35 protein-coding genes and 1 other annotated feature (1 of these 36 running past the window's edge) are annotated in these 45,408 nt (G+C 44.9%); of the genes, 9 read left to right on the top strand and 26 right to left on the bottom strand.

Annotated features, from left to right (window positions below):
* The 3 genes in view from A5882_RS17305 to A5882_RS17315 are tightly spaced (at most 28 nt apart) and all read right to left on the bottom strand, a layout consistent with a single transcriptional unit that may run on beyond the window.
* On the bottom strand, positions 1 to 1,340 hold the 5' portion of the coding sequence (locus A5882_RS17305) for a glycoside hydrolase family 1 protein (protein ID WP_086316434.1). Its footprint begins 91 nt before the window's first position; the window shows 1,340 of its 1,431 coding nt (coding positions 1-1,340); it begins with the start codon at positions 1,338 to 1,340; its stop codon lies off the left edge, out of view.
* 28 nt (positions 1,341 to 1,368) lie between these two features.
* A complete protein-coding gene (locus A5882_RS17310) occupies positions 1,369 to 3,240 on the bottom strand; it encodes a beta-glucoside-specific PTS transporter subunit IIABC (RefSeq protein WP_086297655.1) in 1,872 nt (623 codons plus the stop codon).
* On the bottom strand, positions 3,230 to 4,087 hold the full coding sequence (locus A5882_RS17315) for a PRD domain-containing protein (protein ID WP_034872360.1): 858 nt from the start codon (positions 4,085 to 4,087) through the stop codon (positions 3,230 to 3,232). The genes A5882_RS17310 and A5882_RS17315 overlap by 11 nt, the downstream gene beginning before the upstream one ends.
* A gap of 717 nt (positions 4,088 to 4,804) precedes the next feature.
* On the opposite strand from A5882_RS17315, the gene A5882_RS19905 reads away from it, so the two are divergent.
* Both A5882_RS19905 and A5882_RS17325 read left to right on the top strand, forming a co-directional pair.
* Positions 4,805 to 4,951 (top strand): hypothetical protein, encoded by a 147-nt coding sequence (locus tag A5882_RS19905; RefSeq protein ID WP_005234527.1) that lies wholly within the window; start codon positions 4,805 to 4,807, stop codon positions 4,949 to 4,951.
* 219 nt (positions 4,952 to 5,170) lie between these two features.
* Positions 5,171 to 5,755 carry an SOS response-associated peptidase gene (locus tag A5882_RS17325; RefSeq protein ID WP_005234526.1) on the top strand — a complete coding sequence of 195 codons (585 nt, stop codon included), beginning with the start codon at positions 5,171 to 5,173 and terminating at the stop codon, positions 5,753 to 5,755.
* A gap of 82 nt (positions 5,756 to 5,837) precedes the next feature.
* Here the strand turns inward: A5882_RS17325 and A5882_RS17330 are convergent, their stop codons facing one another.
* A complete protein-coding gene (locus A5882_RS17330) occupies positions 5,838 to 6,443 on the bottom strand; it encodes a short chain dehydrogenase (protein ID WP_086316436.1) in 606 nt (201 codons plus the stop codon).
* Positions 6,444 to 6,644: 201 nt separating this feature from the next.
* Positions 6,645 to 6,876, top strand: a binding site (T-box leader).
* 49 nt (positions 6,877 to 6,925) lie between these two features.
* On the opposite strand from A5882_RS17330, the gene A5882_RS17335 reads away from it, so the two are divergent.
* Together A5882_RS17335 and A5882_RS17340 are read left to right on the top strand one after the other, a co-directional pair.
* Positions 6,926 to 7,765 (top strand): MetQ/NlpA family ABC transporter substrate-binding protein, encoded by an 840-nt coding sequence (locus tag A5882_RS17335; protein ID WP_086373200.1) that lies wholly within the window; start codon positions 6,926 to 6,928, stop codon positions 7,763 to 7,765.
* 138 nt (positions 7,766 to 7,903) lie between these two features.
* The gene (locus A5882_RS17340; RefSeq protein WP_008379185.1) at positions 7,904 to 8,815 is read left to right on the top strand and encodes a LysR family transcriptional regulator; all 912 of its coding nucleotides are present in this window, start codon (positions 7,904 to 7,906) and stop codon (positions 8,813 to 8,815) included.
* 137 nt (positions 8,816 to 8,952) lie between these two features.
* Here the strand turns inward: A5882_RS17340 and A5882_RS17345 are convergent, their stop codons facing one another.
* The 11 genes from A5882_RS17345 to fdrA (A5882_RS17400) all read right to left on the bottom strand — a co-directional run bounded on the left by A5882_RS17345 (position 8,953) and on the right by fdrA (A5882_RS17400) (position 24,645).
* On the bottom strand, positions 8,953 to 10,701 hold the full coding sequence (locus A5882_RS17345; protein ID WP_008379188.1) for an ABC transporter ATP-binding protein: 1,749 nt from the start codon (positions 10,699 to 10,701) through the stop codon (positions 8,953 to 8,955).
* Complete coding sequence (locus A5882_RS17350) at positions 10,685 to 12,439, bottom strand: ABC transporter ATP-binding protein (RefSeq protein ID WP_005234510.1); 1,755 nt, start codon at positions 12,437 to 12,439, stop codon at positions 10,685 to 10,687. The genes A5882_RS17345 and A5882_RS17350 overlap by 17 nt, the downstream gene beginning before the upstream one ends.
* Before the next feature lie 463 nt (positions 12,440 to 12,902).
* A complete protein-coding gene (locus tag A5882_RS17355) occupies positions 12,903 to 14,546 on the bottom strand; it encodes a peptide ABC transporter substrate-binding protein (RefSeq protein WP_086373201.1) in 1,644 nt (547 codons plus the stop codon).
* 28 nt (positions 14,547 to 14,574) lie between these two features.
* Positions 14,575 to 15,285: a gamma-glutamyl-gamma-aminobutyrate hydrolase family protein gene (locus A5882_RS17360; RefSeq protein WP_016621451.1), complete on the bottom strand. Its 711-nt coding sequence runs from the start codon at positions 15,283 to 15,285 to the stop codon at positions 14,575 to 14,577.
* A 293-nt stretch (positions 15,286 to 15,578) separates the two neighbouring features.
* Positions 15,579 to 16,061: a single-stranded DNA-binding protein gene (gene ssb / locus A5882_RS17370; RefSeq protein ID WP_016621453.1), complete on the bottom strand. Its 483-nt coding sequence runs from the start codon at positions 16,059 to 16,061 to the stop codon at positions 15,579 to 15,581.
* Positions 16,062 to 16,289: 228 nt separating this feature from the next.
* Positions 16,290 to 17,351 (bottom strand): ureidoglycolate dehydrogenase, encoded by a 1,062-nt coding sequence (gene allD / locus A5882_RS17375; RefSeq protein WP_086373202.1) that lies wholly within the window; start codon positions 17,349 to 17,351, stop codon positions 16,290 to 16,292.
* Positions 17,352 to 17,399: 48 nt separating this feature from the next.
* Positions 17,400 to 18,617 carry a dicarboxylate/amino acid:cation symporter gene (locus tag A5882_RS17380; protein ID WP_008379199.1) on the bottom strand — a complete coding sequence of 406 codons (1,218 nt, stop codon included), beginning with the start codon at positions 18,615 to 18,617 and terminating at the stop codon, positions 17,400 to 17,402.
* Between the two features lie 13 nt (positions 18,618 to 18,630).
* A complete protein-coding gene (arcC, locus tag A5882_RS17385; protein ID WP_086373203.1) occupies positions 18,631 to 19,563 on the bottom strand; it encodes a carbamate kinase in 933 nt (310 codons plus the stop codon).
* Positions 19,560 to 20,810, bottom strand: a complete 1,251-nt coding sequence (locus tag A5882_RS17390) for an MFS transporter (protein WP_086373204.1) — start codon at positions 20,808 to 20,810, stop codon at positions 19,560 to 19,562. The genes arcC (A5882_RS17385) and A5882_RS17390 overlap by 4 nt, the downstream gene beginning before the upstream one ends.
* A 15-nt stretch (positions 20,811 to 20,825) precedes the next feature.
* Complete coding sequence (locus A5882_RS17395; RefSeq protein ID WP_086373205.1) at positions 20,826 to 21,647, bottom strand: DUF2877 domain-containing protein; 822 nt, start codon at positions 21,645 to 21,647, stop codon at positions 20,826 to 20,828.
* Positions 21,637 to 24,645 carry a DUF1116 domain-containing protein gene (gene fdrA / locus A5882_RS17400; protein WP_086373206.1) on the bottom strand — a complete coding sequence of 1,003 codons (3,009 nt, stop codon included), beginning with the start codon at positions 24,643 to 24,645 and terminating at the stop codon, positions 21,637 to 21,639. The genes A5882_RS17395 and fdrA (A5882_RS17400) overlap by 11 nt, the downstream gene beginning before the upstream one ends.
* Before the next feature lie 116 nt (positions 24,646 to 24,761).
* Between fdrA (A5882_RS17400) and A5882_RS17405 the strand changes: the two genes are divergently transcribed.
* The 3 genes from A5882_RS17405 to A5882_RS17415 all read left to right on the top strand — a co-directional run bounded on the left by A5882_RS17405 (position 24,762) and on the right by A5882_RS17415 (position 28,483).
* On the top strand, positions 24,762 to 26,339 hold the full coding sequence (locus tag A5882_RS17405) for a PucR family transcriptional regulator (protein ID WP_086373207.1): 1,578 nt from the start codon (positions 24,762 to 24,764) through the stop codon (positions 26,337 to 26,339).
* Positions 26,336 to 27,133: an alpha/beta hydrolase gene (locus tag A5882_RS17410; protein WP_016613692.1), complete on the top strand. Its 798-nt coding sequence runs from the start codon at positions 26,336 to 26,338 to the stop codon at positions 27,131 to 27,133. The genes A5882_RS17405 and A5882_RS17410 overlap by 4 nt, the downstream gene beginning before the upstream one ends.
* Positions 27,134 to 27,337: 204 nt before the next feature.
* Complete coding sequence (locus tag A5882_RS17415; RefSeq protein ID WP_005234488.1) at positions 27,338 to 28,483, top strand: cation:proton antiporter; 1,146 nt, start codon at positions 27,338 to 27,340, stop codon at positions 28,481 to 28,483.
* Between the two features lie 157 nt (positions 28,484 to 28,640).
* On the opposite strand, the gene abc-f is transcribed toward A5882_RS17415, so the two are convergent.
* The 4 genes from abc-f to A5882_RS17435 all read right to left on the bottom strand — a co-directional run bounded on the left by abc-f (position 28,641) and on the right by A5882_RS17435 (position 34,374).
* A complete protein-coding gene (gene abc-f, locus A5882_RS17420; protein ID WP_005234486.1) occupies positions 28,641 to 30,110 on the bottom strand; it encodes a ribosomal protection-like ABC-F family protein in 1,470 nt (489 codons plus the stop codon).
* A 360-nt stretch (positions 30,111 to 30,470) separates the two neighbouring features.
* Entirely contained in the window at positions 30,471 to 31,739 is a 1,269-nt protein-coding gene (locus A5882_RS17425; RefSeq protein ID WP_005234475.1) for a dicarboxylate/amino acid:cation symporter, read from the bottom strand.
* Between the two features lie 18 nt (positions 31,740 to 31,757).
* Positions 31,758 to 33,008 carry an MFS transporter gene (locus A5882_RS17430; RefSeq protein ID WP_005225368.1) on the bottom strand — a complete coding sequence of 417 codons (1,251 nt, stop codon included), beginning with the start codon at positions 33,006 to 33,008 and terminating at the stop codon, positions 31,758 to 31,760.
* Between the two features lie 151 nt (positions 33,009 to 33,159).
* Entirely contained in the window at positions 33,160 to 34,374 is a 1,215-nt protein-coding gene (locus A5882_RS17435) for an alanine--glyoxylate aminotransferase family protein (RefSeq protein ID WP_016613698.1), read from the bottom strand.
* A gap of 130 nt (positions 34,375 to 34,504) precedes the next feature.
* Here A5882_RS17435 and A5882_RS17440 point away from each other — a divergent pair, with 130 nt between their 5' ends.
* A complete protein-coding gene (locus tag A5882_RS17440; protein WP_016613699.1) occupies positions 34,505 to 36,136 on the top strand; it encodes a PucR family transcriptional regulator in 1,632 nt (543 codons plus the stop codon).
* Between the two features lie 30 nt (positions 36,137 to 36,166).
* Here A5882_RS17440 and arcC (A5882_RS17445) read toward each other — a convergent pair whose 3' ends face one another.
* Genes arcC (A5882_RS17445) through allC form a run of 7 tightly spaced genes read right to left on the bottom strand, consistent with a single transcriptional unit; the run spans position 36,167 to position 44,134 of the window.
* Positions 36,167 to 37,102: a carbamate kinase gene (arcC, locus tag A5882_RS17445; protein ID WP_008379225.1), complete on the bottom strand. Its 936-nt coding sequence runs from the start codon at positions 37,100 to 37,102 to the stop codon at positions 36,167 to 36,169.
* Positions 37,075 to 37,938, bottom strand: a complete 864-nt coding sequence (locus A5882_RS17450; RefSeq protein WP_086332612.1) for a DUF2877 domain-containing protein — start codon at positions 37,936 to 37,938, stop codon at positions 37,075 to 37,077. Before A5882_RS17450 ends, arcC (A5882_RS17445) begins: the two co-directional genes overlap by 28 nt.
* A gap of 37 nt (positions 37,939 to 37,975) precedes the next feature.
* Complete coding sequence (locus A5882_RS17455; RefSeq protein ID WP_005234461.1) at positions 37,976 to 39,238, bottom strand: DUF1116 domain-containing protein; 1,263 nt, start codon at positions 39,236 to 39,238, stop codon at positions 37,976 to 37,978.
* A 12-nt stretch (positions 39,239 to 39,250) separates the two neighbouring features.
* Positions 39,251 to 41,005 carry an acyl-CoA synthetase FdrA gene (fdrA, locus tag A5882_RS17460; protein ID WP_008379230.1) on the bottom strand — a complete coding sequence of 585 codons (1,755 nt, stop codon included), beginning with the start codon at positions 41,003 to 41,005 and terminating at the stop codon, positions 39,251 to 39,253.
* An 8-nt stretch (positions 41,006 to 41,013) separates the two neighbouring features.
* The gene (gene allD, locus A5882_RS17465; RefSeq protein ID WP_005234452.1) at positions 41,014 to 42,090 is read right to left on the bottom strand and encodes an ureidoglycolate dehydrogenase; all 1,077 of its coding nucleotides are present in this window, start codon (positions 42,088 to 42,090) and stop codon (positions 41,014 to 41,016) included.
* A gap of 13 nt (positions 42,091 to 42,103) precedes the next feature.
* Positions 42,104 to 42,889, bottom strand: coding sequence for a (S)-ureidoglycine aminohydrolase (gene allE, locus A5882_RS17470; RefSeq protein WP_086373208.1), 786 nt, complete (start codon positions 42,887 to 42,889; stop codon positions 42,104 to 42,106).
* A gap of 15 nt (positions 42,890 to 42,904) precedes the next feature.
* Positions 42,905 to 44,134 carry an allantoate deiminase gene (gene allC / locus A5882_RS17475; RefSeq protein WP_086316448.1) on the bottom strand — a complete coding sequence of 410 codons (1,230 nt, stop codon included), beginning with the start codon at positions 44,132 to 44,134 and terminating at the stop codon, positions 42,905 to 42,907.
* 169 nt (positions 44,135 to 44,303) lie between these two features.
* On the opposite strand from allC, the gene A5882_RS17480 reads away from it, so the two are divergent.
* Positions 44,304 to 45,176, top strand: coding sequence for an alpha/beta hydrolase (locus A5882_RS17480; protein WP_086316449.1), 873 nt, complete (start codon positions 44,304 to 44,306; stop codon positions 45,174 to 45,176).
* Positions 45,177 to 45,408 lie beyond the last annotated feature (232 nt).

Below are 45,408 nucleotides of genomic sequence, written 5' to 3' on the forward strand. Positions count from 1 at the left end.
TCCACAAAAATGATGCCATACCTTTTTTTCATTTCTCCTGTAGAAGCACTGACAATATCAACGGCACTCCAAATCGTGTAACCAATCAACTCGACACCATCATCGATGGCTTTCTCCATTTCAGCAATATGCTTTTCTAAATAATCGATACGGTAATCATCATGAATCTGTCCATCTTCAGCAACAGTTTCTGAAACCCCGATCCCATTTTCCACGATCATCAATGGCAGTTGGTAGCGATCATAAATATCATTCAACGCAATTCTCAATCCTACTGGATCAATCATCGCATTCCATTCCGTCTGCTCTAGATAAGGATTATTTACGCCTGAACCGCCAATCATACTGTGCCCATTTTTGGTAACTTTCTCATCTGCAGAGACACAAAGTGTTAGATAGTAACTAAACGTGTAGTAATCCACTGTTCCCTTAGCTAGGATCGCTTGATCTTCTGGTGCAAACTCGATTGCAAAGCCATGATCAGCAAAATATTTCTTTGCATAATAAGGATATTTCCCTGTGACCTGCACATCGCCACAAAATTTCGAGTGCATATTTTCTTCTTGTTTGGCTAGTAATACATCATTTGGATGGCTAGTATAAGGATAGCGTGGCATATAAGAAATCATACAGCCGATTTTCAGGTCTGGATAATGCTCATGTCCGTAAGCGACAACCTTTGCACTGGCAACAAATTGATGATGCAGGGCTTGGTAGCGTTGCTGTAGATTATCCGGCTGATTGATAAATTCAGATTCACCAACTTGCAGTCCCAGTGATAAAAAGTTTCCGATACTTAAGGTGGCCGTGTTGATTTCATTAAAAGTGATCCAATAGTTTACTTTTTCGTGATAGCGTTCAAACAACACCGCCGCATATCTCGCATAAAAGTCGATCACTTCACGACTCGCCCAACCATTGTATTCTTGGCTCAAATATGCGGGAACATCAAAATGAGCAATGGTTACAATTGGTTCAATCCCGTACTTCCGACACTCGTCAAACACGCGATCATAAAAGGCCAGGCCTTCTTCATTCGGTTCAGCGTCGTTGCCCTTGGGAAAAATCCGGGTCCAGTTGATAGACATGCGGAAAGCTTTAAATCCAGCTTCTGCAAACAATGCAATATCTTCTTGATAATGATGATAAAAATCAGTTGCTTCGTGGCTTGGATACAACAACTCTTCTTCAATTTTTGCTGTGATTTTCCGAGAAGTCGTATGGCTGCCACCGCTGATCAAGTCAGCACAAGCGAGCCCTTTTCCGCCCTCATTATAGCCGCCTTCATATTGGTTTGCCGCCGAAGCGCCGCCCCATAAAAAATGTTTTGGGAAACTCATTGCTGTCATCCTTTCTTCTTTCTAATGGTTAAAAAATGGCTAATAACTGATCGCCAGCTTTAATTTCTTGATTTTGGGCAAGTGCCACAACATCTAAGAAGTCTGCCGTATTGGTAACAGTGATCATAACGGTATCTTCATACCCTGCCTGAGCGATTTTTTCTGCATCAAAGTGCAATAATGTTTCTCCCATAGTGATTTGATCACCTTCATTGACTAGTCGTTCAAAGGCACTTCCTTGCATATTCACCGTATCAATACCGATGTGGATCAGAAGTTCAATCCCCTCGGTACTGGTAAGTCCAATCGCATGATTTCCTGGAAAAACGGCAGAAACCTGTCCCGTAAATGGGGCAATCACCTGTTGATCTTGTGGCTTAACAGCAATTCCTTTGCCTAATGCCAATGAAGCAAACGCCTGATCATTGGTTTCTGTCAATGGAACGGCAGTTCCTTTTAAAGGTGATAATACAATTTTTTCAATCGCTGATTGTTCTTTCTTCGTTTCAGAAGAAACATCAGTTGCTTTGGCTGTCACATCTTGCGCTCCAGATTTGACTGCTTGCGGCTGATTATTATTAGGAAAATCTGCATCTTTGACCATGACCCAGGTGTAAGCAAAGGCAATCGCAAAAGTAATCAACGAGCCGATCAGCGCATGAAACACACTGCTGTATGATGGAAGCGCCACAAATGAAGCAATGACTACTGGCGTATTGATTTTCATCAAACCAAAATAAAGTCCCCCAGCAGCACCCCCAAGGATCATTCCGACAATCGGTTTTTTCAGACGTAAGGTTACTCCGTACAAAGCAGGTTCAGACACACCCATCAAGGCAGTAATTGCCGATGAAAAACTCACTTGTTTAAATTCCGTATCCTTAGCTTTGATTCCAGCCGCTAAACAAATCGCTGCTTCGGCAGCCAATCCAAGCAGCATACCAGGGACGATCAAATCATCATACCCGTACGTTGCCAAAGAAGTTAATAAAATAGGGGTCAGCGTCGTGTGCATGCCCGTCATTACTAGCAATTGAGCAAAGGCACCCATAAACAAGACGGCTAACGGACCAAAATTGTTTGTTAAGTAGTTCAAAAACTGTGACACATAGTTGCCGATCGTCACACCTAATGGTCCGATTAGCAATAGAGCCAGCGGTGTGATCACGATGATGGCGATCAATGGACGTAGAATAAATTTGACACTGTTCGGTAAAATCCGATCGGCGAACCGATAGACATAAGACATAACCCAGACACTTAATAAAACTGGCAAAACGGAGGCATTGTAGCTCACATTCGGTACGAGCAATCCAAATAATGTGATTCCTCCTTCTTGGCTAAGAAGGGCCGTCAATCCTGGCATCACAAAAATCGCTCCGACGTAGCTTCCTAAGAAAGGATCAATTTTCAATCGTTTGGCCACAGAATTTCCTAAATAAACGGGAATGAAAAAGAAGGCTGCTTGCGATACTTGATACAATACGAGATACGTATCGTCAGTTGCAGCTAAAATTCCTGATAACTCCAATAGTGAAAGGACCACTTGCAGCATTCCTCCAGCTGCTATGATTGCAATCATCGGTGTAAAACAGCCTGCGATAAAGTCAAGGAGTCGTGAGATGATCGATTGATCGCTACTGCTTTGATCAGCCGTCGTTTCTGTCGTCGGTAGTTGAGCGTATACACTCGATACATCTGGCCCAATAATCACTTGGTATTGACCATTTCCCTGAACGAGTCCAGTCACTCCTTTTAACTGTTTGATTGCTTCACTGTCAGCTTTTTTGTCGTCGGCCAGCGTGAAACGCAGTCTTGTTGCACAATGGGTCACGTGCTGGATATTTTTACCACCGCCGACATTTTCATAAATTTCATTGGCTAGTTGTTTATAGTCCATTGTTTTTCTCCCTTTCTCCTTGTTCCGTCAATTTCTGGATATGGAGTGATAGATAAATTTCTTCATTTTCTGAGATGTTGATATCATACGTATTTTTGATATAAACCTTGATTTTTTCCACACAGTGAAACGCTTGCGGATACATCTTCTCAATTTGTGCATAGAGCGTCGACGCTTCATAGCTGGGAAGTGTATGATTGATCACATTTTGTGCAAAATAGTGCAGATGCGTGACAAAGCGAGAATAATGGAAACTATTCTCATCAAAATTTTGTTTGTACTCATACTTTACGATCGTCAGTACGTCTTCTATAAATTTCGCGATTTGATTGGTAACCGCCATATCCTTCTTTTGTGATTGGACATTTACAAAATGCAATGCGATGGAGATCGCTTCTTCTGTTGGTACATCGATCGTTAGTTCTTGCTCCATAAGTTGGACAGCATACACCCCAATGGCATATTCATCGGGATAAAATCGCCGAATATCCCATTGCAAAGGACTATGAAAAGTCATTTGCTGCTTGATACGATGAACAGTGAAATCAATATGATCCAGCAAAGTCAAATAAATATAGTCGCTGACTGCTAAGCGATAATTCTGTTTGGCATAAGCCACGATTTTAGCAACGATCGCTACGTATTTCGGATCGCACTTTCCTAATTGATAGCTAAAATGTTCCAACATTGCGTGAGTATCCAATACAAAAATCTTTTCAAAATCTTGTTCTTCTACATCATCTCCTACCTTCTTATTGAAGCTGATGCCTGTAGAAAATCCGATAATTTCATTGCTGCCTTTCTTTAGTAAGACAACATTATTATTTAAAAACTTCTTTATTTTCATGATTTCCTCCACCTTAAAAACACTAAAAAACCTCATACTCCACCCTTGGTGGAATATGAGGTTTGCCTTCTTACAGTAACACGCCTCTTGGTCACAGCACTTCTGTAACCGTTATCTAATTACATCGGTATCATAGCACTTCAAAAAAAACTTGTCAATCGCTTCCTTAAATTTTTTCGCACGATCGTTAAGCCCCCGTTGAGCTTCTCACAAAAGCTATTTTTGTCAGACTGGTGTTTTAAGAACAACTTTTGCTTTTTTTATCCCCAAACCAACAACTTGCCGGCACAATAAACAACAATCTTCGTGCTTATGCAGCGCTTGAATCATCGTTTCTTTCTACAAACCATTTTTTGAGGGGAAAATGTCTCAATAACACGCAAAAACGAAAATAGATTCTCTTCTCTACTTTTGACACCTATCTTAGCTATTCCTCGATTGGTCTATTTGTTTAAATTTCAAAACAAAATCGCTCTCATTTTTTGTCCTTCTATGCTGGAAAGCAAGTAGCAGTAACTTTATACATCTAGGTTCCTTCGTCTTTCCTTTCAAATGCGCATTGGTCTATTCCACACCTCCCTTTATCCCTCAATCTTTTCTTAAGCGTTTGAACAATTTCTTAATAAAATAACTAACAAAAAATAAAGTTTTACTATATCTCTTGAATGTAAGCGGTAAATTTGTTATTATTACGAAGGATAAGGAGGTGTTTATCGATTGTATGCGATTAAAATCTTTCATGGTTATCTAACCGCCGAAGGAAAAAGAACACGGGACAAAACAATTGCATTGACCTATACTTGCAGAGAAGATGCTGAACGTTTCGCAAATAAAATCGGCGGGAGAGTTAAAAAAATTGGCTAACCAACTAGAATAAAAAAGGCTGTCAACCTCAGTAGGTGACTGCCTTTTTTTGTTATCTGATTTCTTTTAACTCTTTTCGCGGTACTAACTTTTTACATAACCGCCCCTATCCTTTCGTTGTCGAATCACGCTGTGAAGCAAGTTAGTTGGTTTTGACGCCTTGAGTCTTTATACTGAAACAAAGGCACCAGCCAATCCAAAAAAAGGAGTGACCTGTCCATGTGCGGCCGATACTTATTTGATCCATCAACTGGCGAATTGTCAGAATATTATCAAGAAGCCGCGGCGAAAGCCCGCAAGCGCCAACAGACTGTCGCTATCAATGATGTTTTCCCCTCCAATCACGTCGTAACCATCGGTGCAAATCAACAACAACAAGTTGTAGCTGGTGTGACAAGATGGGGCTTTACCGGCTTTAAAAAAGGGCATTTGATGATCAATGCGCGTTCTGAGACCGTTGAAGAGAAACCGACTTTTCGCCAGCCTTTCCAAGAGCATCGCTGTGTCTTTCCGATGTCTGGTTTCTATGAATGGAATCATGAAAAGGAAAAGTTCCTCTTTTCGCAAGATCACGTGATTTATGCTGCTGGTTTTTATCGCATCCTTCAAAAAGAGGATCAGATCGAAACCGAATCAATCATTCTAACGACTGCCGCGAACGATTCTGTTGAACCAGTCCATGATCGAATGCCTCTGTTCTTAGAAAAAGAAGCGATTGCTTCTTGGATCAATGACTTGGCTTTTGCTCGCCAACAACTCAAAGCAGAAATGCCCAAGCTGAAAACCCAATTGCTCTCTTCTTAACTGCTTGCTACTTCTTTTTCAGCAGAACAAAAACCGCCAAGTCAGCTTTGATTTGGCGGTTTTTTTCTACTTCTGCTTTTTCTTAATAAACGGTGAAGGTCTTGCCAGTCATGATTCCAAAGACTGCTTTTTGATACGCTGCAAAAACGGGTGCGTCACCAACGGGAATAAAGCCTTTGAAAGAATCGGCGAAGGTTTCCCAAGAGCCCACAAGCGCATTGGGACTGACTGCATTGATTCGTATCCCCTGACCGATCTCAAAAGCTGCCGATGCCACGAAGGCTTCTAAACCGCCGTTGACCAGTGCTGAAGGCGTGCCCATTGGGATAAATTCGTCTTTGATAATTCCAGAAGTCAGCGTGATACTGCCACCTTCATTGAGAAAATGCTGGCCAATCAACGCAAGGTTGACTTGTCCTTGCAGCTTCGAAGCCACCGACTGTTGAATATCTGCTGGCGTCAATTCCTCAAAGGGTTTAAACACTGTGCTTCCCGCAGCGGAAACAATGGCATCCACTTTCCCAGTAGCTGCAAATAGCTGGCTGACACTGGCTGCATCCGCAATTTCGACTTGATGATCGCCGCTGCTACGGCTAGCCGTGATCAGCTCCACCTCTGGTAGCTGCTGAAAGCCTTCAACTAAAAGCTGCCCAAGTGTGCCGGTATGTCCAATCAAAAGTAATTTCATTTGCTCGCCTCTTTTTTTGTTTTGTGTTTCGATTCTAACCCAACCAAGCGATTTCGACCATTCATCTGCTTTTCCTGCTTTTTAGGTCTATTCTTGCCCTTGTCCATTTGTTCCCCTACTACCTGCGTAGTGATTGGAATCACCTATCACGAAAGCAATTGACAACTTTCTCATCTTGTTCTAAGATACTACTAATTTCATACACATGCAGTGAGAAGAAGAGTACGATCCCCCCTTTCTTTCAAGAGAACTCGGAACTGGTGGAAACGAGTAAGGAAGACGATCCGAAAATGACCTTTGAGCATTCGTGGACGAACAATCCCCGACGGAGAAAGCCCGATAGCGCAATGCAGTTTATTTGATGAACTGACTGAGGTTTTTTGTTTCAGCAAAAAACAAACGAAGGTGGTACCGCGAAATGATCGTCCTTCCCAAAGACTATTCTTTGGGAAGGCTTTTTTTATAAAAAAGGAGGAAAAGTTATGAAACGAAAGATTCGATTGGGTGTGGGCTTTGGTTTATTGTCCTTAGTTTTATTTGCCGGTTGTGGCAATCAAGAAGAAGTAACGGGAAGTGCCGAGGAACAGCAGACAGAAATCAGATTGGGGACGACACCAGGGCCTTACAGCGAACTGTTTCTCAAAGGAATCAAACCGATTTTAGAAGAAGCTGGCTATACTGTGACGGATATTGGCTTTACTGGGGTCTTGGAAGCGGACATTGCATTGAACGATGGCGAGATCGACTTAAACGTCGATCAGCACACCGCCTATTTAGAAAACTTCAATGAAAACACGGATGCCGATTTAGTGGGTATCACACCAATTCCTACCGTTCCAGCCGGCTTGTATCCTGGCAGAAAGGACAGTTTAACAGCGATTGAAGCAAACGATACCATCGGGATCCCCAATGATCCGTCAAATAGTGCCCGGGCCCTGTTGCTGCTACAAAAAGCCGGCTGGATCGAGCTTGACTCCGAAGTGGCGCCCATTGACGCGACTTTGAGAAACATTACTAACAATCCTTATGACCTGGACATCGTCGAGATGGATTCTGCCCAAATCCCCCGCAGCTTAGCAGATTTAGACTATGCGGTGATTCCCGGCAGCATCGTTTATAGTGCTGGAATCGCTGCAGAGGAAAGCCTATTAAGTGAAGACATTTTGCAAGAATATGAACTGGTGGCAACGGTAAAAAAAGCCAACAAAGATAGTGACTGGGCACAGGCAGTGGTGGCAGCTTATCATTCTGAAGCCTTTAAAGAACTGCTGGCAGAAGAGAATCAAACGGGTTATTGGTTTATTCCTGAAGAATTGCAATGACCGCTTCACAAGTAGCAATAAGCAGCAAATATCGTCGTATTTTTTAAAGAAGCTTCTATTACTATAGAAGGAAAAGACATGACTACTATTGATTAGTGGACCATTCCCCGTCTGAATCTTTGTAAAGGAGGTCAAAAATTGAATATTCAACAAATGCGCATCGTGCAAGCGATCGCTGACCATGGAAGTTTTCGTGAAGCAGCCAAACGGCTGTATCTTTCGCAGCCAAGTCTTTCCCAAGCCGTGAAAGAGTTGGAAACAGAATTGGAGGTCCAGCTTTTCGAGCGTACGAATCAAGGCGCCCGCTTGACTGCCGAAGGCTCGGAATTTCTAGACCATGCCCAGCCGATCTTGAGTCAAGTGGCGCAGCTGCAAACGCGTTTTTCCAGCAAGCAAGCAGCGAGTCAAACCTTCGCTATCGCAAGCCAGCACTATGATTTCACGGCTGGAATTTTCAGTGAGCTGCTGCAGGAATTTCCCGACTGCCGCCAGTTTCGCTTATTAGAAACCACGACCTTAAAGGTGATCACGGACGTGCAACAATATCGAAGTGAATTTGGGATCCTTTATTTGAATGAGCAAAACCAAGCAGGATTGGAACGACTGCTGCAAGGCGCCCAATTGTCCTTCGAGGCGTTGGGACGGTTTCGCCCCCATGTCTTTTTGCGAGCAGCTCATCCCTTGACAGAAAAAAGGCAGCTTTCCTTAAGAGATCTCGCCCCTTATCCACAAGTACGCTTTTTGCAAGAAGATGAACGCTATTCGTTCTTCTCAGAAGATTTGATCGACTTCGCTCAAAGCCCTCAAGTGGTGCATGTCAGCGATCGAGGCACGATGGTCCAGCTATTACAACAGACGGATCTTTATGGAACCGGCTCGGGGATCGTTGCCCAACCAGAACGCCAAGACTTGGCTTTTCTTCCTTTGATCGACGCGTCCGAGGGTGAGATCATCCTCATTAAAAAGAACGATCGCCCGTTATCAGTGATCGGCGAGCGTTTCTTAGCAAAATTACGGCATCATCTTACAGCTTTTCCTATTGATATATAAGCGAAGGCCTCCTCTTCCAACTCCCCATAGATGATTGGCTGCTCCTTCGCATTATATAAAAAATCCTTGAGCCACTTCCCATGCAGGAGGCTCAAGGATTTTCTTTTACGGTTAACATTGTCGGCAATCACCGCTGATTACAGCTGCTCTGCCTGCATTTGATACATTTGCTGATAGATTCCTTGCCCTTGGACAAGACTCGAATGGGTTCCCCGTTCCACGATCTTCCCTTGATCCAAGACCAAGATTTGATCTGCTTGTTTGATCGTTGACAAACGGTGAGCGATCATAAAGGTCGTCCGTCCTTTTTGCAAGATGGTCATCGCCTTTTGAATGATGGATTCTGTTTCAGTGTCCACATGGCTCGTCGCTTCATCCAGAATCAAGATTTTCGGATCAAACACCAATGCACGGGCAAAACTGATCAGCTGGCGTTCTCCACTAGAAAACTCATTGCCTTTTTCAACGACTGGATGATGGATGCCTTTTTCGTAGCGGCTCAAAAGGTAGTCAGCGCCGACTTGTTTCAAGGCATCGATAATCATCGCTTCGGTGATCGTTGGATCGTTCATTCCGATGTTGCTGGCGATCGTTCCAGTAAATAGATAGGGATCTTGCATGACGATCGCCATTGAATCTCTTAAACTATGACGATCAAAATCAGCGATCACTTGTCCATCCACAACGATTTTTCCGTGCTGCGGATCATAAAAACGGAACAACAGGTTCAAAATACTCGATTTTCCAGAACCAGTATGACCGACTAGAGCAATGGTCTCTCCTGCGGCAACGTCAAAGTTGATATCGTGCAAGATCGCTTGCTCAGGATCGTAGCCAAAGGTCACCTGTTGGAAAGAAACATCGCCATTCGTGACAGTCAGCTGCTCACTTTGTTGTTTTTCAACCGGCTGATCAGCAAACTCAAAGACCCGCTGTCCGGCAGCCAATGATTGCTGCACATTGGTGATGGTTTGGACAAGCCCTTCGATGGGATCATACAGGCGGTTGATGTAATCAATAAAGGCATACAGCAAGCCTGCTGAGATCGCCAAGCGGCCATCAAGGAAAAAGGCGGCCAAGGTCGTGATCAAAAGCAAGATCGTTGAGTTTCGCAACAAATTGCCTAATCCCCAAGCGATACTTGAATCGAGTAAGAGGTATTTACGTCCAGTTTTGAACCATTTCTCTACTGTTTCATTAAATTCTTTCTGCAACTGCTTTTCTCGTTGGAAGGCTTGGATTATCGCCATTCCTTGGACAAATTCATTTAACTGCCCACTGATTTGTGAGATGTATTCCCGCATTGCTAAATTGTAACGAGAGGCATATTTGGTGTAAAAATGCTGCCAGATTCCTAAAATCGGGATCAGGATCAGCATCGCTGCTCCTAAGGTGCGGTTCAAAAGAAATAATGCAATAAACGCACCAATGATTTGGATAATGTTGCTTAACAAATTACTGATCACGATCACGTAGAAATTAGACCGCAAGACTTCGGTGTCATTCGTGATCCGTGCGACGACCTTGCCGGCTGGAATCTGGTCAAAGTAAGAAACCGGTAATTTGTGCATATGGTCAAAAAGCTGATCCCGCATTTTTTTGACAATACTGTTGGACATTTTTCGCAATTGCAGCAAGCTGATATAACGAAAGAGAGAACCAATCAAATTGACCAGCAAATACCCAGCGAGTAATTGGATCAAAAGCATCGTGTTTAGGTTTCTGCTGTCAACCGCCGGTGTCATCACTCGGTCGATCAGCTGTTTGGCAATCAGTGGTGAAGTCAGTTCGAGCGCTGCTGCCAACAACAGCAAGATTGCGCCCACGGTAAATTGTTTTTTATAATAGCTCAAATACGTGAGCAAACGCTTAATCGTTGAGAACACTTGTATCGTCCTCCTTTAACTGTTGATGGTAATACTGTTCTTGGTACCAGCCTGGCGTTTCGATCAACTCCTGATGGGTACCACGCTGTGTGATCCGTCCGTCTTCTAAGACGATGATTTGATCCGCTTCGGTGATGGCGGACAATCGATGGGTCACGATGATGGAGGTCGGTGCCTGCTTCATCGTTTTCAAATTCGTGATGATGGCTTGTTCCGTTTTGGCATCAACTGCCGAAAGGGCATCATCCAGTAAGAGGACTTCACTGTTTCGTAAAAACGCCCGTGCTAAGGACAAGCGTTGTTTTTGTCCACCAGACAGGGAAACGCCTTTCTCACCGACGACCGTTTCGAGCCCTTCTGGCATCCGCTTGATGTCTTCACTAAAGCAAGCGGCTTCCAGTGCTTCCCACAACACTTCTTCGGAAGCATCTGGCTGTCCGAATAGCAAGTTCTCGCGAATTGTTCGTGAAAACAAGGTATGTTCTTGCGGCACTTCTGCAAAGTGGTTGCGCACTGCTGTTGTTTGATAGGTCGTCAACGGCTGCTCGTTAATCAAGGGTACTTGATCAGAGTATGGATAGCGGTGACCGAATTGTCTTAGCAGCGTCGTTTTTCCGCTACCGGTCTTCCCAACGATCCCTAAGACTTCTCCACGAGTGATCGTCAAATCCAGTCCTTCTAACACATAACGAGCTGCTTGTGGGTATTGGAAATGGTATGCTTCAAAACGGATCGTATTGATGGCTTGCAGGTCGGCTTCACCAGGAGTTTCTAATTCATCACCCGTCTGCAGCACTTCATTGATCCGACGCCAGGATGCGGCACCTTGTTGCATCACATTCACAAGATCTCCTGCTGAGATCATCGGCCAAACGACCATTGTCAAGTACACTTGGAAAGAGACCATCGCACCGATGGTGATTGTTTGGTTGGCAACAAGAAACGCCCCGACACCAAAGCTCATCACAAAACTGATCGCTAAGATGATGGTAATCAGCGGCCCGAAACGGGAATCGATCTCAGAAACGATATTGTTTTTTGCTCTTGTTTCCAGTGTTTTCTTTTGAAACTGTTCAGTGGTAGCTCCTTCTAGTCCATAAGCTCGGACGACCCGAATGCCATCAATGATCTCCAACACTTCACTATTCATCTCAGAAACAGAATTCTGCGCTTCCGTAAACGCCTTATCGACTTGTGAGCCCCATTTGAAAATGTAATAGGCTAAAAGCGGCATTGGAATCAAGGCAATCAAGGTCAATAGCCAAGAAACCGTTCCAGCCATCATCGCCACGATAAAACTTAGATACAAACTAGTATTTAAGAAAACCATCAGTCCATACCCAACGGTCATCCCCATCACTTGGACATCGTCACTGGAACGAGTCATTAAATCGCCTGTTCGGAAACGATGGTAAAACGGCGCCCCCATTTTAAGAAAGTGGCTCATCAATTGTTCCCGTAATTGTTTTTGCAAATCGTAGGAACCAATAAATAAATTAAACGTCCAAACAAATTCGGCCAGATATCCTAACAAGATAGCTCCGGCAAAGAGGGTCACGTATTGGACCAGTACCGAATAATCAAAATTATCTTGGATCAGCGCATCAATGAATAAGCGCAAGATATAGATTGGTGCGACATACATCGCACTAGCAATCACCATAAAGACGAATACGAAGGTATAGCGCACCTTATGTTCTTTAAAATACGTTGTTAATTGTTTTAATACATACTTCATGTTTTATCCCTCACATTCTAAAAAAGTACACAAAAAAGCTCTGTCCCTTCGGAAAAAGGACAGAGCATAAACGTCGTTATTATAGACATTATCTGTACACTAATGGTTACCGAATGAGGGATTCACTTTATTCAATTTGGTTGTTTTTTTATCAAATACTTTTTGCATCGTAATCCCTCCTTCTCTTTTTATTTTGCTGACTACACCTAACACTTTACAGATAAGTTTCTGAGAATGCAACAACTTTTATTAATTTTCTTTAAAAAAGATTGACTTTTCTAAAAACACAGATGTGAAAACAGCCCTTTTTAACAACCTTTTTTTGAAAACGAATTCCTGTTTTACCCCAAGAGTTGCAACGATTTTGGCTAAAATAAAAAAACAGATGCCCTTCTCTTCAACAAACGCTGTTTGATCAGCACACTTAGTTGAAAAAAAGTTCCTCTGTTTTCTTACTACCTGTTTATTCTGTGACAGATGCTAGGCGATAGGATACTGTTCGTCCAAAAGGAAACACTTGCACCCCTTGCAAACGATCTGTTTTCAAATACGCCACCGCCCCTTGATATAACGGCAAAACGGCTGTATCTTCAACGATCAATTGTTTTTCCAGTTCTTTCAATAAGTCCCAACGGGCAGCTGGGTCGTTTGCTAAAGTCGTCCGTGCTTCTGCTAACCCTTGATCGTAACTTTCACTAGCATACCCAGACGTATTCAAGCCACCTGTTGAATCATAAAATTCTAAGAAGTTGATCGGGTCCGCGTAATCTGGTGTCCAAGTCCCAAAGACGAGATCAAATTCACCTTGGGATTGCAAGTCCAAACGGTTTTGTAAAGGAATCGACTTGGCATCGATGGTTAATCCCTGCAAATTGGTTTCTAACTGCCCTTGGACAAACTCGATGGTTTTCTTGGCTGCTGCTGTATCTGCTGACAACAGTTCCAAAGTGATTTCCTCTTGTCCCAACTCTTCTTTGGCTTGTGCCCAAAGCTCTTGTGCGGCTGTTAAATCGTACGGCAGTAAATCGCCATTTTCTTCACGAAAATCTTGGTCTGTTTCAGGATCTTTGGCAAAGTTGCTTGGCACAAAGCCGTTCAATGCAGTGGACCCATCACCTAAGATATTTTCGGCAAATGCCTCTTTGTCGATGGCTTGTAAAATTGCTTGACGTACCTTGACATTGCCTGTGACTTCTCGTTTTTGGTTGGCACTTAAATACCCCACCAGCGCCTTTGGCACATAGTTGGCTTGAGCTGAGTTTTGGTATTGCTGCGCGTAAGTATCCGTTAAGGTGGTGTAGTCCAGTTCTCCTGTTTCAAAAAGGCTGACACCAGTCGCCGTTTCCTTCACTACTTGCACGTCGATCTTGGTCAATTGGACATTCTCAGCATCCCAATAATCAGGATTTTTCGTTAACGTCCATGATTCGTTGGTCCCGTTCCACCCTTCGATCAAGAATGGGCCATTGCCGACAAAATTTTCCGCTGATAACCCATAATCGGCACCTTTTTCTTCAGCAAACGCTTGGTTTTTTGGCATAAAAGGTGTCCCGACCAAAATTTGATCCAGATACGAGATTGGACTTGCCAATGTCAGCTCTAACGTCTGCTGGTCCAATGCTTTTGCACCTAACTCACTCACCTCAGCGTCCCCTTGACGCACTTGACTGCCATTTTTCAACACATCCATTTGATTACTGCTACTAGAACCATTCTCTGGATTAGCAACATATTGAAAGGCGTAGACAAAATCATCCGCAGTAACAGGATCGCCATTGCTCCATTTTGCATCACGAATGGTGAAGGTATAAACCAGTCCGTCTTCTGATACCGTAGGCTCTTCAGCGGACATCGCAAGCTCAGGATCCCCCTCTTGATCCAGACGGTATAACCCTTCTGCCACTTGTCCGATCATATCGGAACTATTGACATCCGTGTATTGTCCGCTATCAAGGGTTGATAAGGCGCCAGCGGTTGACACTTGAATTTCTTGCGCAACGGCTCCTTGCTCCTCTTGCTGTCCAGAATCCGTCGTGGGGCTCGTGGTACTGCAGGCACTTAAAACCAATACTGTGAAAGCAGTGATACCCATCATTTTCTTTTTCATTTTTCTCCTCCTTGCGTGATCCTCTTTCTTACAATACGTCAACGACATACTTGAAAACCGCTTGTTCTTGTATAAGCGCATCATAGGCAAAATCAGGATGCCATTGAACCGCCAACAAGCGCTGACCCACGTGTTCAATGCCTTCAATGATGCCATCAGGACTCCAAGCTGTCTTTTGCAATGGACGAGCCAATCGATCCACCGCTTGATGATGAAAGGAATTAACCTTTGTTTTTTGACCGTAAACACGAGCCAACATGCTTTTTTCAGCCGTCACGATGGCATGGGTCGGCACTTCTTTCGGAATCGGCGCCTGCATATGAATGATCTCACTGAAGGTACTGATGTCTTGCTGCAGCGTGCCACCGAATGCCACGTTGACCAGCTGCATTCCCCGACAAACCGCAAAAATTGGTTTCTTTTGCAGCAGCGCTTCATCGATCAGCGCTAGTTCAAACTCATCCCGTGCCAACAAGCCGCTTCCAGTTGCCTGATGGGTCTCCTGCCCATAAAACTTGGGTGAAACATCTTGTCCACCAGCTAATACCAGTTTATCGATCTGTGAAACATAGTCCTTGGCTGCAGCTGGCTCACTGATTGGCACGAGCAATGGCAGTCCGCCCGCTTGCTGGATCGCTCGCACATACCCTAATGGTGTGTAGGCGATCGGCAAATGATGCAGCACATCGCCAGCATCTTGCACTTCATTCGCAGCGATCCCTATAATTGATTTGCCCATCGACATCCCTCCCTGATTAACGATTTTTTCAGAAAAAAGCGGTATCTAGCAGTTGAACAAGGCAAGCGCCGCACTTTTTCTCAAGATATGTTTCAACTATTCTAAACCAATCCGCACTTTTTGTGAAACACTATTTTCACTTTCGCGATCATTTATTACAATCACCATTCTATTTAACCCCCTCTTTGATAAGCAATAAAGAACACCGCTAGTCAGATATAGTTGAATTTTACCAATACTTTCTCTACGTAAAAAAACATGCGAGAAGCCGTTGCTTTCCGCATGTTTCGTCATTAAAATAATCGATTGTCTTTTAAAAACTCCAGCATCTGTGTTTTTAGGGGATCTTTTTCATTACGGATCGACTTTGTTTGCGTTGTTTCATCAAGTGTCGATGGCCGCTTTTTAGGAAAAGGCGCCGCTGGTTCTTCTGCCAACTCTAAGATTTGGAAGCTATCCACCACCACTTCTGCCGCACAAAGTCTCTGACCTTCTGGTGTTTCATAAGGACAGCCTTGCAAGTGTCCATTGATTTTGATACTTGCCCCTTTTTGAGTATACCGTAAAAAGGTCTCTGCCTGCTTTCCATGAATGACGCAAGCAAACCATTCATGGTGCACTTCTTCACTGTTTTGCCATTGAGACACAATGACAAGATCAAAACGTACGCCCTGATCGTCCGCCGCATCAAACGCTTCTTTACTAGGCATCTCTGCGATTTTCCCAGTAAGAACCACTTTATTCATTGCCACGTTGCATCCTCGCTTTTCTCTCATTTCTTGAGTGATCTTAACTTATGCGACCTATTCTACCACATTCCAAAAAACAAGCAATCAAAGGTCGAATGGCTTAAGAAATGCTTTGAACAAAATGAACCAACTCAAAGAATTCGTCTGATCCTGCCAATAATGTGCGATTTTCTGACTGAAAACTTCTCTTTGCTCCACACAGCAAAAAAACAATTGGTTCAATCCCCCTCTGAACCAACTGCCTTTTGCGGATTTTTATTTAGCAAAGGAATCTTGACTACCATAGCGATCAAAATGGAGGGTTTCGCTTTCGAGATAATCGATGATCGCTTTGGGGATTATGACCCCTTCTTGCTGGGCTTTTTCAAAGTGTATTTGGCTGATCTCTCCAGGATAGTAGACTTGTGATTGCCCTTCTACTGGCGGGATTGCATGCAGCTCAGTCACCATCTGATCGATGCTTTGCTTGAAGGTTTCGGTGTTGGTAAAACGAGATGGATCGATCACAAGAAGGAATTGTCCTAAGCGGCGTTTTTCCGTCAAGTCCGCATACATGGAGGTGACCTGTTTACCAAAAGCCAAGCCTAGCATCGAGCCAGCTAAAATATCCACCATCATCATCAAGCCATATCCTTTAGCACCAGCGATTGGCAATAATCCTTGGACAGCATAGGGATCGGTGGTAGGCAAGCCATGCTCGTCTACTGCCCAAGTATCGGGGATCTGCTGCTTCTTCGAGCGAGCATCCAAAATTTTGCCCCACGCTTGAACCGTCGTCGCCATATCAAAAACCACCGGTGGATGATTGGCTCGTGGTGCAGCAAACGCGATTGGATTGGTGCCAAAATAGTTTTCGGTTCCACCAAAAGGCACCGCCATCGGATCCGATTGACACATGGCGATCGCTACTAAGTCGGCTTCAGCAGCCTGTTTGACGTAATACGCCATCGTCCCGCTATGGCTGGTCTGCTCGATTCCTACTGCAGCGATCCCGGCTTCTTTTGCCAGATGAATGGCGATCGCCATCGCTTCATTGCACACATAATGCCCCATGCCGTTATCTCCGTGGAAAATTCCGGTAGCGGCGCCTGTTTTTTCAAAAGACATGTTTGGTTCCAGCGTGATGCCACCTTTTACTAAACGCTCGGCATAGTAGTCCATCCGCACGGCACCATGAGAATGGATCCCGCAAGCATCCGCAAAGGTCAAATGCGCCGCTGTTTCACTGGCAGCGGCTTCTGGCAAACCAGCAGCCAATAGTTTCTTTTTCATCAATGCTTCTAATTCCAGCAGATAACGTCTGCTCATTTCTTCCATCTTTTCTCCTCCTTAGAAAAAGAGAAGCACGCTTGGCAACGGCTTCTCTTATTGATTAAACACGCGATAATCCAGTTCATCGGCTGACTTAGCGATCAGCAGCGCTGAATAGACGTCTGAGTTCACGTTCAAAATTGTCCGCAGCATGCCAACAAACCATTCGACACCAGCAAATAGCGCAATGCTTTCGATTGGTAAACCAAGCTGGGGAACGATGATTGCCAAGGAAACTAACCCCGCTCCGGGAACAACTGCATTGGCTAAAGAAACGAAAGTCGCAGTTACAGCTACCATCACCATTTGGATCCCGTCAAAGTTGATTTGATACATTTGGGCGATTGTCATGACGGTAATCGCCATATGCATCGCTGACCCATTGCTGTTCAAAGACATGCCCAATGGCAATACCAAATTGGTGATGCGGCTACTGAGTCCTAATTTGTTCTGGGATTCTTCCATAGCGATCGGCAGCGTGATGGCAGAGGAGGTCGTCGCCAATGCCATGACCGACATATTCTTCATATTTTTGATCAATCGTAACGGATTGATCCGACAATAAACGGTCAATAAGACTAGCCACAGCCCAAGGAACGTGACGGTGGCTAGACCGTAGACGAGCAAATAGCTGCCTAATGGCAAAATGATCTGCAAGCCCAGGGAGCTGATCGTTGAAGCGATCAAAGCAAAAATACCGATTGGTGCCACGATCATCACGTAACGAATGATAGCGATGACAACCTCATTTAGATCCACGATCAGCCCATAAAGAGATGACTCAGGTTTCTTTTGCATAAAGCGATTGAGAGCAACACCAAAGAACAACCCAAAAACGATGATTTGAATAATTGACCCTTTACTCAACGCATCGAAAATATTCGTGGGAATAAAGTTGATCACAGTCTCTGATATAGAAATTTCTTGTGCTTGCAGAGGTTCGCCGACAGCTTGTGAAAAGTCGATCCCTTTGCCTGGAGCAAAGAAGAGCGCCATCAGCACGCCCCATGCAGCAGCGAATAAGGAGGAAATCCCAAAGACAGCGATCGTTTTTCCACCCAAACGAGTGAGTTCTTTCGGGGCAATCCCCCCAACTGCTTGAATGATTTGTCCAACGATCAATAACGGGATCGCCATTTGCATCAGACGCAAGAAAAGATCGCCCAAGATTTTTAGGAATGAAGCGGCTTGCCCAAAGAACAAACCGCAAAGAATCCCTAGAAGAACGGCAATAACGATCTGCGTCACCATCGGTAGTTTTTTTGCTTTCACTTTGATCCCCTCTTTATTTTCGAAGTATGGTTCCTGTATGCTGATCCAGTTCAGCTAACTTTTCGATTGAGGTAATAATCGCGGTTCTGGCTGCATCTTCTTCAACAAAATCAATCGCAGCTTCTATTTTTGGCAACATACTGCCCGCTGCAAAATGGCCTTCCTCGATGTAGCCCTTGGCTTGTGCCACACTGATTTCTCCTAAGGCTTGCTGATTCGGCTGGTTGTAATTGATGTAGATATTGTCGACACCGGTCAAAATAATCAGGCGATCGGCCTGCACATCTTTTGCTAAGACACTGGCGGTAAAGTCTTTGTCGTTGACGGCTTCCACGCCAGTAAACCCATTATCGTTGCGAACGACAGGTACGCCACCGCCACCGGCACAAATCGTGATCACACCTGCATCGACCAATGTTTTGATGGCTTCTTTTTCAACAATTTCTTGCGGTTTCGGCGATGGAACCACTTTGCGGTAACCACGCCCAGCGTCTTCTTGATACACCCCGCCATTGGCTGCCATCGCAGCATTGGCTTCCTCTTCACTATAAAAAGGTCCGACTGGTTTGGAAGGTCTCTCAAACGATGGATCTGCTGGATCGACACGAACTTGGGTGACTAATGAGATTACCGATGGATGTGCTTGACGTGTGGCAAACTCATTGATCAAGGCATTTTGCAGCCAATAACCGATACTTCCTTGGGTCATCGCTACGCAGCTGTCTAATTTCAATTGGGGATTTTTTTCACTTTCCCCGGCTTTTTGCTGCAACAGCAAGTTGCCGACTTGTGGTCCATTGCCGTGACAAATAATGACTTTTTCCCCTTTTTCGACAAAATCGGCAATATAACGTGCTGCTTGCGCAACGACTGCTTTTTGTCCTTCATCACTGGGGTCTTTATCTAAAATAGCATTGCCGCCTAAAGCGATCACATTCAAACTCATTTTATGCTCTCCTTCTGATTTTCCTTTGCTAATACGGCAAAAACACCTAATCCGATCAGCAGTAATAAACAAGACAGGTAAAACCCGACCTGCATCGATCCTAAAGAATCGGCTAAAAAGCCAGTAACATAAGGCGCTATGATCGACCCCGACATCCCGATAAAGTTATAGGCACTCAAGGTTGTTCCTAAGGCGCCTTTTGGTGCGTTTTTCGTCACAAAGGTCACGACGATTGGATCAAGCGCCAGCTTGCCAGTCAATCCATACAAAATCAAAACAGTGATCAATAAGGTACGATCCGTTACAAAGGCAATGGCAAATACGGAAAGGGTCGCCAATGGGACCAATAAATAGACTAATTTTTTCGTCGCGCCAGTTTTATCATTCAATCGAGCAAAAATCAACGCACCTGGAATCGATGCCCATGGGACTAAGGAAGCAATAAAGCCGACACTCGCCCCTTCAAAGCCACGCTCGGCAATCAAGAATTGCGGCAGCCAAGTTATAATCACAAAGTTTGCATAAATGCTGGTAAAGCATAGAACAAAGGCTGCCACGAGATTGCGGTTTGAAAAAATCTGCTTCAAGGAAATCTTTTCTTTTGGCCCCTCTTCTTTTATTTCTTGTCCTTCATCTTCTGGACGAATCACTTTTTCTTTCAAAACAAAATAGAACAAGACACCGACGATCAAGGTCGGAAACGCCATTAGGAAGAAGGGTTGGCTCCAATGGCCCCCGTTATCCAAGACCAATTTACTAGAAAGCAAGTACCCGCCAGACGTTCCAAACGCCATCCCACTGTTGATAATGGCATTTCCGACGGTCCGTTTGTTGTCGGGAATCGCTTCGGTAGACAATGCGTATTGCGGACCGTAATAGGCACCTTGACCAATCCCTGCAATGGCACGAATCACTAAGAACAAAACGAAGCTTGTGGCTAGCCCACTGAAGTAAGTAGTCACCGCCAATAAAACAAAACCTAGGGCGATCACCAATTTGCGACCGATTTTGTCGCCGATGATGCCAAAAGGAATTTGCGCAACGGCATATGTCAAAAAGAAAATACTATTGGCAAGTCCTAGTTGTGTGTTGCTTAAATTGAATTCTTCTCCGATCACACCCATGATTGGATTGAAGATCGTCCGTGTGGCGTACATTAAAATCCAGCCGACAAAGAAAATAGCAACGACTTTTTTCCAGTAAGAATTGCTTACTTTGACCGCATCTTTCTGGTTACTGATTTCCATGATTTCTCCCCATTTCTATTCTTTTTCCTCAAGTGACAATGACTCCAACGCTAACAACAACCCAAAACTAAGATCTTTGCCTGACGAATGACCAACGGACATCAACTGCTGCACATCTTTTTCAATCACTTGTGGGTTTTGCTTTTTTAAGTCTTTGAATAATTGCAGCATCAGAGAATTGACATACCCTTGACTGGCACTTTGAATATAAGCAAGGCTGACATCCGTCGTAGACAGCGGTTTTGCCAATGCTTGCGCTAACGCGTCAGCTTCCGGCTGCTGCAAGGCATAGAGCATCGCTTGATAGGCAACTAAAAGATCATCGCCGCTAGGTGTCAATCCTTTGCCGCGGCCAATCAGGTGAGCAATGATTGGTTCCCAATCTGAGACAGGCTGCCGCAATGCCGCAAACACTGCTTGGGTTTTCTCATCTTCGGGCAACCCAATCTTGGTTTCTAGTTTTTGTTGAAGCAGGATTTCTTTCAAAAGCTGCAATTCCGCAGAGGTGAAGGATAGCTCCTTCACCTGCAGCGAAACCAATTCTTTTTCCTCTAATGAAAGAGAAAATGTTCCTTTTGTGCTGTAAAAAATTAGACCATGCTCTCGGACTTGCACGCGATTGCCGACCTCGATCAAAGGCAGGACTTGCTCAAACAATGCATCTGGTAAAAAGACTCCGAAGCCAGTCAAATAGTTGTGATAATTGTTGATGTTAACCAGCTGCTGCCCGATCATCACATTGAATGAACGATCAAACACGCTATGCACCCGACCGTTACGACCGAATCGTCGCAATGGGTCTAGATAATCACTGATTTTGATTTTCTCAGTCAACATCGATCCCCAGATCCTTCGCATAAGCCGTCAAGGCATTTTCAAAACAGCCTAACGGTGCGCGCACCGTCCCTGCACCGACTTGGCCGACACCTGCTTCTTTATGGGCGATCCCGGTATTGATGATTGGGGTGATGCCTGTTTCAACGACTTTCCGGATGTCGATCCCCAAACAAGTCCCTTGGAAGTCCCATGTTGGGATCGAGAAGGTCGGATTATGACCGAAACAGATTTTTGCCATTTCATTGGAAGTTTCTAGCGCATCTTCAAAGCCACCAGCGCCGACAAAGCGTGTTACACCTGGTGCGGCTACCATCGCCATTGCTCCGACACCGACGGTTTCAGTAATGGCACTGTCCCCAATATCAGGATTGCCATCTGCTTCGGTAAACCCAGTAAAGTACAAACCTTTCGGCGTATTGACTGGTGCAGTATGCCATTGGTCTTCTGTTTGGGCGACACGAACCCCAAAATTGACGCCGTTTCTCGTCATGGTGGTCACGATCGTTCCTTTGGCATCGACACGGGCACCGTCAACGATGGCTTTGCCGGTTGCCATCATGATATTCAAGAAGAACTGATCGGTATCTGCTAAGAACTTGATCACTTCATATTTTTGCTTTTCATCGATTTCTGTTTGGATGATCAACGGCGCGATCTCTTTCAAGAAGTTCAATGATGCTGCAATATTTCGTTGATGGAATTCATCCCCCATTGTGATCGACCGGGCAATCAATACATTCAAATTGATGCCTTCTTCAGTTAGTTTTAATGCCTTGGCAATGGTTGGTCCTAAGACGTCTTTGATCCAATCCAAACGATCGATGACTTCTTGTGAATAAGCACCGAATCGCAAGACTTTACCGATCCCTTCGTTCAAAATACAGTAGGCTTTGTTGCCGACAAGGCGGTTTTCAACCACAAAGACAGGCATATTCCCTGAAGTGATCCCGCCCATTGGACCGACTGCCTGGACATGGTGACATGGCATAAAGCGGACTTCCCCACTTTCTAGTAGGCGGCGGGCTTCGTCTTCATCCTTCGCCCAGCGTTCAAACAAGGCAGCGCCGATACAAGATCCTTGCATCGGTCCCGTCATTTCCGACCATTGGATCGGCGGTCCTGCATGCAGCAAGGTTTTCTGACTTTCGTTTAATTCAGCGATCACTGATTTAGCCGGAACGACATCGATCAAGAATGGTTGGGCATTTTTGATTTTATCCGTCACTGCTTGGTTTTCAGCTGTGATTTTTTCGTCAAATTCTTCTAACGCGTCTAAAATACGGATCATTTTCTTGTTGCCGTTAGCACGAGGACGCCAGTTGAATTGTTCTGTTTTCCCGCCATATTGCAGGATCGATTCATTGAAGCTTTGCAAGCCAACATTGATGATCCGTGGTTTGGTGGTCAACAGCTCCATTACTTTCTCGCTGACTGTCGGCACCTCAACCTTGCTACCAGTATAGTCATTGACTGTTTTGTCTGCTTCAGAAAGAGTCGCCCCTTTTAAGGCGAGGGCTAATTGCACTGCTTGAGCATTGCTTGGTGCCACATAGACGCCAGCTGCTTTCAAACGGTTGACTGCTTCTTGATAGTTTTGCGGATCTTTTTCAGTTCCGCAGACGGTAGCAACAAAGTATAGCGCGCGATCAGCTGCTTGGGCTGTTTGCTGTGCAGCTTCGATGGCTGGTAACAGTGCACCTACCATATCTGCATGTGCGCCGTAACCTAACACCACATCAAATAAAATGACCCCGGTTTGCTCATCTTGCGCATAGTCTTCGATTTTTTTGATGCGCACTTCAGGATCGATCATTGGGTGCGGTTTGCCTTGGGTATAGATATCATCACCAAGGTCGATCACATCATAGCCGTGGGAATGCAAGATATAGCCTTCTTGTTTTACAAGGCCTTCTAGATTCAAGGCTTCGGAGATCAGCATTCCTGCTTCGGCAGCTAATGTACCGCCAGAATAAAGACCTTTGACCACTTTGTCTTCAGCGAGTTTTGGCACATCTGGGGTTGCCACGCGTTCAAAATAGTTCGCCTTGACTGGTTCTTCATTGGCAAGATCAACAGCAATGCGCGCTGTTTCTTCCAGAGTATGTGCCAAATAGACTTTTCCTTCATGGGCTTCTGGTTTTTCTCCTAAGAAAATCGCTACTACAGGTTTGCTGATACTTTGCAACAATTGAACGACTTCATCCCGCACTTCTTTTGCAGGTGGTTTCGAGATCACGCAAATCACATCTGTCGGTTCATGATTTTCTAAAGCAACGATGGCATCTTTGACAGTGATCGCCCCAACTTTGTCGCTTAAGTCACGTCCGCCGGTCCCGATGGCATGAACGACACCACCGCCTAATCGGTCAATGATCGTTGTCACTTCTTGAATCCCCGTACCAGAGGCACCAACAACACCGATGTTTCCTGGTGCCACGACATTCGTGAAGGCAATCGGAATGCTAGAAATAATACCAGTCCCACAGTCTGGCCCCATCATCAATAAGCCTTTTTCATGAGCCAGCTGTTTCAAACGCACTTCATCTTCGATAGCAACATTGTCCGTAAACGAGAAAACATGCAAGTCATTTTTCAAGGCTTTTTCCATCTCGGCTGCGCCATATTCCCCAGGAATACTAAATAGTGCAACATTGGCATCCGGCATTGCGCTCAAGGCTTCTTGCCATGAAGCCGCCGCTGGCGTTTCTTTGCTTTGATCTTTTGCTGAAAGATCAGCTAAAAATGAATCGATCGCTGGCATTACTTGATCCATGATCTGTTCGTTTTGGCTATCGACCACGATCATCATATCGTTGGGTGAAGCACCTTCCGCCTCTTTAGAAAGCAAGCCAGTGTTATTTAATATGTCTTTGTTTGCATCCGTCCCCATCATGATTTGACTCATTTCGACATCGCCTAGATCATTGATCGTATTCGTCAGCAGCATTAAGTTAATGGAATCTTGGTAGTTATTCTTTAAGATTACTGTGTGCAGCATTTGTTCTCCTCCTTTTCTTACACTCTCATTCTAACGATCCTTGTTTGCGTTTTCATTGGATAAAGTTCTAAAAAAATGCTATACTTTTTATCCAAAAGAGAAAAAAGGAGCATTTTATGAAATTAAAAGAATTGGTTGAACTGCCGCTTTTTGAAAAAAGTAAAGTCCTGACTGGCTCCATTGGTTTAACAAATTCCGTCGGTTCCGTCATGGTGCTGGAAGCGATGGACATCGAGAAATGGAGCAAAGCCCATCAATTGATTTTGACTTCTTTTTATGCCTTCAAAGACCAATCCCCTGAGGAACTGCGTGTTTTTTTTGAAAAAATGCAGCAAATCGGTGTCAGCGGTTTAGTGATCAAAGTGGATCGCTTGATCCCTATGATCCCAGATTGGGTGATCGAGCTTAGCTTTGCTTATCAGATCCCTTTGATCAAAGTGCAGCAAGAAGTCAGCTATGAAGCCATCATGCTAGCGGTTTACGAACCATTGCTAAATCACCAAACCCAGCTGCTGCGTACCTATTACGAAGTTCGCCAGCGCTTCATGAAAGTTGAGCGCAACCACTCTTCTTTCGATCAGATCATGCAGGAGTTCTATCAATTGATCGAAAAGCCTTGTTCGTTGCGCATCCCCCATTTAGATGTGCATGTGTCCGTCGGTCAATCCTTTAAGAATTTCGTGGTGACCAAACAAGAACCCATGAAAACCATCGAGTTTACCAAGAACCACTACGAATATTTGGAATTATTTTCTCATGAGAACAATCAATATGTGACTGCCATCAAAGTAGAGATCATCAATCCTTACAATGATCTGTGTACCTTGATCGTTTATCAGAAAGATTCGCAGATCCCTGAGGCAAAAGTCATGATCATTGAAAATGTGATCGACGTCATTTATGAACGCCTCCAAATGGCGTATTTGTTGAAGAAAGAACGCTACAATCGCATGAACAATCTTGCCGATGCGATCTTACAAAACACTCCTAGTAATTTGGCTGAGCTGGATCTTTTGTTAGAAGAAGCGCAACTGGATCGCTACGATTTCTACCAAGGCATTGCCTTTGCTTCCAACAGCTTTAAAGATAAGGAGCGTAAGTCCGTCGTTTTGCACAAGCTACGGGCGTTGAAAACACCCCACGTCTTTTTTGAACACCACAATTATTTGGTGATCCTCTATAATTTCCAATCGATCGCCCATCAGGTGACGAAACAGATGCTGCAGACATATTTTGATGATGCCCTGCTAGCCGATGAACATGGCTGCTTGGTGGTCAGCGAAGTCTTGCGCAAGGAACAGATCAAAGAGATCCTGCCAGAGTGTTTGGATGCGATCCGCTTCAATCGGCAGTTTTATTTGGCGCCGATCATTGCCTATAGCGACTTAGGTATCTTTAGTTCCTTTATCAAGGAGAACCAACTGGAAAAGCTGCAGCAAAGCATTCCCCCGAAGCTGTATCAACTCTCGGAAGAAAATGAAGAGCTGTTCAAAACGCTGTATACCTTTTTTATCACGAATCGCAATTACAAAAATACGGCTGAAACCTTGTTTCTTCATGCCAAAACGATTCGTTATCGGCTAAGCAAAATCGAACAGCTACTAGAGATCGATCTGACAAGTCCGATCCAATTAGTCAATTACGAGATCGGCACCTATTTATTAGAGCTTCAGAAAAGGAGTCAAGCAAAATGAAAAAAGAATGGCAATTGACCACCGGTGCTTCCGTGACCCTCTATCCTGCTTCGGAGAAATACCTGATTTATTTTCACGGCGGCGGTTTTGTTTATGGAACCCGCCAAGACATTCCCGCATCACTGATCACACTATTTCAAGCGCAGCAATACAGCGTCCTCACAGTCGATTATTTACTGGCGCCCAATTCCTCGTTAGCGGAGATTTTGGCGCTGAACTGGCAAAATTTTCAAGAATTGCAAGCAACTGTGCTTAAAGATAACCCGTTTTGTTTCTGCGGACGCTCAGCTGGCGGTTATTTGATGCTGGCGCTTACCCAGCAATTACTGAAGGAACAACAGAGATTGCCTGAAAAACTGGTCAATTTTTATGGGTATACCGATCTTTCTTTTATTGAAAACAAACGAGTCTTGCAGCAGCCGCTCTTAAGCAAAGAGCAAGTCCCTTCTTTGGATCAAACCGAGATCGTTTGGGATGATCCGCAGTTTCAGCGCTATTTGCCTTATGTTTATTGGGTTCAACAGCAAGAACTCACAACGATCTATGGTCTAACAGCTGAAGCTCTTTCTGACTATGCCATTGATCCTGAGCTGCTTGCTCAATTTCCTCCAATTTTCAGCAGTGCCAGCAGTACCGATGAGGAAGTTCCTTTTCGTTACAGCAAAGGCTTGAAGAAAGTGCCTAAAAGCAAATTTGTCCCTGTCTATGATTTGCCCCACGACTTTTTGAAAAACGTCGAGGAGCCGCAAGTCCAAATGGTTTTTCAACGGCTTGCCCGTTGGCTCGAACAATAATTTGTTACAAGTAAAGTGAAAATAATGTTTTTTTATTTCGACGAGTGCACAGAAAAACTCTGATTGCCTTCGCTTCCTCCTTATCTCAAAAAACGTGTGGTTTAATGAAACTCTTTTAATAAAAAAAGGCTTGATACAGGCTCAATTCAAGAGAGAATGCTATACTAAAGGGGAGTATGTTATAGGAAAGAAGGATGAGGTTTTATGCATTTTGTCGGGATTTTGTGTTTGATCCTAATCACGACGACCCTCTTCTCCCATCTGGCGAGACGGATGGGCGTTCCTGCTGTTATCGGGCAGTTGTTAGCGGGGGTTTTATTAGGAGGCGCAGGACTCAATTGGGTCCATCCAGATATTCTGGTTCATGATTTTTCAGAGATTGGTGTTATTTTGCTGATGTTTTTAGCGGGATTGGAAAGTGATATTTCTTTATTGAAACGCTATTTTCGTCCAGGGATGCTCGTTGCCCTTTTGGGGATCGTGTTCCCTATGCTCTTCGGGTATGCCACGGGGGTCGGTTTTCAAAGCAGTCCCACAGAAGCGTTCTTTTTCGGGATCGTATTAGCTGCCACCTCAGTCAGTATTTCTGTCGAAGTATTGAAAGAGTTGAATGTGGTGAATACGAAAGAAGGGTCGACGATTCTTGGTGCTTCCGTCGTGGATGATATTTTGGTCGTGTTGGTTTTGAGTCTTAGCCTTTCCTTTTTAGGCGGCGAAAGCAGCCAAGCAACACCACTGCCGGTCACCTTATTGGTAGAATTGATTTATTTTGTGTTGATTTTTCTATTAGTGAAATGGATTGCTCCGTTCTTATTGGCACTTGCAGAAAAGCTATTTGCAAATTCCGCGGTGATCATCATGTCACTGATCATCTGCTTAGGAATGGCGTATCTTGCTGACCTCGTTGGGTTAAGCTCGGTCATTGGTGCCTTCTTCGCAGGGATCGCTGTCAGTCAAACGAAGGTTCGTGAGGAAGTGGAACACAGTGTCGAAGCATTAGGTTACGCCGTCTTCATTCCGGTGTTCTTTGTCAGCGTTGGCTTAGAAGTTGATTTTTCCCGCTTAAATGAGCAATTATTCTTTATTCTTGCCTTTACCGTGGTCGCGATCATGACCAAATTGGTCGGCGGCTATGTCGGGGCGAAAATCGCGAAATTCTCAAACAACAGTGCTTGGATGGTGGGAGCTGGAATGATTTCCCGAGGTGAAATGGCATTGATCATTTTACAGATTGGTCAACAAAACCAATTGATTTCGTCCGCATTGTATTCCCCTTTGGTGATCGTTGTCTTGTTGAGTACCTTGATCTCTCCCCTGATCTTAAAATACTTTACGAAAAAGATTTATTAAGCGATGTAGCAACAGCGAGGCGATACCGATGATTGCAAAAAAAAACAGCGCGGGTTTTGTAGTGACCGCTCAACGGCCGATTGTTGATCGAACGTTGGGCGGTCGCTTCCTTTCCCGCGCTGTTTTTCTCTATACAGGTATAAAAGCGACAATGCTGCTAGTTACTGGAAACCAATGTTAATTTTCCATGATCGATTTGATACACATCATCCGCGACGGCATCGATAAACGCTTGATCGTGAGATGTGAACAAAACGATGCCTCGATAGCTGCGAATCAATTGTTCCAAGACGGTGATTGTCGGTAGATCAATAAAGTTCGTCGGTTCATCAAGTATCAAGACATTGGCAGGTTGAGTAAAGATGCGTGCGAGCTCGACCCGTGTCGCTTCCCCGCCGCTTAGCACATTGACTGGCTTCATCACGTCAATCTGGCTTAATCCCAGATTGTGTAAAATACTGCGGACCAGTGGTTCCTGATAGTCTGTTTGAGCCATCAATTCCGTCAAAAGCGGTGTGGTGCTGTTTTTTCGATAGCCCATTTGCTCGTAGACCGCAAAGACGATTTTCGGTGATACATAGATTCCCTCTCCACCTGCGATGATTTCTTTTAGTAAAGTCGACTTTCCCGAACCGTTCGGACCCACGATAGCGATTTTCTTCCCGGCAGCAAACTGGAAACTGCTGCTGTCTAGCAAACGTTTCGCCCCTCTTTGAATGGTTACTTGCTCCCCACGAATCGGTCGTTTATTATGCAGCTCCACTGCAGGGACTACCGGAAAACGAATCACCTGCTGCCGGGCAACACCCTTCACTTCTTCCAACTGATCCAAGCGGCTTTCCATGGCTTTGACTGTTTTTTGCAATGACTTTTGCACCGTGTCTTTTTGTTTTGATGACGACAAACGGTCTGGTCGGATGTTCTGCTGCCGCTTTTTTTCAGAAATGCGACTGCTCTTGATCGCTTGTTCTTTTTTCTTTTGGATCGCTTGGGTCAACTGCTGTTTTTGTTGCTGATACTGCGCAGCCTCCCAGGCAACACGCTGTGCCGCTTGCTCTTTTTGCTGTCGATAACTGTCATAATTACCAGAATACTCGGTGACTTTTCCTTGATCGACTTCCCAGATTTTCGTTGCCAGCTGATTCAATAGATACCGATCATGACTGACCACGATCAGGGTGCCATAATAATACTGCAGTTCATCAATCAAGACTTGAATTCCTTGCTGGTCCAAGTGGGTCGTTGGCTCATCGAGCAAAAGTCCTAACTGATAGGAAGATAACGTTTGTGCCAACCGGTATTTGGTCTCCTCCCCGCCGCTTAGTGTCGCCAATTCATTTGTTGGGATCGAAAAACGACCGAACAGCGCCCAGTCAAGGGCCTCCGTCTTTTCAGTCACCTCAGCGATTTGCGGGAAATAGTGAAACGAATTTTCTTTTTGGATCGTTCCTGAATCAGGATCGACCACTCCCGCAATCAACTTCAGCAAGGTAGACTTGCCTTGCCCGTTTGCGCCCACGATCCCGATACGATCCGTTTGATAGGCACTCAGTTCTTCAATGTTCAGTACTTCTTTGGCCCCATAATTTTTGATTAGATTGTTTATTTTTACACTTAATTGTTCCATCAGTCTGTCCTTCCCGTCTAAGAAAACGCAAGCACAAAAAAAAGGGCATAGCCTACCGCTATACCCTGATTTTAATAAGAAATTGGAAAAAAGAGGACACTCATCCCTTGAAATCACGATTGCCTAGACTTTTGAAATAGATTTAAGTTAGCTATTCAAAAGGTCAATCCACAATTTCATCGATGCTGTCATGTTTTTTCCTCCTCTTTTTGTCGTAGTTGTCTGTTGAATGACAAGCGGAAAATCAGCCGCTACTGTTTACCGTTTACGGTATTTCAGGAAGCTTCTTTAGTCTATCAACGAATCAATCGTAGCACGTTTTCAAAAAAGAGTAAAGTTTCATCACAAGAATGATTGGTCTTATACGCCATCGGTGATTTTTTCTGCTAATTTGACCTGGGCTTTTTCACCATTGAAGACTGCACGATCCAGTTCTCCTTCATCATGAGCAACGATCAACGCCACCGTGACGTCAGGGTCAACATTCAAGAGGGTCCGAAACATCCCAGAAAACCAATCGATCCCTGCCAGTAAGGCGATGCTTTCATTAGGTAGTCCTAACATAGGTAAAACCGTAGCCAGTGTGACTAATCCGCCGCCTGGAACGACGATCGTTCCCAAGCATGCCAACGAGGACAACAAGACCACTTGCAAAAGATCCCCCCAGCTCAATTGGATCTGGTACGCCTGAGCAACGGTTACGATTGCCAGGGCTAAAAATAAGGAGAGCCCATTGCTATTTAAGGTCATGCCTAAAGGCATCACGAGCTTATTGATTCGATCACTGATCCCAAATCGTTCTTTGCCATCTTCGATTTGAAACGGCAATGAAACAGCAGAAGAGGTGGTCGTAAAGGAAACCACCGATAGACGCCACATATTCTTTATCAAACGAAACAAGGAAACTTTGCAATAGAGCGACGTCAAGAGAAACCAAAGAAACAAAAAGAGCAAAGATGCCGCTGCTAACGTCAATAAAAAACTGGCTAACATTCCCAACACACGAATGCCGGTATCTTCTACCAAGGAAGCAACAAGGCCGAAAATCCCGATCGGCGCCAACTTCATGATCATGCTGACCATTTTTAACAAAATATGATTAAAACTACCGATCATATCTAGAAACAGCTGATTCTTTTTTTCATGCTTGATTAAGCTCAAGGCAAGGCCAAAGAAGAGCGAAAAAATAATCACTTGGATCATATTCTGCTCCACCATGGCTTGAATAATGTTCAGTGGAACAAAGTTCAAGATGACTTCTTCTATGCTGCTGGTACTTAATGCAGTTTCTGTACTTTGCAGCAGCGACTGGTCAAGGCCTGCGCCGGGCTTGAGGATCAAGGCGAACAAGAGACCGAAAATAGCGGCGACGAGGGTCGAACCGGTAAACCAGAGGAAGACTTTCCCGCCGATCCCACCTAATTCTTTTGGATCAAGTCCCCCCACCGCTTCAATCACCGAGCCCATGACCAACACGACCACAGACATTTGAATCAGTCGCAAGAAGAAGTCCCCGACTAGCTGCATTTGATCACCTAAACCGGGAAAGGAAACGCCCCAAAAAATCCCCAATACCGTTGCAATCATGATTTGGTTGGTCAAACTGATTTTTAAGGATCGTTTTTTCATCTGTTGTTCCTCACTTTTCTACTTTGCTGTTTTCTTAGAGTTTACAGTCAAGAATAAGAATGTACCACCGATCAACAAAATAATTGCGATATAAAAGCCCATTACTTTTGACCCTGTTGCATCCGAGATCGATCCGGTCAATGTTGGTGCGATAACGGAAGACATCATGCCGAAAAAGTTGAAGACCCCTAATGTCGTACCGACCCCAACTTTTGGTGCATTTTCCCCTAGCCAAGAAATGATGATTGGTTCAACCGCTAGTTTTCCAAGGAACCCGTACAAGATCAACGCGATCATTAAGAAAGTCGAATTTGTTGCTTGCACCGTTACTAATAACATCAACGCCGCTAATACTTCTAAAATAACGATAAAGGTAACTTTTTTATGCATGTATTTGTCTGCCAAGCGGCTAAAGAACAAGGCCCCAGGAATCGAAGCAAATGCCACCAATGAAGAAGAGAAGCCGATTGCGACTCCTTGGAAGCCTCGTTCTGTTCCTAAGAAGTTTGGTAGCCAAGTAACCGTCATATAGTAGGCATAACACGTCGCAAAATATAACACATACGTAAAGAGCATCCGCAGGGAGAACAAGGTCGAAAGGGAAACTTTTTCTTTCGGCTGATCCGTTGTTTCTTCTTCAGCTGCTGCTTGACTCTCCAAGAAAGCTACGTCTTCTTTGTTGCTGCGGATAACCAATGCGAAAGCGATCGTCATACAAACGATCAAGAAAGCGGATAAATACATCATTGTTTGCCAAGGCATATTCATCTGAATAACGATAAAGCTTGATAAGATCATCCCAAACCCTGAACCAACGGCAGAACCACTATTGACGATCGCTGTTGAGAAGCTCTTCTTTTCTTTCGGAATGTTCTGTGAGGTCAAAGAATACGCGGAACCATAAAATGATCCACAGCCGATCCCTGCTAAAAAGCTACCGGTATAGATCATGGAGATTGAAGAGGCTTGTGAAATCAGTAAAGCTGCCAGTGCAAATACCACAAATCCTGGGAGCAGAACTGTTTTCTTCCCAATCTTATCCACTAAAAAGCCGGCAGGGATCTGCATGATCACATAGCCGAAAAAGTAAAAGCTGGCGATCGATCCTAATGCTGTATCAGAAATATTGCCGCCAAGTGACTCATTGATTTGCGGATAGACCGGTGATAACGCAGCGCGATAAATCCAGATAGTGACCCAGCCTGAACACATTAAGATAATAATTTGTTTCCAGTAGGCAAGCCCACCACGTTCTTTATTGATTTCCATTTTTTTCCCTCCATCAGTTACACAAGTAAAGTTTGTGAAGCACGCCAACGAAAGCGCTTTAAGATAGTCTTAGTGTACGTTTTTTTGCCGACTATTGCATTTGTCATTTTTCACAAAGCGCTTTCAGTCGTTGTGCATTTGTGCTAAAATTTTAAGTCGTTTTTTGGTAGTAATTTAACGCAGCGATGAGCGCTTTGCCGGCAGAAATTGGTGCTTGCTGGTACAATAGTGCCCCTTCTAACGCGGCTAGGACATGTAAAATATTTTCTTTGCGGCTGCTGTAGCCCATATTTCCAATCCGCCAGATTTTTCCTTTTAGATCACCAAATGAACTAGCGATCTCTACACCAAAGGAGTGAAGCATCTCTTCTCGGACAGCTTCGCCATCAACACCTTCTGGAATAAAGATGGGGGTAACTGTCGGCATTTTGGTTGCTTTTTCGCCATAAATCGAAAGCCCCATTGCCTCCAGTCCAGCGACCAACGCCCCTTCATTCGTCAAATGACGTTGATAGGCTGCATCGAGGCCTTCGTTTAGCAACATCCGTAATCCTTCATGAAGCGCATAGATCATACTCGTCGCTTCTGTGTGATGGTTGATTCGCTCTTTGTTCCAGTAGCGTTGCAATTGACTCAAATCCAAGTAATTACTCATAATGTGCCGCTTGTTTCGATCCGTTTTGCTCAAGCCTAATTCTTTTTGGTAACGGGCACTAAGGACGGCTTCGACTCGATCGTTGTAGGTCACTAATGAAAGACCAGACGGCACACTTAAACACTTCTGTGTACCGGCAATTGCCAAATCGACACACCAATCATCGACTGACAGGGCCACGCCACCATAAGTCGCCACCATGTCAACGACAAAGAAAATATCTTTTGCGCGACAATACTGCCCGATTTCTGCTAACGGCTGCATTTGCCCATTGGCAGTTTCCCCGTGGACCATCGCCACGATCTTGGGTTGAAATGCGTCGATTTCTTTGATGACCTCTGCGGGTGCAAAAGGAGCCGTCCATTCTTTTTCTACATATTTGACTTGCGCTTGGGCACGTTCACAGATTTCTCCAAGTAAGAAAGCAAAGCGCCCATAGGCGGGGATCAAGACTTTGTCCCCTGGTTCGATCAAAGCGATCAGCGCCGCTTCTAAACCAGCTCGGGAAGTCCCATCAATGGCAAATGCCTCTTTGTTTTTGGTTCCAAACGGTTGTTTGATCATTTCTTTGACCTCATCCATGATCGCCAAAAAATTCGGATCAAACTGTCCCAAAATACGATTGGTCATTGCTTGAAGAACAGCTGGATGTGCTTCTACAGGCCCAGGTGTCATGATCGTACGTTGTGCGATCGTTAACTCTTTATACATCTTTTCCCCTCATTTCTCTTTTTGATTTCACTGCCCAACGCCTTGTCAACGTTTCCAAGTTTGTTGTACAATAAAGCTAAAAAAGGACATGTTTTTGTTTGTTTTGTTCAATTCTAAAAGGAGTTTCTCTATGAAGTTAGTTGCTGAATTGCTTGCTACACCACGCTTTTCCAATTTGCGTTTGTTGACAGATCCCATTACCGCGGAAATTCCCGTCGACAGTATCGAAATCACTGAGACCCCCGATATCGCACACTATATTCCTGAGCATACCTTTATCTTAAGCACGGCGATGGTTTATAAAGATAATCAAGGAGCACTGCTTGAACTGATCGATTCCCTCGTAGCCAAAAATGCCGCTGGATTAGGCATCAAGATCGGTCGTTTTTTGGATGTCATCGATCCTGAAGTCATCGCCTACGCCGATAGTTTAGGTTTCCCCATCGTAGAAGTACCTGCCACGATGCCGCTGGGCCGTTTGATGCACCAGCTTTTGAATTTACTATGGAACACCAAAACCGAGCAGCTGAGTTATGCCTTAGATATCCAAAAACGGTTCTCTGCTTCCTTGATGAAGGATGTCAGCATCGCTCGCTTTATCGCTGATTTTGGCCAAATGGTCAATACACCGATCATTTTGTTGAATCCTTTCAAACAAGTGATTGCCCATTCCAAGCATTTCACCCGCATGTCAAAACCCGCGGAGTACTACATCCATCAATTAGGACAAACGAAAGGGGTTTTTACTGGTGAAAAAAGCGGGGCGATCCCTATCAAAGATCTCCATGAAAAAACGTCACAAATTTCTTATTATGCCATTGAAACCTCCACTTATTTCCCCCATTATTTAGTCATTTTGAATCCTGAGGCGATTCCTTATCCTGTCTCGGATTTTGCGCTGGAACAAGCAGCATTGGTCTTGTCGTTTATGCTCTACAAAAACCAAAAAGTGCAAGAATCTTTTGAAGATTTAAAAAGTGACTTTTTAACACGGATGATCGAATACCAGCAATCTTCCAAACAGGAACAAAAAGATTGGTTAGATCTCGGAAAGACTTACGGGTTGGTCAAAGCCCGCCATTATCGTGTCATCTATGGTGCCTGTGAACCAACCAAAGAAACCAAAGACAAAGACAAATACCTAAAAGAAGAAAGTGACTTGGTCTATCAGTGGTTTAGTGAACAACTGCCTTATCGCATCAAAGATGTTTGTCTCTTTCGCTTAAAGGGCAGCAATCACTTTGCGATTTTCGTGCAGCATAAGTGTGATGCCTTAGAAGACCATTTGATTGAGACCGCCAATGCTTTGACCAATCGGTTGCCTTTTCGAATGGCCTTTGGTGTAGGGAGTGTCTGTGAAAGCATCAATGATTTAGCCAGCTCCTACATTGAAGCAAAGACTGCTTATGAAGAACGAAGAGGCCAACATGATTCTCCCATCGTCTCTTTCTACCATCAACGGGGAATGCGGAGTCTATTTGAAAAAATGAGCCCTGAAGATATCCATTATTTCTGCCGCACGATCCTCAAAGAATTGGCGTTTCCGCAAGAAGATGCCACCATCGAATTGCGCAAAACCTTACGGGCTTACTTGGATTATCAATGTGAGATCACCCGCACCGCCAAAGCCTTGTTCGTTCATCGCAATACGATCAAATACCGCATCGAACAGTGCCAAAAGCTACTAGGAAAAAACGTGCATGATCCTAGCATTAGCCTGGATCTGCGCTTAGCCCTTGAGCTGTCCGAAGAAGGCGACTAATAGGCGAATCAAGCAGTTGGATCGCTGGTGTTACCCAGCGATCCTTGTGCCTGCTTCACCTAACAATGCTAAGTCTGCTTCTTCCAATGAGCAGATGATTGCCGTCTTTCCTTGCTTGGCAAACGCAATCGCTGCTTCCATTTTCGGCCCCATACTGCCTTCTGCAAAATGCCCCGCATCAAAATATGCTTGCGCTTCACTTACGGATAATCCCGTTAATTTTTCTTGCTCCGGTGTTCCGTAATTGATATAAACGTTGCTGACGTCGGTCAGCATCATAAATACATCGGCATCCACTTGTTCTGCCAATTTTTTCCCAGTTCGGTCTTTATCGATGACTGCTTCGATCCCTTTCAAGCCTTCCGCTTGTTTTACGACTGGAATCCCACCGCCGCCACCAGCGATCACGATGGTATTTTGATTCAATAAATGAACCATTGATTCCACGCCGTGGATCGTCACAGGTTGTGGGGATGGCACGACGCGACGGTACCCACGTCCAGCATCTTCTTCCATCACCCAATGTTTTTCCTCAGCCATTGTTTTTGCTTCTTCTTCTGAGTAGAACAAGCCGATCGGCTTCGTTGGCTTTTCAAACGCGGGATCATCCGCTGCCACTTCCACTTGAGTCAATAAGGTCACGACATTGCTGGTCAGTTCTTCTTGATCGATTTTATTTTTGATGCTTTGCTCCATCAAATAACCGATAAAGCCTTGTGACTCTGCATTGCAGACATCCAGTGGAAAAGGCGGCACGACTTCTTTGGCTTCTTCATTTTGTCGTAAAATATTGCCGACTTGCGGCCCATTGCCATGCGTCACAACGATTTGATGGTCAAGTTTCTCGATTTTAGCGATCTGTTCTGCACTTAACTGGATATTTGCAAGCTGTGTCTCTACGGTCGCTGGTTGATTCGGTTTTAAAATTGCATTGCCCCCTAGAGCGATGACCACTCGTTTTGCCATATGAATTCCTCATTTCTATTGTTTTGAAATTGATTGATACTGCGAGCAAACCCTGCCAAAAAGTCAGCCCCCGAGGTATGACCGATCGCTAGTATCTCTTTGATTACTTGGTAAAAAGCCGCTGAATCGGTACACCTGGTCAAGGATAACGCCGATTGATTGAATGCGCCTGTCAACGCATGCAGAAGATAATGTTTACTGACGTCAGTCGTCAAATCATTGACTGTCAACAGCCTTCTTTGTAGATAAGCCACCAAGCGGGTATCTTCTTGCCCCATCACTCGGCGAGCCAGTAAATGGCCAACTAGCATATCATCGCCTGTGGGGGTCAATCCGACACCCCGTCCGACTAAATAAGCGACTGCTTGCCGTTGTTCTTTAAATGAAGGCGTGCATAGCTGATCGATTGCGTCATAAAACGGATGATTGCTGCTGATGGTTTGTGAAACAGCTTCTTGAATCCCCGTCTTTTCCGTGACATGTTGGAGGGTTGACCAAAACAGTTCTCGATCAAATGGGACTGTGCCAGCTGGGAAGGTGGTTGTAAACATGGCTGCCTTTTGAAAAGACAGACGATGATGCGGAAAATGGATCACTCGTTGCTGAACCAAAAGAGTGGTACCAGCAAGCAAGTCGGTCGCCAACGCTGCATAATCGTCGGCAGCTAAAATCATTCCTTTGGGCACGCGAGCCGCTTGTTTGGAGACACAGATCAGCTGATCCTGACGAGGATCTTGCAGATTGAAACTATGCTGAAACACACTGTGAACGAGCCAGGTGCCATTGATAAATGCGGGTTCAAATAAAGCTTGGTCGATCCATTTTGCCTGTATCATCGCTAGGTTGCTCCTTTTCACGTTTTCAGACCCTGAGTTATTCTTCAAATCCTAATTTTTTTGCATAAGCCAAGACAGCTTTTTCAAAGCAATCCATTGGTGGTGTCACTGTCCCAGCCCCAATTTGTCCCCGTCCAGCTTGTTTGTTGGCGATCCCTGTATTGATCACCGGTAAGATCCCTGTTTCCACGACTTTCCGAGCATCGATCCCTAAACAGATCCCTTTGAAGTCCCATGTAGGAACGGGAAAATTCGGATTGGTATCAATGGAGATCTCTAACATCTCATTGCTGGTTTTCAACGCATCGTGAAATCCGCCGGAACCAACGAAGCGTGTCACAGCTGGGGCAGCAATCATCGCCATTCCCCCAACACCAAAGGTTTCCGTAATGGCACTGTCGCCCATATCTGGAGAGGCATCTTCTTCACTGAATCCTGAGAAATACAACCCTTTTGGTGTATTGACAGGACCGGTAAACCACTCGTCCCCCATACCAGAAATACGGATACCGAATTCATGCCCGTTGCGACACATTGCTGTCACAACCGTTCCTTCTTCAATCGTCCGGGCGCCATCAAGCACCGCTTTTGAAGAAGCCATCATGATATTCAAGAAAAACTGATCCGTGTCTGCTAGAAACTGAATGACTTCTGGTTTTTCTTTTTCAAATCCTTCAAGGGTAACGATCGCTGGTGCTACTTCTTTTAAGAACGCCAACGAAGCAGCGATATTCCGTTGATGGAACTCATCCCCCATGGCGATTGCTTTTGCGACTAAGACATTGATGTTCAAGCCATCGGGTTTTGTTTGTAGTGCAGCACTTAAAACTGGTGCTAACGTATTTTTCATCCAATGCAAGCGATCAATGACTTCTTGAGAATAGGCGCCAAAACGTAAAACTGCCCCAATCCCTTCGTTCATCGTACAGTACGCTCGGTTGCCGTCTGTTTTGTTTTCCACCACGAGAACCGGCATATTGGCAGAGGTGATGCCCCCCATTGGGCCAACCGCTTGCACGTGGTGACAAGGAATCAGTTGAACTTCCCCAGATGCTAATAAATGACGTACCTCTTCTTCCGTTTCGCCCCAGCCTTCAAAAAGTCCCGCTCCAACACAAGCGCCTTGAATCGGATCGATCATCTGGTCGTAGCGGATCGGTGGTCCTGCGTGCAATAGGACTTTTCCTTCACCTAATTCTGGAATGACACTGACTGCTGGAACGACATCCAACAAAAAAGGCGAACCGGCAACGATCTTGGCAATAACGGCTTGGTTTGCTTCTTCAATAGTTTCGTACACGATAACTTCCTCCTACTCTGATAGTGACACTTGTGCTAAGAAACGTAAGGCTTTTTGTAACGTTACGTTCCCACCAGCAATTGGCTGCCAGTCATATTGAACGACTTGACCGTGATGCGTCTGGATCGCTTCTGCAAAGCTACGCAATCCTACATTGATGAACGCGTCATTCGACAACAATTCGCGGCTCTTTTCAGATGGCTCTGGCAACCCATCGGCAGTTGTCACTGCTTTTGGCAACAGCTTACGACTAATTGGGGAAAAGGGATGGCCGAGCATTGCTAAAGCTTTTTTGACTGCTTGGGCATTGCTTTGACACAAAATCACGCCAGCTGCGGTTAAAATCTCTGCTTGCTCGTTGCTATCTTGGGGGTCTAAATCAGTTCCAACGATCGTAGCGATCACCGCTAACTCCCGACCAGCTGCTTGTGCTTCTTCCTTCAATGATTTGATGGTCGGTGCCAATTCACTCGCCATATCTTGATGAGAGCCGTACCCTAAAACGATATCTAACAAAATCACTGCCGTTTCAGGATCTTCCCCCGCTTGTTTCAACAGTTCGATCCGCTTTGTTGGGTCGATCATCGGATGGGGCTTGCCTTGAGTATAAATGTCATCACCTAAATCGATGATCTCATGGCCAGCTGCTTTTAAGATGTACCCTTCCTGATGGGTATCTTCTTGTTCCAGATTTAATCCTGCTTTAACAAGCATCGCTGCTTCGTACGCCAATGTTCCGCCAGAATAGTAAGCTTTGATTTTTTGTTGTTCAGGTCCAAAAGTGGCAGCTGCTGTTTCCTCTTTCACTGGCTCTAGTCCAATCTGTTCTTGGCGTAGCAGCTGCACGGCTAATTGAGCCGCTTCTTCCAGCGTGTAGGCTCGGTAAAGATTTTCTTCGTGGTCCGTTGGCTCTTCCCCAAGAAAAATCGTGACTGCAGGTTTTGTTCCTCTTCTTAAAAGTGCCAACACTTCATCTCGGACACGTGGTGCAGGTGGTTTGGAGATCACCACGATCACCTCCGTATCAGGATCGTGTTCCAAGGCAAGAATGCTATCTTTCATGGTGATCCCACCGACGGCTTCTTTGAGATCTCGTCCACCGGTTCCGATGGCTTGTGTTACACCGGCACCCAATTTATGAATAATAGTGGTGACTTCTTGGATACCAGTACCCGAAGCGCCGACAACACCGATTTTCCCTTTACGGACGGCATTGGTGAAGGCTACTGGTATCCCATTGAGAATCCCTGTGCCACAATCTGGTCCCATTAAAAGAAGTCCTTTTTCATGCGCCAGTTTCTTTAGCCGAACTTCCTCTTCCAATGAAACGTTATCACTGAAACAAAATACATGTTTGCCCGCTGCTAATGCGGTTTCAATTTCTGGTGCTGCCATAGTACCGGGAATCGATAAGACAGCGACCTTCGCATCTTTTCCAAGATCTAAGGCTTTTTCCCAAGTTTTGACGCTTTGGGTTTCCTCTCCTGCGCTATTGCTTTGGTCCGATAAGAAGGCATCGATTTCTGACAGGACTGTTTCGATGATTTCTTCCTCTTCGATGTCTAAAACGAGCACCATATCGTTGGATGTCGCATTGCTCATCTCCTCGGTATAAAGACCACCCGTCTTGAAAATGTCCTTATTGGCAGGTGTGCCCATCATGACCGAAGCGTTGTTGATCCCTTCGATCGTCAGTAGACGATTGGTCAAAAGCATTAAAACAATGGAATCTTGGTAATTGTTTTTTTGAATAATAGTGTGTAACATGGGTCTCCTCACTCTCCTGTTCCTGTCTGTGCAAAGGCATCTGACCCAGAATACTGGTCAAAATGAACCGTGTCGCTAATGAGATAGCGATAAATGTTCTTCTCGATGGGAATGCCTTCTGCCATATATTTTTCATAGGTTAGTTGATTGATCTCGCCTGGATAATAGACTTGCTGGAACTGTTCAGCAGCCGGTATGTCATGCAGTTCGGCAACCATCGTCTCCACCGACTCTTTAAATGTGTCTAAATCTGTAAAGCGTTGCGGATCGATCAGCAAAATAAATTGCCCTAAGTCGCGACCTTTCGTCAGATCGTTGTACATAGAGGAAACATGCTTGCCAAAAGGCAGCCCAAGGAGCATTCCTGATAAGATATCCACCATCATCATCAACCCAAAGCCTTTTGGCCCTGAGATCGGCAGTAAGCCGTGGACATGATGTGGATTCGTCGTTGGCTTGCCATGAGCATCCACGGCCCATGTCGCAGGAATCTCTTTATTTTTGGAGCGAGCGTCTAATATTTTGCCCCACGCTTGGACCGTCGTTGCCATGTCAAAGACCACCGGTGCCCCCTGTTTTCTTGGTGCGGCAAATGCGATTGGATTGGTACCAAAATAATTTTCTTTGCCGCCAAAAGGAACCACCATTGAATCTGATTGGCACATAGATAATGCAATCAAGTCAGCTTCTGCAGCTTTTTTGACATAATAGGATAGCGCCCCACTATGACTCGTTTTCCGTACACCAACCGCCGCGATCCCAGAACGTTTGGCCATCTCAATGGCATGCTTTGTCGCTTCTAATACAACGACCTGCCCTGCGCCATTTTGACCGTGAACGATCCCGCTGCTAGGCCCAGTCTCTTCAAACGTGATCTGTGGAGTGCGATTCATTCCACCTTTAGCGATCCGCTCTGCGTAATAGTCTACCCGTACAGCCCCATGAGAGTGGATCCCGCTGGCATCGGCAAAGACCAAATGCTCTGCAACGATGGCTGCGTGCGCTTCAGACAAACCAGCAGCCGCTAATTTTTTTTGGATCAATTGCTGTAACTCTTGTGACTGTACAATAACCGTCTCTTCCATTTTCTAAACTCCTTTAAATTTCCGGATCGCGGTTGCAATCTTTGGAATAAATATAGGTCAATGGTTCATCACGACCGACACCATAGGCCGCTTGCTGTACATAGGCACTCATGAAAATATAGTCGCCTTTTTCCACTGGGAACCAATCATTGTCTAAGTTATACATCCCTTTACCTGACAGTAAGTACGCCCCGTGTTCTTGGTAGTGGGTCTCAATGTAGCCATGACTTGCCCCTGGTTCAAAGGAAAGGATATGGATATTCATGTCAAAACCCAACTCTTTCGGTAAGAAATCCCAAAGCAGGACGTCTTCCATCCCTTCGTATTGGATCGGTATCAACTCTGAAAGATTCCCCACTACTTTGTAGGCTTGGTGATTTTCTAACGGTTGGTAACGCTTCTTATATAAGAACACTTCTGTCGCTTCTTCTTGGAGATTTTTCATATACAGTTTTTCTCCAGCAGGCAGATAGATATAGCCTCCGTCCGTCAATGTATGGGTTTCTTTACCATCACTCACTTCCAGTTTGCCCGAGATGACATACAAGAAACTCTCGATCTCTGGTCCGCCGAAGCCCAATTGGTTGGCGCCATCTTTTTTGAATGAAATGATGTAATCGACAAAAGACGCCCCTAATTTTGGTGTGCCGAGTATCGAACATTCACAGTTTTCGAATCCTGGAATGACATTATTCACTAACCCGTCATGCGGCAAGATCGCAAAATTATTTTTTCTAATGACTGCACGTGATTGCAGCAATCCATCTAAATAGCCCGTATTATTATTTTTGTATCCCATGTGTGTCCCTGCTTTCTATTCTTTGTATGCTAGCTCGTAAAGGGAAGCTGCTAAAACTTCTACCCCAGCTGTTAAATCTTCGATAGTTGTTGCTTCGGCTGGGTTGTGGCTAATCCCATCAATACTTGGTACAAACAGCATCGCCGTTGGAAAATGTGGTGCAATGATTTGGGAATCATGACCCGCCCCACTATGCATCACTTTGTAGCGTTTGCCGGTTTGCTTCACCGCTTGTTCCACCGTGGCAACGATCGTATCGTCCATCGGCACTGGGCGTTCATCCATCCATAGGTCCATCTCCACTGTCAGGTCGTGCTCTTTGGCGATCGCTTGAATGATCTGTTCTGCTTCAGCAGTAAAGGCATCCAATAGCTGCCCATCAGTATGGCGACAATCCATCGTAAACAACACTTCACCAGGAACCACGTTGACCGTATTCGGCTTTGGCTCAACTTTACCGAATGTCACAACTAATGGATCCCCAAGATCTAAGCCACGGTCGATCACTGCGGCACACATTTTGGCAAAACCATACACAGCATCTTGACGATAGCCCATCGGTGTGGTGCCTGCATGATTGGCTTGTCCTTTTAAGACAAAGGTGTAGCGCTTTTGACCAGCGATACTATTGACGACACCGATCTGCAAGTTTTCTTTTTCTAAAACACTGCCTTGTTCGATATGGATTTCCACGAAGGCTTTGATGTCTGATCGAACCGGTTCTTGTGGGTCGCGAAAGTCAAAGCCTTGGCGTTGCATCTCTGCCACGAAGCTATTGCCTTCAAAATCTGCGATCGCTTCAACATCGGCTTTTTTGGCCTCTCCGACAAAGTTTTTACTTCCCCAAAAAACGGTTGGAAAACGACTGCCTTCTTCTTCTGCCATTGAGATGACTTCCAAGGAGCGTAAAGGTTGCCCATAGGTCTCTTTTAAATACTTGATCGCTAAAGCAGCAGCAACGACCCCGTATTGACCGTCTAATGTGCCCCCGTTGACGACGGTATCGATATGTGACCCTGAAAGAATCGTTTCTTCTGGATACTGGCTGCCTTCCATTCTGCCGAAGAGATTGCCGACTGCATCATAGGACGTCGTTAAGCCAGTTTTTTTTAATTGTTTTTCTACAAATGATTGCGCTTCTTTCCATGAATCGGTATAAAGCAGTCTAGTCATTCCTCCAGTTGGATCATTCCCAATCTGAGATAATGCATCGATCATTGCCGCTACTTCTTTTTTCAACTCCATTGTTCTGCCTCCTTTGATTTATACGGTTATTGTAAGCGTGTTACTGAAGGACATCATTGTTCACTTTCGACAAAACCGTTTCTATTTTTAGTCATAACGCTGTTTTCTAAACCGCTTCCTTCTCCTATACTCTTCCTTATACTATCGAAGAAGAGAAAGGAAGAAAACAATGGTTTATCCTAAAAATGCCTTTGCGCAAACAGAAAAAATCCAATTTGACACCTACGGCATTTTGCCGTTAGAAGTGACGATCCTAAAAGCAGCGCAGCCTCGGATCAGCCTTTTGTATTTTCATGGTGGTGGCTTCCTCTATGGTCAGCGGGAAGACCTTCCGCAGGATTATGTCCACCAATTGCTGGCTGCCGGTGTTAGCCTTTATCTCTTTGATTATCCACTGGCTCCCGAAGTAGCGCTGAACGACATTTACCTTCATACAAAAAAGGCAGTGGAATGGTTTTTGACAGAGGGCTGGCACTTCAGCGGCGTTGGTGCAAATGAGTACATTCTATTCGGTCGCTCCGCCGGCGGTTTTTTAGCGACCTTACTGACCGCACGCACAAAGCATCCGGAGCAAAAAGGCTTGATCCGATTTTACGGATACCAAGAGTTGTTTTATAAAGAATTTTTGCAGCCGGCACGCTTTTACACGCAATTTCCGAAAGTCCCGCCACTCGACGCCGAAGCTATGATCGAAAGCCAACCAATCACCCACGGCACGTTAGAAAAACGATTCCCTTTGTACCTTTCCGCCCGTCAATATGGCAACTGGCAGCGTTATTTAGGCAATCGGGAACAGCTGGCAGCCTTGGCGATTCCTGCTGCCGCTTACAAAGACTTTCCTCCTTGCTTTGTCGTTCATTGCAAAAAAGATCCAGACGTTCCCTTCAGCGCCTCCGAAGCTTTCGCAGCACAAGTCCCCCGTGCCAAAACACTTTGGCTCGATTTAGATCAGCATGACTTTGATCGGACACCAAATGCGATCGCTGATGAGTGCTATCGAGAGATGATTTCATGGCTCCTTTTAACAATAGAGAAAAATTAAGCGCAGATTTGGCCATGCTTCTTTAGTAAACAAAAACAGGCGATCTTCAAAGGAATGTTCCCTCTAAAGATCGCCTGTTTTTTGATTATAGTGAGTTGAAGGTATTCACGACATTCTCAACACTGAAGCCGAATTCCGCTAAGACTTTGTCGCCAGGTGCTGATGCACCGAAGTGATCGATCGCGATCACTTTTCCATGGAAACCGGTGTAACGTTCCCAACCAAATGGGGA

This window comes from Enterococcus sp. 4E1_DIV0656 (genome assembly GCF_002140695.1).
GTDB classification, from domain to species: domain Bacteria; phylum Bacillota; class Bacilli; order Lactobacillales; family Enterococcaceae; genus Enterococcus_D; species Enterococcus_D entomosocium.

Excerpts from the sequence above, each read along its gene's own strand:
- A5882_RS17350 (WP_005234510.1), bottom strand. The coding sequence starts at position 12,439 with ATGAAGTATGTATTAAAACAATTAACAACGTATTTTAAAGAACATAAG.
- A5882_RS17410 (WP_016613692.1), top strand. The coding sequence starts at position 26,336 with ATGAAAAAAGAATGGCAATTGACCACCGGTGCTTCCGTGACCCTCTAT.
- allD (WP_086373202.1), bottom strand. The coding sequence starts at position 17,351 with ATGGAAGAAATGAGCAGACGTTATCTGCTGGAATTAGAAGCATTGATG.
- A5882_RS17335 (WP_086373200.1), top strand. The coding sequence starts at position 6,926 with ATGAAACGAAAGATTCGATTGGGTGTGGGCTTTGGTTTATTGTCCTTA.
- A5882_RS17360 (WP_016621451.1), bottom strand. The coding sequence starts at position 15,285 with ATGGGCAAATCAATTATAGGGATCGCTGCGAATGAAGTGCAAGATGCT.
- A5882_RS17415 (WP_005234488.1), top strand. The coding sequence starts at position 27,338 with ATGCATTTTGTCGGGATTTTGTGTTTGATCCTAATCACGACGACCCTC.
- A5882_RS17435 (WP_016613698.1), bottom strand. The coding sequence starts at position 34,374 with ATGTATAAAGAGTTAACGATCGCACAACGTACGATCATGACACCTGGG.
- A5882_RS17425 (WP_005234475.1), bottom strand. The coding sequence starts at position 31,739 with ATGAAAAAACGATCCTTAAAAATCAGTTTGACCAACCAAATCATGATT.
- A5882_RS17330 (WP_086316436.1), bottom strand. The coding sequence starts at position 6,443 with ATGAAATTACTTTTGATTGGACATACCGGCACACTTGGGCAGCTTTTA.
- arcC (WP_008379225.1), bottom strand. The coding sequence starts at position 37,102 with ATGGCAAAACGAGTGGTCATCGCTCTAGGGGGCAATGCAATTTTAAAA.
- A5882_RS17325 (WP_005234526.1), top strand. The coding sequence starts at position 5,171 with ATGTGCGGCCGATACTTATTTGATCCATCAACTGGCGAATTGTCAGAA.
- allC (WP_086316448.1), bottom strand. The coding sequence starts at position 44,134 with ATGGAGTTGAAAAAAGAAGTAGCGGCAATGATCGATGCATTATCTCAG.
- A5882_RS17405 (WP_086373207.1), top strand. The coding sequence starts at position 24,762 with ATGAAATTAAAAGAATTGGTTGAACTGCCGCTTTTTGAAAAAAGTAAA.
- ssb (WP_016621453.1), bottom strand. The coding sequence starts at position 16,061 with ATGAGAGAAAAGCGAGGATGCAACGTGGCAATGAATAAAGTGGTTCTT.
- A5882_RS17390 (WP_086373204.1), bottom strand. The coding sequence starts at position 20,810 with ATGGAAATCAGTAACCAGAAAGATGCGGTCAAAGTAAGCAATTCTTAC.
- allE (WP_086373208.1), bottom strand. The coding sequence starts at position 42,889 with ATGGGATACAAAAATAATAATACGGGCTATTTAGATGGATTGCTGCAA.
- A5882_RS17430 (WP_005225368.1), bottom strand. The coding sequence starts at position 33,008 with ATGGAAATCAATAAAGAACGTGGTGGGCTTGCCTACTGGAAACAAATT.
- A5882_RS17480 (WP_086316449.1), top strand. The coding sequence starts at position 44,304 with ATGGTTTATCCTAAAAATGCCTTTGCGCAAACAGAAAAAATCCAATTT.
- arcC (WP_086373203.1), bottom strand. The coding sequence starts at position 19,563 with ATGAGTTTGAATGTGATCGCTTTAGGCGGCAATGCTATTTTAGATAAA.
- fdrA (WP_086373206.1), bottom strand. The coding sequence starts at position 24,645 with ATGCTGCACACAGTAATCTTAAAGAATAACTACCAAGATTCCATTAAC.
- A5882_RS17355 (WP_086373201.1), bottom strand. The coding sequence starts at position 14,546 with ATGAAAAAGAAAATGATGGGTATCACTGCTTTCACAGTATTGGTTTTA.
- A5882_RS17440 (WP_016613699.1), top strand. The coding sequence starts at position 34,505 with ATGAAGTTAGTTGCTGAATTGCTTGCTACACCACGCTTTTCCAATTTG.
- abc-f (WP_005234486.1), bottom strand. The coding sequence starts at position 30,110 with ATGGAACAATTAAGTGTAAAAATAAACAATCTAATCAAAAATTATGGG.
- A5882_RS17395 (WP_086373205.1), bottom strand. The coding sequence starts at position 21,647 with ATGTTGACTGAGAAAATCAAAATCAGTGATTATCTAGACCCATTGCGA.
- fdrA (WP_008379230.1), bottom strand. The coding sequence starts at position 41,005 with ATGTTACACACTATTATTCAAAAAAACAATTACCAAGATTCCATTGTT.
- A5882_RS17315 (WP_034872360.1), bottom strand. The coding sequence starts at position 4,087 with ATGAAAATAAAGAAGTTTTTAAATAATAATGTTGTCTTACTAAAGAAA.
- allD (WP_005234452.1), bottom strand. The coding sequence starts at position 42,090 with ATGGAAGAGACGGTTATTGTACAGTCACAAGAGTTACAGCAATTGATC.
- A5882_RS17450 (WP_086332612.1), bottom strand. The coding sequence starts at position 37,938 with ATGATACAGGCAAAATGGATCGACCAAGCTTTATTTGAACCCGCATTT.
- A5882_RS17310 (WP_086297655.1), bottom strand. The coding sequence starts at position 3,240 with ATGGACTATAAACAACTAGCCAATGAAATTTATGAAAATGTCGGCGGT.